The sequence below is a fragment of the Streptomyces lavendofoliae genome, from assembly GCF_014649735.1.
Taxonomy (GTDB): Bacteria; Actinomycetota; Actinomycetes; order Streptomycetales; family Streptomycetaceae; genus Streptomyces; species Streptomyces lavendofoliae.
This window is the reverse complement of record NZ_BMTP01000006.1, coordinates 1-56,916: the sequence shown is the minus strand read 5'-3', so window position 1 is coordinate 56,916 and position 56,916 is coordinate 1. Positions and strand designations below refer to the sequence as shown.

At 73.0% G+C, this 56,916-nt stretch carries 48 protein-coding genes and 2 pseudogenes (1 of these 50 only partly in view); 31 read left to right on the top strand and 19 right to left on the bottom strand.

What is annotated here, in order from left to right; genetic code table 11:
- Positions 1-1,005 carry the 3' portion of a cytochrome P450 gene (locus IE109_RS13115; protein ID WP_189551006.1) on the top strand. It extends 354 nt beyond the left edge of the window, so 1,005 of the gene's 1,359 nt are visible here — the last part of the coding sequence; its start codon lies beyond the left edge, outside the window; the stop codon is at positions 1,003-1,005.
- A 60-nt stretch (positions 1,006-1,065) separates the two neighbouring features.
- Here IE109_RS13115 and IE109_RS13110 read toward each other — a convergent pair whose 3' ends face one another.
- Positions 1,066-2,169: a selina-4(15),7(11)-diene synthase gene (locus tag IE109_RS13110; protein WP_189551005.1), complete on the bottom strand. Its 1,104-nt coding sequence runs from the start codon at positions 2,167-2,169 to the stop codon at positions 1,066-1,068.
- Between the two features lie 262 nt (positions 2,170-2,431).
- Between IE109_RS13110 and IE109_RS13105 the strand changes: the two genes are divergently transcribed.
- Together IE109_RS13105 and IE109_RS13100 are read left to right on the top strand one after the other, a co-directional pair.
- Positions 2,432-2,647, top strand: a complete 216-nt coding sequence (locus IE109_RS13105) for a hypothetical protein (RefSeq protein ID WP_189551004.1) — start codon at positions 2,432-2,434, stop codon at positions 2,645-2,647.
- Between the two features lie 283 nt (positions 2,648-2,930).
- Positions 2,931-3,584, top strand: coding sequence for a hypothetical protein (locus IE109_RS13100; RefSeq protein ID WP_189551003.1), 654 nt, complete (start codon positions 2,931-2,933; stop codon positions 3,582-3,584).
- Between the two features lie 78 nt (positions 3,585-3,662).
- Here the strand turns inward: IE109_RS13100 and IE109_RS13095 are convergent, their stop codons facing one another.
- Positions 3,663-4,391 (bottom strand): DinB family protein, encoded by a 729-nt coding sequence (locus IE109_RS13095; RefSeq protein ID WP_189551286.1) that lies wholly within the window; start codon positions 4,389-4,391, stop codon positions 3,663-3,665.
- A gap of 166 nt (positions 4,392-4,557) precedes the next feature.
- Positions 4,558-5,523 carry an NAD-dependent protein deacetylase gene (locus tag IE109_RS13090; RefSeq protein WP_189551002.1) on the bottom strand — a complete coding sequence of 322 codons (966 nt, stop codon included), beginning with the start codon at positions 5,521-5,523 and terminating at the stop codon, positions 4,558-4,560.
- 99 nt (positions 5,524-5,622) lie between these two features.
- Between IE109_RS13090 and IE109_RS13085 the strand changes: the two genes are divergently transcribed.
- The 3 genes from IE109_RS13085 to IE109_RS13075 all read left to right on the top strand — a co-directional run bounded on the left by IE109_RS13085 (position 5,623) and on the right by IE109_RS13075 (position 8,439).
- Complete coding sequence (locus IE109_RS13085; RefSeq protein WP_189551001.1) at positions 5,623-5,895, top strand: DUF3253 domain-containing protein; 273 nt, start codon at positions 5,623-5,625, stop codon at positions 5,893-5,895.
- Positions 5,896-6,250: 355 nt separating this feature from the next.
- A complete protein-coding gene (locus IE109_RS13080) occupies positions 6,251-7,669 on the top strand; it encodes an aminotransferase class V-fold PLP-dependent enzyme (RefSeq protein ID WP_229890965.1) in 1,419 nt (472 codons plus the stop codon).
- A gap of 206 nt (positions 7,670-7,875) precedes the next feature.
- On the top strand, positions 7,876-8,439 hold the full coding sequence (locus IE109_RS13075) for a nitroreductase family protein (protein WP_189551000.1): 564 nt from the start codon (positions 7,876-7,878) through the stop codon (positions 8,437-8,439).
- 90 nt (positions 8,440-8,529) lie between these two features.
- Here the strand turns inward: IE109_RS13075 and IE109_RS13070 are convergent, their stop codons facing one another.
- Positions 8,530-9,570, bottom strand: coding sequence for a ScbA/BarX family gamma-butyrolactone biosynthesis protein (locus IE109_RS13070; RefSeq protein WP_189550999.1), 1,041 nt, complete (start codon positions 9,568-9,570; stop codon positions 8,530-8,532).
- A gap of 98 nt (positions 9,571-9,668) precedes the next feature.
- Here IE109_RS13070 and IE109_RS13065 point away from each other — a divergent pair, with 98 nt between their 5' ends.
- Positions 9,669-10,292 (top strand): ScbR family autoregulator-binding transcription factor, encoded by a 624-nt coding sequence (locus IE109_RS13065; RefSeq protein ID WP_189550998.1) that lies wholly within the window; start codon positions 9,669-9,671, stop codon positions 10,290-10,292.
- 194 nt (positions 10,293-10,486) lie between these two features.
- Entirely contained in the window at positions 10,487-11,260 is a 774-nt protein-coding gene (locus IE109_RS13060) for an SDR family NAD(P)-dependent oxidoreductase (protein WP_268251470.1), read from the top strand.
- 19 nt (positions 11,261-11,279) lie between these two features.
- Here IE109_RS13060 and IE109_RS13055 read toward each other — a convergent pair whose 3' ends face one another.
- The gene (locus tag IE109_RS13055; protein ID WP_189550997.1) at positions 11,280-11,894 is read right to left on the bottom strand and encodes a TetR family transcriptional regulator; all 615 of its coding nucleotides are present in this window, start codon (positions 11,892-11,894) and stop codon (positions 11,280-11,282) included.
- 314 nt (positions 11,895-12,208) lie between these two features.
- On the opposite strand from IE109_RS13055, the gene IE109_RS13050 reads away from it, so the two are divergent.
- The 9 genes from IE109_RS13050 to IE109_RS13010 all read left to right on the top strand — a co-directional run bounded on the left by IE109_RS13050 (position 12,209) and on the right by IE109_RS13010 (position 22,350).
- A complete protein-coding gene (locus IE109_RS13050) occupies positions 12,209-13,216 on the top strand; it encodes a ParB/RepB/Spo0J family partition protein (protein WP_229890963.1) in 1,008 nt (335 codons plus the stop codon).
- A 337-nt stretch (positions 13,217-13,553) separates the two neighbouring features.
- Positions 13,554-14,606 carry an NAD(P)/FAD-dependent oxidoreductase gene (locus IE109_RS13045; RefSeq protein WP_229890961.1) on the top strand — a complete coding sequence of 351 codons (1,053 nt, stop codon included), beginning with the start codon at positions 13,554-13,556 and terminating at the stop codon, positions 14,604-14,606.
- Positions 14,603-14,902, top strand: a complete 300-nt coding sequence (locus IE109_RS13040) for a 2Fe-2S iron-sulfur cluster-binding protein (protein ID WP_189550996.1) — start codon at positions 14,603-14,605, stop codon at positions 14,900-14,902. Before IE109_RS13045 ends, IE109_RS13040 begins: the two co-directional genes overlap by 4 nt.
- Before the next feature lie 45 nt (positions 14,903-14,947).
- Positions 14,948-15,700, top strand: a complete 753-nt coding sequence (locus tag IE109_RS13035; RefSeq protein WP_189550995.1) for a hypothetical protein — start codon at positions 14,948-14,950, stop codon at positions 15,698-15,700.
- A 72-nt stretch (positions 15,701-15,772) separates the two neighbouring features.
- The gene (locus tag IE109_RS13030; protein ID WP_229890959.1) at positions 15,773-17,215 is read left to right on the top strand and encodes an ATP-grasp domain-containing protein; all 1,443 of its coding nucleotides are present in this window, start codon (positions 15,773-15,775) and stop codon (positions 17,213-17,215) included.
- On the top strand, positions 17,212-18,537 hold the full coding sequence (locus IE109_RS13025; RefSeq protein WP_189550994.1) for an ATP-grasp domain-containing protein: 1,326 nt from the start codon (positions 17,212-17,214) through the stop codon (positions 18,535-18,537). The genes IE109_RS13030 and IE109_RS13025 overlap by 4 nt, the downstream gene beginning before the upstream one ends.
- On the top strand, positions 18,534-19,796 hold the full coding sequence (locus IE109_RS13020; RefSeq protein ID WP_189550993.1) for an ATP-grasp domain-containing protein: 1,263 nt from the start codon (positions 18,534-18,536) through the stop codon (positions 19,794-19,796). The genes IE109_RS13025 and IE109_RS13020 overlap by 4 nt, the downstream gene beginning before the upstream one ends.
- Positions 19,793-20,698 (top strand): EamA family transporter, encoded by a 906-nt coding sequence (locus IE109_RS13015; RefSeq protein ID WP_189550992.1) that lies wholly within the window; start codon positions 19,793-19,795, stop codon positions 20,696-20,698. Before IE109_RS13020 ends, IE109_RS13015 begins: the two co-directional genes overlap by 4 nt.
- Positions 20,698-22,350 carry a DUF885 domain-containing protein gene (locus IE109_RS13010; RefSeq protein WP_189550991.1) on the top strand — a complete coding sequence of 551 codons (1,653 nt, stop codon included), beginning with the start codon at positions 20,698-20,700 and terminating at the stop codon, positions 22,348-22,350. The genes IE109_RS13015 and IE109_RS13010 overlap by 1 nt, the downstream gene beginning before the upstream one ends.
- A 123-nt stretch (positions 22,351-22,473) precedes the next feature.
- Here the strand turns inward: IE109_RS13010 and IE109_RS13005 are convergent, their stop codons facing one another.
- Positions 22,474-22,932 carry a winged helix-turn-helix transcriptional regulator gene (locus IE109_RS13005; RefSeq protein ID WP_189550990.1) on the bottom strand — a complete coding sequence of 153 codons (459 nt, stop codon included), beginning with the start codon at positions 22,930-22,932 and terminating at the stop codon, positions 22,474-22,476.
- Positions 22,933-23,018: 86 nt separating this feature from the next.
- On the opposite strand from IE109_RS13005, the gene IE109_RS13000 reads away from it, so the two are divergent.
- Entirely contained in the window at positions 23,019-24,260 is a 1,242-nt protein-coding gene (locus IE109_RS13000; RefSeq protein ID WP_189550989.1) for an MFS transporter, read from the top strand.
- A 707-nt stretch (positions 24,261-24,967) separates the two neighbouring features.
- On the opposite strand, the gene IE109_RS12995 is transcribed toward IE109_RS13000, so the two are convergent.
- Positions 24,968-26,659, bottom strand: coding sequence for a helix-turn-helix domain-containing protein (locus tag IE109_RS12995; RefSeq protein ID WP_189550988.1), 1,692 nt, complete (start codon positions 26,657-26,659; stop codon positions 24,968-24,970).
- 246 nt (positions 26,660-26,905) lie between these two features.
- On the opposite strand from IE109_RS12995, the gene IE109_RS12990 reads away from it, so the two are divergent.
- The 4 genes from IE109_RS12990 to IE109_RS12975 all read left to right on the top strand — a co-directional run bounded on the left by IE109_RS12990 (position 26,906) and on the right by IE109_RS12975 (position 31,406).
- On the top strand, positions 26,906-27,430 hold the full coding sequence (locus IE109_RS12990) for a hypothetical protein (protein WP_189550987.1): 525 nt from the start codon (positions 26,906-26,908) through the stop codon (positions 27,428-27,430).
- 397 nt (positions 27,431-27,827) lie between these two features.
- Entirely contained in the window at positions 27,828-28,772 is a 945-nt protein-coding gene (locus tag IE109_RS12985) for a helix-turn-helix domain-containing protein (protein ID WP_308431357.1), read from the top strand.
- Positions 28,773-28,903: 131 nt separating this feature from the next.
- Positions 28,904-29,494, top strand: a complete 591-nt coding sequence (locus IE109_RS12980; RefSeq protein WP_189550985.1) for a peptidase inhibitor family I36 protein — start codon at positions 28,904-28,906, stop codon at positions 29,492-29,494.
- 430 nt (positions 29,495-29,924) lie between these two features.
- Positions 29,925-31,406, top strand: coding sequence for a peptidase M16 family protein (locus IE109_RS12975; protein ID WP_189550984.1), 1,482 nt, complete (start codon positions 29,925-29,927; stop codon positions 31,404-31,406).
- 236 nt (positions 31,407-31,642) lie between these two features.
- Here IE109_RS12975 and IE109_RS12970 read toward each other — a convergent pair whose 3' ends face one another.
- Positions 31,643-32,338, bottom strand: coding sequence for a hypothetical protein (locus tag IE109_RS12970; protein ID WP_189550983.1), 696 nt, complete (start codon positions 32,336-32,338; stop codon positions 31,643-31,645).
- A 552-nt stretch (positions 32,339-32,890) separates the two neighbouring features.
- Here IE109_RS12970 and IE109_RS12965 point away from each other — a divergent pair.
- Positions 32,891-33,217 carry a hypothetical protein gene (locus IE109_RS12965; RefSeq protein WP_189550982.1) on the top strand — a complete coding sequence of 109 codons (327 nt, stop codon included), beginning with the start codon at positions 32,891-32,893 and terminating at the stop codon, positions 33,215-33,217.
- Between the two features lie 294 nt (positions 33,218-33,511).
- A complete protein-coding gene (locus IE109_RS12960) occupies positions 33,512-35,578 on the top strand; it encodes a pectinesterase family protein (RefSeq protein ID WP_189550981.1) in 2,067 nt (688 codons plus the stop codon).
- Between the two features lie 126 nt (positions 35,579-35,704).
- Here the strand turns inward: IE109_RS12960 and IE109_RS12955 are convergent, their stop codons facing one another.
- Positions 35,705-36,367 (bottom strand): response regulator, encoded by a 663-nt coding sequence (locus tag IE109_RS12955; RefSeq protein WP_189550980.1) that lies wholly within the window; start codon positions 36,365-36,367, stop codon positions 35,705-35,707.
- Positions 36,364-37,650: a sensor histidine kinase gene (locus tag IE109_RS12950; RefSeq protein WP_189550979.1), complete on the bottom strand. Its 1,287-nt coding sequence runs from the start codon at positions 37,648-37,650 to the stop codon at positions 36,364-36,366. The genes IE109_RS12955 and IE109_RS12950 overlap by 4 nt, the downstream gene beginning before the upstream one ends.
- A 319-nt stretch (positions 37,651-37,969) precedes the next feature.
- Here IE109_RS12950 and IE109_RS12945 point away from each other — a divergent pair, with 319 nt between their 5' ends.
- Entirely contained in the window at positions 37,970-39,460 is a 1,491-nt protein-coding gene (locus IE109_RS12945) for an alpha/beta hydrolase family protein (RefSeq protein ID WP_189550978.1), read from the top strand.
- A 65-nt stretch (positions 39,461-39,525) separates the two neighbouring features.
- Here the strand turns inward: IE109_RS12945 and IE109_RS34200 are convergent.
- Together IE109_RS34200 and IE109_RS12940 are read right to left on the bottom strand one after the other, a co-directional pair.
- Positions 39,526-39,612 (bottom strand): annotated as a pseudogene (locus IE109_RS34200) (DUF1062 domain-containing protein); the annotation flags it as partial.
- Between the two features lie 55 nt (positions 39,613-39,667).
- Positions 39,668-40,147: a carboxymuconolactone decarboxylase family protein gene (locus tag IE109_RS12940; protein WP_189550977.1), complete on the bottom strand. Its 480-nt coding sequence runs from the start codon at positions 40,145-40,147 to the stop codon at positions 39,668-39,670.
- Positions 40,148-40,327: 180 nt separating this feature from the next.
- Between IE109_RS12940 and IE109_RS12935 the strand changes: the two genes are divergently transcribed.
- Positions 40,328-41,353: an RNA polymerase sigma-70 factor gene (locus IE109_RS12935; RefSeq protein ID WP_373297697.1), complete on the top strand. Its 1,026-nt coding sequence runs from the start codon at positions 40,328-40,330 to the stop codon at positions 41,351-41,353.
- Between the two features lie 14 nt (positions 41,354-41,367).
- Here IE109_RS12935 and IE109_RS12930 read toward each other — a convergent pair whose 3' ends face one another.
- From IE109_RS12930 to IE109_RS12915, 4 genes are all read right to left on the bottom strand, one after another.
- Positions 41,368-42,165 (bottom strand): maleylpyruvate isomerase family mycothiol-dependent enzyme, encoded by a 798-nt coding sequence (locus tag IE109_RS12930; RefSeq protein ID WP_189550976.1) that lies wholly within the window; start codon positions 42,163-42,165, stop codon positions 41,368-41,370.
- Between the two features lie 102 nt (positions 42,166-42,267).
- The gene (locus IE109_RS12925) at positions 42,268-42,918 is read right to left on the bottom strand and encodes a CoA transferase subunit B (RefSeq protein ID WP_189550975.1); all 651 of its coding nucleotides are present in this window, start codon (positions 42,916-42,918) and stop codon (positions 42,268-42,270) included.
- The gene (locus IE109_RS12920) at positions 42,918-43,673 is read right to left on the bottom strand and encodes a CoA transferase subunit A (protein ID WP_189550974.1); all 756 of its coding nucleotides are present in this window, start codon (positions 43,671-43,673) and stop codon (positions 42,918-42,920) included. The genes IE109_RS12925 and IE109_RS12920 overlap by 1 nt, the downstream gene beginning before the upstream one ends.
- Before the next feature lie 234 nt (positions 43,674-43,907).
- The gene (locus tag IE109_RS12915; RefSeq protein WP_189550973.1) at positions 43,908-44,741 is read right to left on the bottom strand and encodes an esterase/lipase family protein; all 834 of its coding nucleotides are present in this window, start codon (positions 44,739-44,741) and stop codon (positions 43,908-43,910) included.
- 479 nt (positions 44,742-45,220) lie between these two features.
- Here IE109_RS12915 and IE109_RS12910 point away from each other — a divergent pair, with 479 nt between their 5' ends.
- From IE109_RS12910 to IE109_RS12895, 4 genes are all read left to right on the top strand, one after another.
- The gene (locus IE109_RS12910; protein WP_189550972.1) at positions 45,221-46,150 is read left to right on the top strand and encodes a 3-hydroxyacyl-CoA dehydrogenase family protein; all 930 of its coding nucleotides are present in this window, start codon (positions 45,221-45,223) and stop codon (positions 46,148-46,150) included.
- A 229-nt stretch (positions 46,151-46,379) separates the two neighbouring features.
- Positions 46,380-48,260 carry a helix-turn-helix domain-containing protein gene (locus tag IE109_RS12905; protein ID WP_189550971.1) on the top strand — a complete coding sequence of 627 codons (1,881 nt, stop codon included), beginning with the start codon at positions 46,380-46,382 and terminating at the stop codon, positions 48,258-48,260.
- Between the two features lie 229 nt (positions 48,261-48,489).
- Positions 48,490-50,166 carry a tannase/feruloyl esterase family alpha/beta hydrolase gene (locus IE109_RS12900; RefSeq protein ID WP_189550970.1) on the top strand — a complete coding sequence of 559 codons (1,677 nt, stop codon included), beginning with the start codon at positions 48,490-48,492 and terminating at the stop codon, positions 50,164-50,166.
- A gap of 196 nt (positions 50,167-50,362) precedes the next feature.
- Positions 50,363-51,745 (top strand): MFS transporter, encoded by a 1,383-nt coding sequence (locus IE109_RS12895; protein ID WP_189550969.1) that lies wholly within the window; start codon positions 50,363-50,365, stop codon positions 51,743-51,745.
- 27 nt (positions 51,746-51,772) lie between these two features.
- On the opposite strand, the pseudogene IE109_RS12890 reads toward IE109_RS12895, so the two are convergent.
- A pseudogene (locus IE109_RS12890) lies at positions 51,773-53,030 on the bottom strand (MFS transporter).
- A 252-nt stretch (positions 53,031-53,282) separates the two neighbouring features.
- Between IE109_RS12890 and IE109_RS12885 the strand changes: the two are divergent.
- A complete protein-coding gene (locus IE109_RS12885; protein WP_189550968.1) occupies positions 53,283-54,650 on the top strand; it encodes a geranylgeranyl reductase family protein in 1,368 nt (455 codons plus the stop codon).
- 769 nt (positions 54,651-55,419) lie between these two features.
- Here the strand turns inward: IE109_RS12885 and IE109_RS12880 are convergent.
- Positions 55,420-55,698, bottom strand: a complete 279-nt coding sequence (locus IE109_RS12880) for a GlsB/YeaQ/YmgE family stress response membrane protein (RefSeq protein WP_189550967.1) — start codon at positions 55,696-55,698, stop codon at positions 55,420-55,422.
- Between the two features lie 313 nt (positions 55,699-56,011).
- Positions 56,012-56,392 carry an ATP-binding protein gene (locus tag IE109_RS12875; protein ID WP_229890956.1) on the bottom strand — a complete coding sequence of 127 codons (381 nt, stop codon included), beginning with the start codon at positions 56,390-56,392 and terminating at the stop codon, positions 56,012-56,014.
- Positions 56,393-56,916: the final 524 nt, after the last annotated feature.

Here is a 56,916-nt window from a genome sequence, read left to right as displayed (position 1 = left end):
GGCTACTCCGAGATCATGAGCGCCAACGCCCGGTCCATGGCGGACTCATGGGCGCCGGGAGACGTCATCGACCTGGAACCCGCCATGGCGGGGTACGCGGTCGAGACCCTCGCGCGCACGCTGTTCTCGACCGACATCGGCCTGCCGGCCGTCGACGCCGTGCGCAAGAACCTGCCCGTGCTGCTGACCAACCTCCTCATACGCGCCGCCTCCCCGAAGATGCTGGACCGGCTGCCCATCCCCGCCAACCGCCGGTTCGACCGGGCGGCGGCCGGGCTGCGCGCGGTGATCGACGAGGTGGTCGCCACCTCGCGGGCCGCCGGGCCCACGGACCACGACGACCTGCTGTCGCTGCTCCTGGCCGCCCGGGACGAGGAGAGCGGCAGCCGCATGTCGGACGTCCAGGTGCGCGACGAACTGGCCACCATCCTGTTCGCCGGCGCCGAGACCACGGCAGCCACCCTCGCATGGGCGTTCCACGAGCTGGCCGCCCGCCCCGACGTGGAGGAGGACCTGGTCGCCGAGATCGACCGGGTCGTCGGCGACGGACCGGTCACGGCCCTGCACGTCCCCGAACTGAAGGGCATCCGCAGGGTCATCGACGAGGTCGTCCGGCTGCACGGCGTCACGCTGTTGATGCGGCGGACCACCGAGCCCGTCACCCTGGGCGGGGTCGGCATGCCGGCCGGCACCGAAGTCGCGTTCAGTCTGTACGCGCTGCACCGCGATCCCGGGCTGTACGAGAACGCCGACCGCTTCGACCCCGACAGGTGGCTGCCGGAGCGGCAGGCCGAGGGCCCCGGCCGCCGTGCCTACATCCCCTTCGGGGCCGGCAACCGCAAGTGCATCGGCGACCTGTTCGTCTGGACCGAGGCCACCATCGCCATCGCGACCGTCCTCCGCCGGTGGCGGCTCGTCCCCGTGCCGGGCCACACACCCCGGGAGGTCGCGTCGGCGGTAGCGCACGCCGACCGCATCCCCATGACCGTGGTCGCCCGCCGGTGACCGTGTCACAAAGGGTCCCCGGCCGCCGCGCGCGGAGCCGGGGCCGCCGCGTCGCGCGGGTCAGGCGGTGCCGACCAGCCTCGCCCGCCCCGGCCGGGTCGCCACCAGGCGCTCCACCGGGGACGGGCCGGGGGGCACCACGCCCCACCACCACGAGACCGCCTCGATGGGCAGCGGCTCCCGGCTGTCGTCGGTGGGGGTGTCCGTGAACGCGACGGGCAGCCCGGCCGGGTCGTCCGGTGTGGTGTAGCGGACGGAGCTGATGCCCCAGTCCTGCGAACCGCGGACGAAGCTCCGCAACCCCGCCATGTACTGCCTCATCTGCGGACTGCCTGCCGCGGAGAGGTGATCGGACAGCCGGACGAAGGCCGTCAGCACGCGGTCGCGCTGGGCGATGGCGGTACTCATCGCCTCCCCCGCGGTGAGACCGCCCTCCTCCAGGACCCGCAGTACGTTGAGGAAGTAGCCGCCGGCGCCCCGTTCCTTGTGGTCGGACAGGATGTCGTTGTCCCACGTGATGACGAACGAGGCCATCTCCTCGGCGGCGCGCACGGCCCGGTGATCGCGTTCGTGCGGCTGGAGTTCGTACCCGTGAGCCATCTCCAGCAGGGGGAAGACCACGGTGGTCGCGCCGTCGTACAGTCTCATCAGGGTGTAGTCCGAGAGGCCGGGCACGGTGCCGGCGCCGCGATGGGACGCCTCCCACACCACCGAGAAGAAGTACTCCCGCAGATGGGACACCCACCGCGCGGCCTGGCCGGCCGTGCCGTAACCGTCGACCCGGGCCCGCAGGTCGCGCAGGCCGTCCGCCAGCGGGTCGTCGAGCATCAGCGGGACCTCCGGGTTCTGCGCGACCCGCAGCAGGCGGTGAAGCGTTTCCGCCAGGTCCCCCGGGCGCCGGCCCAGGTCCCCCTCCTCGCAGCAGCCGTCGTCGACACCGAACAGCCACAGGACGAAGTCGGCCATCAGCTGCACCACTTCCTCGCGCCCGGCCGGCATGACGCGCGCGGCGAACGACCCGATCGCGTGCCGGACGAGCCGCCGGCGCAGCTCGTCGGACCCGATCCGGTGTGCCTCGGCCCATGCCGTCGTCCGCACCTCGACATCGGCGTGGCGTGGATGGATGGCGGGCGGTATGGGGGAGAAGAGCGGCGGGACTATCACGGGTGGGGGTCTCCATCTGTCGTCGGTGCCGCGGCACCGTGCCGGCTCGGCGCGCCTCGTACTGCCGTTCCTGTGTCTCATCCGTGATCATCCGGTACGACGGATGGCTTGATCCAGTAGGACTATCCACCTCATATGCGCCCAGGCGACCCATGGACCGGTCGAAGCCGCCGTCGGTCGGCGTGATGCCGATCGCGCGTTTCCGGTTCCGCGCACGGCGCGGCGGGTAGCGTGACCGGCACAGACGACTGGGGGGCGGTCCATGGAAGTGCTGATCGGCGCGGGGGTCGTGGTGGTGGTGCTGATCACCGTGCTCGTACGGCGGGACCGCAGGCCGCGTACGGAGAACCTGGACGGTCAACTCGTCGAGCGGGACGCGAGCCTGCGGCTCCAGCGGCACCGCGGCGAGGCGCGGGCCGCCGAAGGGGCCGAGATCCAGGCGCTCCTGGAGCGGCGCAGGGGCAGAGACCACCGCTGAGCGGCCGTACGGCGGGGCCCGACAAGGCGGGAGGGCGCGGACCGGCGGAGCGCGTGGACCGCGGAGTGCGCCGGGCGTACCAGGAGACCGCCTCCGCCGCCCGGACCAGCCTCCGGGCACCGGCCGGCCCCCGGCCCCGGCCCCGGCCGCCCGGGGGCACGAACGCGCCCGCGCGCCAGTAGGCTTCGGCCCGCCGCGCCGGAGGCGTACCCCGCAGGCGGCGGCGGCGACTTCGTGACGGTGCCGCGCCTTTCGCGGCCGCCGCCTGGGACGGGAGCACGGGATGATCGCCGCGGAGTACGGCTACGAGGTTCTGCCCGGGGTGGCGCTGGACACCCCCGGTGTCGAGGAGGTCCTGCGCCGTCGTGAACGCGGCCTGCGATGGGGCGTCCTGGCGCTGGCCGCCGAGGTCATGGCGTCGGTGGCGGTACTCGTCACCGCCGGTCCCGGCTCCACGGCGGCCGTGGTCACCGCCGTGTGCCTCGCTCCGGTCATCGCCGTGACCGCCGGCCTGACATGGCTCTGGTGGCGTGCGCGACGCAAGGAGCGTCTGGTCCTGCGTACCTATGGCTGGCAGGTGTGGCCCGTCCGCACGGCGGAGGTCCGGGTGGTGGCCGCCGAGGGCGAACGGGCCCAGGGGCGGCGCTGGGCCACGGACGGCCGGGTGGTGCTCCTCCAGCCGGACGGGCGAAGCCACTGCTCGTTCCCCGTCCCCGGGGACGGATGGGACGGCCCCCCGCCCCGGGGACGGCGCCGGGACGACCAGGTGTGGTTCGCGGGCGACACCCGGTTCGGCGGAATGATCGCCGAACCGGGTGGGCTGCCCTTCCGCCACGTCGTCCGCTCGGCGCCGGGCAAGCGCCGGGGCAGCGGGGCGGAGGACGAACTGGCGCGCCGCGCCGGTCTGATGCCCCGCAACCGGCGCCCCGGCTCGTGACCCGACCCGGCCCGACCCGGCCCGCCCCGCCCCGGCACCCGGCGGGCCCGCTCGCCGCGCCGTCGCGCGGCCCGGTCATCACCGACGGCCGTCCCGGCCGCCGAGCCCGGCCCGCCACAGGTCGCGCAGCAGAGCGATCTCGGCCATGTGGTGGATGAGTTCGAGGTTGGCCCCCGACAGCACACCGACGTACGGGTCGTCGGGATCGGAACCGTACGGGTACTGCGAGAAGCCGACCGTGTCGAGCTGCTCCTCGGTGACGGAGGCGACGCTGTCGCGCCAGCGGTCGAGCGTCACCCAGAACCGCTCGAGCGCCGAGGCGGCGGACGGAGTGAAGTCGACCATCAGCTTGGGGTCCTGCCGCCGCCCGCCGAAGCTCCACTCCCAACTGCCCGCGAACTGGTAGTGCAGATGGCCCAGCCGCCAGGCGATGGTCGCGACCGGCGCGTCGTCGGGTTCCGGTTCACCGGTGTGGCCGAGGACCTCCTCGACCCGACCGACACTCACGCTCCAGTCCTCGGCGATCTTCGCCACGCTCATGCCACCGGCGGCCTGGCGGGCGACCTCGGCGTACTCGCTCGCCGGGATGTCCGGGGCGCCCAGGTCCAGGACCCACTCGCCCGGCCCGAACGCCCTGGGCGTCGTCGCCTCGCCCCGGCGCCGGATCGACCAGCACCCCGGCACCGGCTCCCACAGGTACTCCTCGTCGCCGAGCCCGGCCAGCCGCACCCGGGCCATGTCCCTGGCCTTGTCGAACTGCTCCAGCAATATGCCCAGACGGTCCGTCCGCGCGTTCCCGGTCTCCATGCCTCGGCCTCTCTTCCCGGTCATGTCGCATGTCCTTGCGCCAGGCGGAAGGTAGCGCCTCGGGGTGGGATCCGCGACGGGGTTTCCGTCCGCCGGGGACCCGTCCTGAGTACGCGCACCCATGCGCGCCGACCGCAGACTCCGAACCGGTCGGCGTGCCCTCGGGTCACGGCTCACGGGGGAACGCCGTCCGCTCGGCGAGGGGGCCGGATCCGGTGTCGGAGCCGGTGTCGGGGCCTCGGCCGGTGTCGGGGACGGGCACGCCGAGTCGCGCCGCCATGTCGGTGAGCGCCGGACCGAGGGGGAGGGCGACCCGGGCGACGGCGTGCCGGTCGCCACGGGTGGGGTCCCGGTTGACGATCAGTACCGGTGTCCCGGCCCGGGCCGCCTGGCGGACGAACCGGAGCCCGGACATCACCGTCAGCGAGGACCCCAGGACCAGGAGCGAGGACGCCTCGCCGACCAGGCCGCGGCACTGCTCGACCCTCCGGGGCGGTACCGCCTCGCCGAAGAACACCACGTCCGGCTTGAGGACGCCGCCGCAGAGCGCGCAGGGCACCACGCGGAAGTCGCCGACCTGTTCGTCGGTGAGGTCGGCGTCGCCGTCCGGGTTGATCCCGGCCGCCACCGGTGCGAAGCCGGGGTTGGCCTCGTGGAGCCGCCGAGCGAGTTCGCGGCGCGGGCTGAAGGCTCCGCAGGAGAGGCAGACGACCCGGTCCAGGCTGCCGTGGAGCTCCACGACGCCCTGGCTCCCGGCGGCCTGGTGCAGTCCGTCGACGTTCTGGGTGATCACGCCCGTCAGCAGGCCGTGCCGCCCGAACGCGGCCACGGCCCGGTGTCCGGCGTTGGGACGGGCTCGGCCGAAGGTGCGCCATCCGAGGTGGCTGCGCGCCCAGTAGCGGCGCCGGGCGCGGGCGCAGGCGATGAAGTCCTGGTACGTCATCGGGGTGTGCCGGCTCAGGCTCCCCCCTTCACCCCGGTAGTCGGGGATGCCCGACTCCGTGGAGATACCCGCCCCGCTGAGCACCAGCACGTTGCCGGCCCGCAGCGCCTCGACGACCGGCTCCGGGTCCGTGGTGCCCGGTGGCCAGTCCGCGGTGGGGGTCCAGCTCAGAGTGGGGCGCATACGCATGCCGCCAGGGTACGAAACGGTCGCCACCGCCCGCGTGCGTCGACCGGCCGGCGGGAGCCGTGCGCCCCGCGACGCGTCACCCGGTGTGACACTGGGGGAGTGACGCACAGCGGACGGCGGACGGACCGGCGCCTGGAAGAGGCGATCCTGGAGCTGCTGGACCGTCGCGCCCCATCGGCGACGATCTGCCCGTCCGACGCGGCCCGGGCGGTGTACGAAGGGGACGACGACGGCTGGCGCGCGCTGATGGCACCCGCCCGCGAGGCGGCCCGGCGCCTGGTCGCGGCCGGTGAGGTGGAGGTCACCCAGGGCGGGCGCCCCGTCGAGCCGGCGGACGCGCGCGGGCCCATCCGCATCCGCCGCGCCCGCTGACGTACCCGCCGCCGCGCCCGCTGACGTACCCGCCGGCGCGCCCCGGCGGCACCGCCCGACCCGCCCGCCGAGGCGTCGCCCGGCCGACCCGCCCCCGGGCACTTGCGACTGAGGAACTTCCTCGGTCGAAGCACGGCGGACCCACACCGCACCGCACCGCACAGCCCTGACCGGGCCTGCGCCCGCTTCGCTTTCGGCAGCCGCCGCAATTTCCCCACCACCCCGTATTCTCCTTGTGCAGGTGGACGGGAAACAGTGAATTACCGTCGTCGCCGTTCCGGCAACCCGGGGCACCCGACCGTCGGCCGGAATTACGGACGGCTTCGTTGACAGGCCGCGCGTCACGCTGTTAGCAGTGAACCGCAGCAAAAACGACCGCGACACACCGCTGCCGTCGTCACCCGGCATCGAGCAATCCGCCCCGCATCTCGGAGGAGTGATCGTGTCCCTTTCGCGTCGAAAAATTCTTGCCGGTTCCGGTATAGCGGCTTCCTCGCTGGCGTTGGGCTCCGTGGGAAACGCTGCCGCACACAGCGCCGTACCGTCACAGCCCTTCGTGCCGCACGACTGGAAATCCGTCCGTGCGCAGTTCCTGCTCGCGCCCGAGTACGCCCACTTGTCGAACTTCTTCTTCGCCTCGAACCCGGCTCCCGTGCGCCAGGCGATCGCGAAATACCGGAAGGCGTTCGACGAGAACCCGTACAGCTTCCTCGACGACAACATGTTCCAGCGCGACGAGGACATGCTGTGGCGGACCGTGTGCGCCGCCGCCGCGGAGTACGTCGGCGGGCAGCCCCATGAGATCGCCCTCACCAGCAGCACGACGATGGGCCTCGCCCTCATCTACAACGGCCTGCGCCTGAAGCCGGGCCAAGAGGTGCTGACCACGACGCACGAGTTCTATCCGCACCACGAGTCGATTCGTCTGGCGGTCGAGAAGTGGGGCGGAAGCATGCGCAAGATCCCGCTCTACGAATCGTCGCTCAACTTCTCCGCCGATCGGGCGATAGCCCGGATATGTGCCGCCATCCGCCCGAACACCCGCGTCGTCGGTGTCACCTGGGTCCATTCCGGCACCGGCGTGCGCCTGCCGATAGCCGAGATCGCGGCCGCCATCAAGAATCTGAACCGCCACCGTGACGAAGCGGATCGCATTCTGCTGGTGGTGGACGGGGTGCACGGTTTCGGTGTGGTGGACGAGGACGTCGCGAAGATGGGCTGCGATTTCTTCTCCGCGGGCACGCACAAGTGGATCCTCGGTCCGCACGGGACCGGAATCGTCTGGGCCAAGGCGGAGAACTGGGCGCTTCTCCAGCCGACGATTCCCAGCCTCATGGCGAGGGAGACGACCGATGCCTGGCGGCAGGACCGCCCTCCGGCCGGCCCCACCCAGGCCGCGTGGGTGAGCCCGGGCGGGTTCTTCGCGTACGAACACCAGTGGGCCACGGTCGAAGCGTTCCGGTTCCACCGCCAGATCGGGCGCGGACGGATCCAGGACCGGATCGCGGAGCTGAACGGCCAGATCAAGGAAGGTCTGGCCCGAATGAAGCACGTCACGCTGCACACGCCGCTCGACGCCGAACGGTCCGCGGGCTTCGTCTGCTTCGACGTGCGGGGCTACAAGCCCCAGGACGTGGTGCGGATCTTCCGCGACAACCGGGTCATCGCCAGCAGCACGCCGTACGCGGTCCCGCATGTGCGCCTGTCGGCCGGGATCGTCAACTTCCCGAGGGACGTCCACATGGCGCTGAGGGTCGTACGGTCGCTGGCCTGACGAACCGCGACCGCCCGGGCCGCGCGGGCCGGGCGCGCTGTCGGTGACCGCCGCGGGTGCCGGGCCGCCGAGGTGGCCCCCGGCACCCCGGGGACGCGGCCCGCGCCCGGCGGCGCCGGCGGCGGTCACCCGGTGTTCCGGAGCGGGCCGGGCCCCACGCACCGCCCCCACTTCCCGTCCGCCGCCGCACGCAGAAGAGGACCCCCATGGATGTCATGACGGCCGTGCTGTCCCGCCGGAGCGAGCACCGGCTCGCCGAACCCGCCCCCTGTGACCAGGAGTTCGCCTACCTGCTGCGTGCGGCCGCCACCGCGCCCGACCGCGGCGACCTGCGGCCCTGGCGGCTGATCCTGGTGCGTGAGAAGGGCCGTGCCGCCCTGGAGCGCTGCTTCGCGGACGCGTGTGCGGAATCCGGATCATGGCGTGGGCGGGTGGAGGAGATCCGGCGGGCCCCCCTCCTCGCGACGGTGGTGTTCTCGCCCGTGCGGCACGGCACCGGCCTCGGCGGCCCCGTCCCCGAGTGGGAGCAGCTCGCCGCCACCAGCGCCATGGTCAGCTCCCTGATCCTGCTGCTGCACGCCCGTGGTTTCGGCAGTGTCTGGCGCACCGGGGAGTTCACCGGGTCCGAGCGGGTGCGCCGGACACTGGGCCTGCGCGGGGACGAGCGGCTGCTGGGCTGGCTGTGCGTCGGCACCCCCGAGCGGGAGGGGCCGTCGAAGCGGCGGGTGCCCGAGGACGTCACGGACCGGATCTCCGTCTTCGCGCCCTGACGGACGGCCGCGTCCGCGTGCGCCCGTGGGGGTGACGGGCGGAAGGGGCCCCGTGCGGCACGGGGCCCCTCCGCCGGGCGCCGGGCCGCTCTACTCGGCGCGGCAGGAGGCCGGTACCTCACACGGCGCGGCCGGCCGTCGCCGGTCGAGCTGCGACGGCGCGAGGGTCTGCGGTGCCGCCCCGAGGGCCTGTTGTGCCGGTACGTAGGGGAGCCCGGCGGTCTCCACGGGCGCGGACAGGACCACCTCGCCGGAGAAGCACACGGTGTCGCCCTGTTCCACGGCGAACCGGAGGCGGTCGCGGGACGCCGCGGGAGTGACCTGGATCCAGGACGGCGTGTCCAGCTCCACGTACCGGTGGAACACCGTCTCCATGCCCACGGCGACCACGGGGAGGGGGGCCCGGGCGGCCTGGGCCGCCTGGCGGGCGGCCTCCAGCAGCAGCATGCCGGGGACGTGGTCCACGGGGTGGTCGAACAGCGAGGGGTGCTCGGTGTCGATCCGCAGCTGCCAGCGGTCGGCGCGGCCGGTGGGGGCCAGGACGACGTCCTCGGGCAGTCGGCGCCCCACCAGGTGGGCGGGGACCGCCGTCGCGGGCGGGCGGGCCGCGGCGAGGGCACCGCGCAGGTCGCCGTACGCCCCGCGCAGCCGGCGGTAGACGGTGGGGGAGTGGCTGGTGAAGCGGGCCTCGGCGGTGCCCAGGTGCCGTTCGTCGCGCTCCGCGCGTAACCTCAGCGTCGTCGCGGCGAAGTTGCCGCGGCGGCGTTCGACGTCCGTGCAGGAGAGGTGCAGCACCAACTCGGCCGGCACGGTGCTGTCGTGCAGGTTGCCGAGCGCCAGGGAGTAGCTGAAGTGGTCCCAGATCAGGTGGTGGCCGAAGGGTACGTCGTAGGCGAGGTGGGACAGCAGGGGAATGGTCTGCCGGGCGGTCTCCGCGAACAGCATCGGGTCGAGCAGCCGGTGGGCCGGGCGGTAGAAGGCGTGGGTGCGCGGCCACTGGGCGGTCACGGTGTACTCGTCGGCGGAACGCCGGTGCCAGCTGGTGAGCAGCACCTCGGAGTGGGCGGCCTTGTGAACGTACTGACGCGGAAGGGTGGTTGCCGAGCCTGTGGGCGAGCTGGCAGTGTGCATGGTCATCCCCTGTGCCTTGTGAGCTGACGTGCGACAAGTAGTTGTGCGCTAACATAAAATAGATTCTCTTTTTTTGTCGAGGGTGATCGGATGCACGTGTGAGTGATCTCAAGCAGGAGCGTGCCGTACGCACGCGCAACCAGATCTTGAGGGCCGCGGCCGAGCTGTTCGACGAGGAGGGCTACGAGGGCGCGAGCGTCACCCGCATCGTCAAACGGGCCGGCGTCACGCTGGGCGCGATGTACTTCCACTTCGCCTCCAAGCAGGACCTGGCCCGCGAGGTGATGAACGCCCAGCCCTACGTCATAGAGCCGCTGTTGCGGTCGACCGGCCTTCAGCGGCTGGTGGACATCACCCTCGTATGGGCCCACCGGCTGCAGACCGACCCGCTCCTGCGCGCCGGCGTCCGGCTCGCCGTCGAGCAGGGCCGCTTCGGCATGCACGACAGCGCCTCGTTCGAGGGCTGGAAGGACATCATGGTCGGCCACCTCGAAGTGGCCCGCGCCGAGGGCGACCTCCGCGAGGACGTCTCGCCCGAAGAGGTCGCCCAGTTCGTCGTCGGCGCCTGCACCGGCGTACAGCTCTACTCCCAGCTCGTCAGCGGCCGGGACGACCTGATGGAGCGCACCTGCACGATGTGGCGGCTGCTGCTGCCGGGCATCGTCACCCCCGGCGCCCTTCCCGCCATCGTGGTCGACCCCGGCCTCGTCAAGGACGCCTGAACTCCCTGCCCGCCACGGCGGGCAGGCCGGCGCGGAACCGGTCCGCGCGCCGGCGCCGGCACCGCGAAGGTGCCCGGTGGACCCACCGGCCGCCCCGCGCTCCGGCGGCCCCGCGCCCAGCGGCACAGGCCCGGCCCTTCCCCTCCCCGTACGGGTGTGTCCCCCTGCCCCCACCAGCGATTGGACCTGTCGACGTGGCTTCGACCACTCCGCTGCTCCACGGCAAGACCGTCATGATCACCGGTGCCTCCAGCGGCATCGGTGCCGCCGCCGCGCGCGCCTTCGCCGCCGAGGGCGCCGCCGTGGTCCTCATGGCCAGACGCGCCGACAAGCTCGAGCACCACGCCCGGCTCATCCGGGAGGACGGCGGCGAAGCGCTCTGCGTGGCGGGGGACGTCACCGACAGCGGCGACGTCCGGCACGCCGTCGACCGGGCCCGGGACGCCTACGGCGGGCTCGACGCGGCCTTCAACAACGCCGGCTGGGCCTCGTCGGGCACGCCCCTGCACAAGACGCCGGACGACGACTACGACCGGATCATGGACGTCAACGTCCGGGGCGTGTGGAACTGCCTGCGCGCCCAGATCGCCGCGATGCTGGAGACCGGGACCCGTGGCGCCATCGTGAACACGTCCAGCGTCGCCGGCCTGCGGGCCACCGGCACCGCCGCCCCCTACATCGCGGCCAAGCACGCCGTGCTGGGCCTCACCAGGGCCGCCGCCGACGAGTACGGGCCGCACGGCATCCGCGTCAACGCCCTGGTGGTGGGCAGCACCCGCACCGAGCTGATGGACGAGGTCCTGACCCGGACGCCCTCCCTGTACGAGCCCTTCACCGGCCGCGCCATCCAGCGCCGCCTGGCCGACCCCTCCGAGGTGGCCCAGGCCGCGCTGTGGCTCTGCTCGGACCGGTCCTCGTTCACGACCGGAGCCGCGGTCGCGGTCGACGGGGGCTGGACGGCGCGGTGACCCGGCCGCCCCGCCGGTCTCAGCTGGGGCTCCCTCCCGGCAGCAGGGCGGGGGAGCGGGGCGCGGCGACCGAGCCGAGCACCAGGCCCCACAACCGCGACAGCGTGTCGAGGTCCTCCGCCACGGAGCCGGACGTGTGCGCGGCGGGGGCGTCCAGTCCGGCCAGCATGCACACCACCAGGACGCACAGCAGTCCCGCCGAGCACTTCTCGCCCAGGTGGCCGCCGGCCTGCGCCTCGCCGGCGAGCCGTTCGACGTCGCCGAGCCAGAGCCGGTGCCAGGTGCAACCCGCGCCGGCCTCTTCGCGGCTCAGCCGGCAGGCCGCCCGCACGCTGGCGTCCGTGCGCAGCAGCCGCGCCACCTCGTGCGTGATGTCGATGACGTTCTGCAGTGGCAGCCGCGAGCGCCCCAGGGCGCGGTCGACGGCCGTGCGGGTGGACGCCGCACCGTCCTCGTACACGCCTTTGGCCAGTGCGGGTTTGGTCGGAAAATGGAAGGTGAGGGCCCCCATGGTCACCCCGGCCCGCGAGGCGATGCGCGCCAGCGACGTACCGGAGTAGCCGTGCTGGGCGAGTTCCCCAGCGGCCGCGAGAAGCACCCGGCGTCGCGTGTGCGCGGCTCGTGTCTGCGCCACGTTGTCGTTCCCTCTGTCATGAGTCGGCTGGATGGCCCCCGTTGGGTGGAGCGGGACGAGTACGGCCACGGCGGGCCCGCTCCGGCCCGCCGCCGTGCGGAGGCGGGCGCGGTCCCGCTCGGTGCTGCCGTCCGCACACGTTCAGGAGGGGTTCACCTCCGCACAGAACATAAATAGCACTATTTTTGTTATGGTGATCGCCGTACCCGAAACCGTGCTCCTCCGCGGCCTCGTGACGGGCTGACACGCCCGCCGGGGTCCCGTGGCGGGCTGTCTTGCTCATGCGCAGGCGTGAGGAAAGGGTGGTGGAGGAAATGAGGGAACTGTCGGAGGCGGCGGCCGGTGGCCTCGCGGTCGTGACGGGTGGAGGGTGTCCGGCCGAGGTCGACCTGGTGCCGGTGGCCTCCCTGGTGGACGCCGACTCACCTCGTCTCGGCGGGATCGACCGGCAGCACGTCGAGGTGCTCGCGCAGGGGGAGTTGGAGCCGGTCCTGGTGCACCGGGACACGCTGCGGGTGGTCGACGGGATGCACCGTCTGGAGGCCGCCAGGCTCCGGGGGCAGGAGACGATCCCCGTCCGGTACCTCGACGGGCCGGTCAGCGAGGTCTTCATCCACTCCGTCGCGGCCAACGTCTCCCACGGTCTGCCGCTGACCCTGAAGGACAGGAAGGCCGCGGCCGGGCGGATCCTGGCCTCGCACCCCGACCTGTCGGACCGTGCGATCGCGCGCATCGCCGGACTCTCCCCCAAGACCGTGAGTGCCGTGCGCCGCGCTTCGACCGAGGAAGTTCCTCAGTCGCAGGTGCGCATCGGGGCGGACGGACGCTCGCGCCCCGTCGACGCGGCACGGCGCCGGCAGGCGGCGCGTACGTACCTCGTCGAACATCCGGGCGCCACCCTCAGCGAAGTGGCCGCGAGCGCGGGGGTGTCGGTCAGTACCGCCTGCGAGATCCGGCAGCGGCTGCGGCGCGAGCAGCAGAGCCCGGCGCCGAAGCGTCCCGTCGCCGGACACGCCGCCGGGCGTCGGGCCGCCGACGGCGACCGGACCGTCATCCCCGTTCCGCCGGTGGGCGACCACCGGGAGCAGCGCATCGAGAGCCTGGCCAAGGACCCGTCGCTCAGGTTCACCGAGTCGGGGCGCGCGCTGCTGCGCTGGCTCAACAAGCGCGCCCCCGATCTCGAGGCCGGCAAGCAGCTGATGGCCGCGGTGCCGGTGCACTGTGCCGTCGCGGTCGCGGACCTCGCCAACTCCTACGCCCGGGAGTGGCAGCGGTTCGCCAGCGCCCTGGACGGGGCCGTGGGCGAGGTCGCCGAGCGGTAGCGCGCGCCGGGCGCCGGGGGCTGTGGGCGGAGCGGCGAGCGTCCCGGGCGGCGGCCGGGCTCGCCGAAGGCCGGCTCGCTTTGCGGGAAAGCGCCCGCCCAATGCGGGTCGATCGGAATTCCGGCCCCTTTTCTTGACGGTGCGATCGGCTCGCTGAATGATGAATTTGCACTCGGCGGAACACTCCCCGGAAAGGGAGCCCGCTGGGCGTCTGAATATCCGCATGGAATGCCGAAAGGCATGAATGAAGGCTCCCCGGGTGATCATCCGGGACCGGCCGCGGAACGAAATTGCCCGAGCTTTTTCGACCGGACACGAGAAGGGCCTGGAGTTCACCATGAATCAACCGGGGGCTCGAGTGGAGTCGACCGCGGCCGGCGCGGGACCGGACACGGGCATGGCCATGGACACGACCGTGGACGTGGCGGTCGTCGGAGCGGGTCCGGCCGGCCTGTACGCCGCGTACTGCGCCGGGTTCCGGGGCCTGTCCAGCGCGGTGGTCGACGTACTGCCCGAGCCGGGCGGCCAGGTCGCGGCCCTGTACCCGGAGAAGAGGATCCATGACGTCGCCGGTCATGTGGGCGTCCGGGGCAGGGAACTGATCGACAACCTCCTGGCCCAGGTGGCCCCGTTCGACCCGCGCTTCCTGCTCGGCCGGACGGCGGCCTCCCTGGCGCCGGACGGGCGGGCGGGCTGGACGCTCGGGCTGGAGGGCGGCGGGCGGGTCCGTGCCGGCGCCGTGGTGATCGCGGCCGGGCTCGGCCGTTCGGTGCCGCGCACGCTGCCCTGCCTGCGGCCCTACGAGGGGAGGGGCGTGGCCTACCACGTACCGCGCCTCGACGAGCACCGGGGCCGCGACGTGGTGATCGTGGGCGGCGGCGACAGCGCGGTCGACTGGGCCCTCGCCCTCGCGCCGATCGCCCGGTCCGTCACCGTCGTCCACCGGCGCTCGTCCTTCCGCGCCCACGAGCACGGCGTCAAGCAGATGTACGCCGCCGGAATTCGCGTGCTGACCGACGCGCACGTGACGGCCTGCCATGGCGCGCCACGTCTTGAGGAAGTGCGCGTCCTCGCCGGCGAAGAGGAATCGACGCTGCCCGCACAAGCTCTTGTCGCGGCACTCGGTTTCATCACCGGACTGGGCCCGATCGCCGAATGGGGGCTCCAGGTGGAAAGCCGCAGAATCGCGGTCGACAGGGCGATGCGGACGAATCTGCCGCAGGTGTACGCGGCCGGTGACATCTGCACCTACGAAGGCCGCGTCCCGCTCATCTCGGTCGGCTTCGGCGAGGCGGCGACCGCGGTGAACCACGCCGTGGTGGGGCTGCGTCCCGGCTCCCGCCTGGCGCCGGAGCACTCCACCGACCGCGAGGCCGCACTGTTGTCATGACCCTGAAAAAGCTGACCATCCTTCCGACCGGAACCGAGATCCTGCTGCCCGCGGGATCCCCCCTGACCGAAGTCGAGTACGAGACCCCGCAGCGGCTCATCCCGTTCGGATGCCGCTCCGGATCGTGCGGCGCGTGCGTCATCGAGGTGCTGGAGGGCTCCGGCTCCCTCGGCGAACCCGACCACGACGAACTCGACTTCCTGGAAGACCTCGGCCGGACCGGCGGCCATCACCGCCTGGCCTGCCAGTGCCGGCTGCGGGGCGACGCGACCGTCCGCGTCGCCGACGACATCTAGACCGCTCGCACCCGACGTCCGAGCGACCACGAGAAAGGTGACACCATGCCGAACCGCGTGACCAACGCCGGTTACGGGGACCGTACCCCGTTCCTCAGCGCGGCCGCCTCAGCGGAACTGCGCGCCGAGATCGACAAGCAGCTCGACCAGCAGGTCCTCGAGTGGTACGCCAACGTCCCCGAGGCCGCGCACCTCGAGGGCAAGAACGTCGACTCCGCGTACTACAAGCGCAACCTGATCGAAACCGCCTGGCGCATCCGGCTGCTGCGGGTGGCCGAGGCCAAGGCACTCGTGGAGATCGCCAAGCGCAGCCCGGAAGCGGCGCAGGTCTGGGCCAACTACGAGCAGGAGGAGATGCTCCACGACGAGCTCTTCATCACCGACCTGGAGAAGGTGGGCGTATCGCGCGAGGAGTTCCTCGCCACCGAGCCCTACCTGTCCACCAAGCTGCTGGCCGGCTACTTCTCCTACCTCCTGGACCACGAGGGTCCGCTCGGTGTGGTGGCCTACTCCTACCTGGTCGAGTACGTGAACGTGAACCTGGAGCCCAGGAAGCTGGAAGCCCTCAAGGAGTCGGTCGGCGAGGGCAACATCGGCGGCCAGATCAACCACTCGCACACCGACATCAACGACGACCACCCCGGCGAGGTGTGGGCCGCCGTCCGTCACCTGCTGCGCAGCGACGAGGACATCGCCGCCTTCAAGCGGTACCTCCGCGAGCACCAGACCGTCCTGGCGCAGTACTTCGAGGAGCTCTACCTGGACACCATCGCCAAGGCCGAGAAGCAGCCGGCCTGAGTCCTGTCCTCGGCGGGGGCGCGGCGCGACCGCGGCGCGCCCCCGCCCACCGGTGAGGAGGCCGGATCGAGCATGGAAAACACCGGAGCAGTGCTGCTGCTCAGCCATGTCGGGTTCTCGTTCATGGAGGACCTCGCCGGCGCGGTCACGGCACGGGGGCTGAGGACCTGTGTGCTCAGCTCGCTGCCGGAGCCGCGGCACCAGGATTCCAGGCCCGGCGCGCTGGCGGACCTCGCCGACGACGTCCGGGTGACCCCCGAGCACGTACTGACCCCCCATGACGTCGAGGACTACCTCGACCACCTGGAGGCCGCCGGCACGACCGTGCTGTGCTGCCTCACCGTCTGGGAGGGCTACCGGCACCTGATGGCGCTGGCCAACGCCCGCCTCGGAGTGCCCGACCTGGACGAGAAGCAGATCCTGCAGCTGCGCGACAAGCTGACGCTGCGCAACCGCCTCGCGGACGCCGGCCTCAGCAGGGGGCGGGCGTCCGCACTCACCCCCGAGACGCTCGCCGAGCGCCGGGGCGACGGCCGCCGCCACTTCGTGAAACCGGTCAGCGGCATCGCGTCGTTCGGGACGTTCCCGCTCACCGGCGACACCACCTGGGCCGACCTGGAACGCATCGCCGCCGAGGCGCGCTCCGACACGGTCTACGCCGCCGCCTTCACCACCGACCCGGTACCGCCGCCGCAGGCGGGCGCCCCCGCAGACCCCGGCCGCGGGCCGGACACGGCCGCCTCCGACGGCGCGGTGCCGGCGGCGAGCGGGCACCACGGTGGCGCCCCGGCCGTGGAGTTCCTGGTCGAGGACTACGTACCCGGACGGGAGTTCAGCTTCGAGGCGGTCGTCGTGGACGGCGAACCGCACATCGTGGCCGTGCACGAGAAGTGCGAGGTGACGGAGGCGGAGGGCACCGTACTGGAGAACGCCTGCGTCAGCCCGCCCACGAGCTTGTCGGCCGAGGAGACGGCCGCCGGGATCCGCTGGGTGACGAGCGTGCTGGACGTCCTGGACATCGACTGGGGCTGCCTCCACGTCGAAGCCCGCCACAACCCGTCGGGCTGGGACCTGATCGAGGTCAACCCGCGTGTCGGCGGCAGTCTGATCTCCCCCAGCGTGGCCGCCCTGACCGGCGGCCCGAGCCTGCTCGACCTCTGGCTGGACTGCCTCCTCACCGCCCGCCGCCCGGCCGGGTTCCGCGCCAGGCTCGAAAGCCTGTCGTTCGCGGCGGACGGCACCACACCGAGCCCGAACGCGACGTTCTTCCGCGTCTTCTTCGCCGACCCCGGCACCATCCGCGAGGTGGGACTCAGCGACGACCTCCCGCTCCGGCCCGTCGTGTCGCAGGTCCTGCTCCAACCCGGCGACGTCGTCGAGTCGTCCTCGCGCGAGGTCTTCCTCGGCCAGGTCCTCTGGCGCATGGACCGGGCCGACCGGGACGCGATACTCCCCGGGCTGCTGCCCGCCTCCGAGCAGGCGATCGAGATCGTGTACGAGACGGAGCCGCGATGACCGCGCCCATCCTCCTCATCGTCGACTACAACCTGAGCCGGATCGACGAGGTCCGCCACCTGCGGGACCACGCGCGCGAACGCCACGGCGCGACGGTCGTGCTGATCCGCGCCGATCCCACGGCGGCCGACCACGCCATCGCCGACGAGGTGATCGACCTCGACCCGCTGCGCGACGACTTCGCGGAAATGGGCGAGAAGCTCCTCGGCGACCGGCGCGAGCGGATCAGGGCGGGCATCGTCTTCTCCGACAACGCCGTGCGCAGCGGGGCGGAACTGCTCGAACGGCTGGGCGTCCCCGTCGACTCGGCCCGCCTGGCCGAGGGCGCGTTCTCCAAGTACCACTACCGGCTCGACGAGGCGCGCGTGGCCGGCCTGCTGGCGGCCCAGCGCGTCATGGTGCCCGACTTCGCCGAGATCGCCTCCCTCGACCAGCTGAGGGACTTCGCCCGCGACCACCCCGAGGGCTTCGTCGTCAAGCCCGCGGCGGAGGGCAACAACCGGGGCGTCGTGGTGGTGCGTCCCGGCGACGACCTGACGGCCGCGTTCGCCGAGGTCCTGCCCTATCTGGAGGGCGGCGTCATCTGCGAGGAACTCATCCCCTACCGGCGCGAGTTCTCCTTCGACGGGCTGGGCCCGCTGGCGTTCCTCACCGAGAAGATCAGCGCCCGCGGCCGGTACCCCGTCGAGATCGCCCAGGTGCTGCCCGCCGGGGTGGACGAGCACGAGCGCGCGACGCTGGAGCGGGCGGGACGGCAGGCGAACTGGCTGGTGGGCCAGTGCGACGGGCCGTTCCACAACGAGATCAAGCTCAGCGACGACGGGCTGCGCGCCGCCGTCGTGGAACCCAACCGGCGACCCGCCGGAATGAAAATCTGGTCGCTGGCCCGCTGGGTCTACGGCATCGACCTGCACCACCGCTGGGTGGACACGGCCTTCGGCACGGCCGCGGACGCCGGACGGCTGGTGCCCGGCTGCTCGGCCGCCACCGTGATGCTCGGCGTCGGCGACGACCGCTCGTTCTGCCCGGACGACGTCCCCGCCGGCGCGGACCCCTTCGCGGACGCCGTCCGGGCCACCGCCGAGCGGCTCGGACTGGGCGACGGGGAACTCACCGTCACGGAGTTCTCCTGGGTCTCGCCCCTGCGCCGCGACCTGCACGCCGTCCCCCGCGACAACGCGGACTTCGCGGCACAGGGCTGCGTCGTCCTGCGCGGCGACCGCGCCGACATCCGCACCGTCGTCCACGCGCTGCGCGAGGACTGGTCGCTCGCCCTGGACCGCGCGCTCGCCCTCCCCACTCCCGCGAGGAAAGCCCGATGAAGATCCTCATCCTGCACCGCGTGCCCTACTTCAAGATCGAATACCACCGGGGGATCTCCCACGACGACCACGAGGTCACCTACCTCGGCACCGACCGGGCGCTGGCCACCCTGCCGCCCGGCCTGCGCTGCGAGCGCGTGAGCCGCCCCGGCATCCGCACCGCCTTCGAGGAGGCGCGGGACTGGCTGGCGCGGCGGCCCCGCCACTTCGACCGCGTCATCTCGGCGTCGGAGTACGAACTCCTCGACGCCGCCCGGCTGCGGGAACACCTCGGCGTACCGGGCGCGCCGGTGGACCAGGTCGCGCTCGCCCGCGACAAGGTCCTGATGAAGCGGGCGGTCGAGCGGGCCGGCCTGCGGGTGCCGCGCTTCCTCCCGCTGCCCCGCTTCCTCGAACTGGAGGGACGGGCGCCCTGGCAGGGCCGTACGGTCCTCAAACCGCACCGCGGCGCGTCCAGCGAGGACGTGCTCGTCTTCGACACCCCCCGGCAGACCGCCGCGGCGATCACCGAGGGCCGCACCGGCGTCGCCCGGCTCGACGCCCTCCGCGACCTGACGGACTTCCAGGTGGAGGAGTTCGTCACCGGGCCGATCCGGCACTTCGACGGCCTGGTGCAGGGCGGCGAGATCCTGGTCCTCAGCGCCAGCCAGTACGTGGGCACCTGCCTGGGATACGCCCAGGGCCTGCCGATGGGGTCCTTCCAGACCGGGTTCTCCGAGGAGACGCGCGCCTGGGTGGCACGCGCCCTGGCCGCCGTGCGGATCGAGGACGGCAGCTTCCACCTCGAGGCGATCGTCCACGACGGCGAGCCGGTCTTCCTCGAGGTCGGCAACCGGGTCGGGGGAGCCGACGTGGTGGCGACCGTCGAGCTCGCCACCGGTGTCCACCTGCCGTCGTACGAGCTGCGCGTCCTGCTCGGCGAGTCCGTCGCCGGGAAGCTCCCGGAGCCGCCCGCCGTCCGGCGCCGGTACGGCTGGTTCGTCCACCCGGGACACCACCTGGCCGGGCGGGTGTTCGCCGGTCTCGGCGGGGTCGCGGCGTTCCGCGCCGACCCGCGCGTGGTCGCCTGGAACGAACTGCCGTCCGGCGCGCCGCTGCCCGACCACATCACCTACCAGGCCGGGGAGACCGTCCTCGCCGGGATCGTCGCGGGCGAGACCCCCGAGGACACCCGGGACTGGATCGCCGGCCTGTTCGGCTCCCTGACGCTCCGCACCCGCCCCACCGTCCCCATGACTCCGGAACAGGTCTCGGCATGAAGAAACAGCACATCCTGATCGCGGTGGCCGTCACCGCGATCTGGGGTCTCAACTTCTCGGTCATCAAGATCGGGCTCAGGAGCGTGGACCCGCTCATCCTGGCCGGGATCAGGTTCACCCTCTGCGCGCTGCCCGCCGTCTTCTTCCTCAAGCGCCCGCAGGTGCCGTGGCGGTGGACCATCGGCTACGGGCTGATCTTCGGCGTCGGGCTGTGGGGCGTGGTGAACCTCGGCATCCAGGCCGGGGTGTCGTCCGGGATCGCGTCCCTGGTGCTCCAGTTCAGCGCGTTCCTGACGATCCTGCTGGGAGCCGTGGTGTTCCGCGAGTCGCTGTCGCGGTACCAGTACGCGGGGATCGCGGTCGCCCTGGCCGGCCTGTTCTCGATCATGTTCGTCACCGACGGCACGGTGACGCTCGTCGGCGTCGCGCTGGTGCTGTTCGGCGCGGTCTCCTGGAGCGTCGCCAACGTGATCCTCAAGAAGGCCGCGCCCAAGGAGACGCTGGCGTTCCTGGTGTGGTCGAGCCTGTTCTCGCCGATCCCGCTGTTCCTGCTGGACCTGGTGGTCAACGGCACCGAGGGCTACACCGCGCTGCCGCAGCAGATGGGGTGGGCGGCCGTCGCGTCCATCCTCTTCCAGGCGTACCCGAACACTCTGCTGGGATACGCCGTGTGGAACTGGCTGCTCCGCGAGTACCCGGTGTCGACCGTCGCGCCGCTGTCCCTGCTCGTCCCCGTCTTCGGCGTACTGGGCTCGGTGCTGATCTTCAGCGAGCCGCTGCCGCCGCTCAAGCTGGTGGCCGGAGCGCTGATCGTCACCGGTCTGGTCATCGGCCTGTACGGCAAGAGGCTGGCCGGGTCCGGCGTCACCACCCGGCTCCCGTCGATGAGCCGGGCCCGGTGATGACCGCCCTGAACGCCCTCGCGGACCGGTACGTGGACGAGCTGGCCGCGCTCGACCCGTGCCTGGCCGCGACGATGGGCATCGCCGGGCAGGAGGAGCGGCTGACCGACTACGGTCCCCGGGCGGTGTGGGCGCGGGCCGAGCTGGCGCGTCGCACCCTGAAGGCGCTCGACGACACGCCGGTGGCGGGGGACGCCCAGCGCGTCGCCGCCTCGGTGCTGCGGGAGCGGCTCGCCACGGAGGTGGCGCTGGCCGACGCCGACGCGTACGGCACCCTGCTGGACACCCTCGACGGGCCGGTGCAGCGCGTGCGGTACGCGCTGGGGTCGCTGGACCAGGGCGGCGACACCGTCTGGGAGGCGCTGCTGGCGCGGCTGCGGGCCGTCCCGGCGACGCTGGCGGGACTGCGCGAGAGCCTGGAGGACGCGCGGCGCCGCGGCCGGGTCGCGCCGTACCGGCAGGTCGTCCGCAACGCCCGGGATTGCCGCGACATGCGGCAGTACCTGACCGGGTTGCCCGCCGGGCACGGCGACGGCGCGCTGCGCGGCGCCCTCGACGAGGCCGCGGCGGCCGCGGACGAGGCGCTGAGCCGGTTCGCGGCGTACCTGGCGCGGGACCTCGCGGCGGACGCTCCGCACCTGGACGCGCTGGGCGCGGACCGCTACCGGCTGGGAGTGCGGGAGTTCCTCGGCACCCGGCTGGACCTGGCGGAGACCTACGCGTGGGGCTGGCACGAACTGGACCGCGTACGCCGCGAGATGGCCGGGGCGGCGGCGCGGATCGCGCCCGGCGAACCGGTGGCGGCGGTGCTGGCGGCGCTCGACGACGACCCCCGGCACCGGGTCACGGGCGCGGCGGCGTTCCGCGACTGGATCCAGCGGCTGGCCGACGGCGCCATCGCCGACCTCGACGGGACGCACTTCGCGATCCCGGAGCCCCTGCGGCGCATCGACTGCCGGCTGACCCGCACCGACGGGCCCGCGTCCTACCTGGCGCCCAGTGAGGACCTGTCGCGCCCCGGCACGGTCTGGTGGCCGTCGACCGACCCCGACGCGCCGGTCCCGACCTGGACGGTGCCGAGCACGATGTTCCACGAAGGAGTGCCGGGCCACCACCTGCAACTGGGCGTGACGACCCTCAACACCGCCACCCTCAACCGGTTCCAGCGCCTGTCGAGCGAACTGCACCTCGGGCACTGCGAAGGGTGGGGCCTGTACGCCGAGCGGCTGATGGACGAGCTGGGGTACTTCGCCGACCCGGCGCACCGGCTGGGGATGCTGGCCGGCGGGCAGCAACTGCGCGCGGCGCGCGTCGTCCTGGACATCGGGCTGCACCTGCGGCTCCGCGTCCCCAAGGGCACCGGGTTCCACGACGGGGAGCGGTGGACGCCCGGGCTGGCCCGCGCGTTCCTCACCGAGTACTGCGGGGTGGGCCCGGCGGGCTTCGTGGAGTTCGAGATCGACCGGTACCTGGGGCGGCCCGGACAGGCCCTCGCCTACAAGCTGGGGGAGAAGGTGTGGCTGGAGGCGCGGGAGGAGGCCCGCCGCCGCGACGGCGCCGCGTTCGACCTCAAGCGGTTCCACCGGCGCGCCCTGGACCTGGGGCCGATGGGCCTGGACCTGCTGCGCGCCGAGCTGACCCGCGAGCACTGACCGGCGCGGTGCCGCCCGCGCGGGCACTCCGCGCGCGGCGGTGCCCCGCGCGGTAGGCGGTACTCCGTGCGTGGCGGTGTCCGCGCCGGGGCCCGGCCGCCGGTGGCCGCCTGGTCCTGCCGGCTACCGGGTCTTGCGCACGTGTGTGGTGTCGGCGTCGAGGAGCGTGCCGTCGGTGCCCGTCGGCGCGAGCTCCGGCACGGGAGTGCCGTGCCGGTCGACCAGGGTGGAGTGGGGCTCACCGGGGGCGAAGGCGTGCCGTTCCCCCCACTGCCGCAGGGTGAGGATGACGGGGAAGAGGGCACGGCCCGCGTTGGTGAGCACGTACTCCTGGCGGCGGCCCGAGGGCGCCGTGCGCTGGGCGAGGAGCCCGTGGGCGGTGAGCTTGCGGAGGCGGTCGGTGAGGATGTTGCGCGCGATCCCGGTGCGGCGCTGGAACTCGGTGAACGAGCGGGCGCCGTCCATCGCGTCGCGGACGACGAGGAGGCTCCACCTGTCGCCGACGAGGTCGAGAGTCCGGGCGACGGGACAGTCCGGGTCGGTCCAGTCGGGCTCCGGAGAGCCCTCGGTGGTGCGTGGCATGACCCCTCCCGATGAGTTGCGGATTGAAACCATCATGCCGTACCGTCGAAGTGGTTGCAATTTGCTACTGATCGGATGGGAGCGCAATGAACGTATGGCGGCGGTTACTGCTCGCGGTGGTGTGTGGTGTCGCTGTGGCGAGCATCTATGCCGCACAGCCGGTCCTGGAGCCGATGGGGCGCGACCTCGGCGTGCCCCCGGGCCTCGTGGGGTGGATCGTCGCGACCGGCCAGTTCGGCTACCTGGCGGGGCTCCTGCTGCTGGTGCCGCTCGGCGATGTGGTCGACAGGCGCCGGCTCATCGCGGTGCACCTGGCGGTCACCGCGCTGGGCATGATCCTGACCGCCGCGGCGTCGGCCGCCTGGGTGGCGTTCGCGGGCCTCGCAGCGGCCGGGCTGTTCGCGGTGGTGGTGCAGACCACGGTGGCCTACGCCGCGTCGGTCTCGCCACCGGCCGAACGCGGACGCAACATCGGCGTCGTGACCTCGGGCGTCGTGGTCGGCATCCTGGGCGCGCGGGTCGTCACCGGAGCGCTCGCCGAGGTGTGGGGCTGGCGGAGCGTCTACGCCGTGCTCGCGGTGCTGTCGCTCGGGCTCGCGGCCCTCGTCCTCGCCGTACTGCCCTCGGAGGAGCGGTCGACCCCGCCGGCGGGCTACCGGCAGGTCGTCGCCTCGCTCGGCGGACTGTTCGGGCAGCGCACCTTCCTGACGCGCGGCCTCATCGCGTTCTTCCTCTTCGCGTCGTTCGGGACGCTGTGGAGCGGAGTGTCGCTGCCGCTGGCCGCCACGCCCTGGGAGCTGAACGAGAGCCAGATCGGGCTGTTCGGCATCGCCGGTCTCGCCGGCGCGCTCGGCGCGGCCCGCGCGGGCCGGTGGGCGGACGCGGGACGGGCGGCCCCGGTCACCGGCCTCGCGCTCGCCCTGCTCATCCTGTCCTGGGCGGCGATCGCCCAACTGCCCTGGTCGCTGTGGCTCCTCGTCGCCGGGATCGTCGTCCTCGACTTCGCCGTCCAGGCCGTCCACGTGAGCAACCAGCACGTGCTCACCTCCACGCACCCGGATCGGGTCAGCAGCGTCATCGGCGGCTACATGGTCTTCTACTCACTCGGTTCGGCCCTCGGCGCGGCCGCCACCACCGCCACCTTCACCTCCTACGGCTGGGCCGGCTCCAGCGTCCTCGGAGCCGCGTTCGCGGCCTGCGCCCTGGTGGTCTGGGCGGCCGACCGGCGACTGCCCCGTGACGGCGCGGGCACGGCCGACGAGGCCGGCGCGCGCCCGGCGCGGGAGGCGGCGGCCGGACGCGTGATGGACAGCCCCAAGGTCCCCTGAGCGGTCGTCCCCGCGGCCCCGCCGCTTCGGCCCGGCCGGGCCGAAGCGGCGGGCCCGGCGCAGTGGGCTCCGGCCCGGTTCCCGGCGGAACCCCCGCCGCCGGGAGCCGGACCAGGGCCCACTGCGCCGCGGCGGTGCCCGTCCCGCGCCGGGCGGGACCAGGTCGTCGGCCGTCGGCGGTGGGGTGGCGGAAGGTTCCGGTACCGGGCGGCGCGGGGCGCGGGCGGCCGTGACGGCAGAAGCGCGGCCAGCACGGGGGCCGGCGGACCGGTCTGCGCCGGACGCACACCGCTCGGAGCCCCCTTCGGACGGACCCCGGTCGGCCACGGGGGCGGTAGAGCCGGCGGGACGATCCGGGTGCCGGGCGCCCACCGGTCGCGGCGTACGTGGCCGGTGCGCCGGAGCCGTGGCGGTTCACACCGGGCCGCCGAGCCGCCGGGCGTCCCGGACCCTGGCGGGCCGGTCGCCGCCCCGCCCGTCGGCGTACCGGGCGGGGTCCGACGTCGCCGCGCCGGCGGACGCCGGCCGGGTCGGCCAGGGCACCCCCGGCCGACGCGCTCGGCGGGCTTCCGGGGCGCCGTCGTACGGCTCGTCGGCGTTCGCTCGCACGGTCGGCCGCCCCTGCCCCCGGTCGGCGAGTTCCTCTCCCACTCAGGCGGCCGTTCCCCGCTCGGCCGTACCGGTTCCGTACCGGTTTCCGTACCAGGTCAGTACCGGATCAACACCGGCCGCTCCGTGACGCGCACCGTGTCGCGGTGATCCACCTCGCGGGCGGCCCGGTCGAGGTACTCGACCCTGCGGGCACCGGCGCCGGCGGGGGTCTCGGCGGCGCCGGTGTGGGTCCAGCGGATGCGGGCCGTGCGGAGGGTGCCGTCCGCGTCGGGGAGGCGGAACTCGCACTGCCAGACGTTCCCGGGCAGGGCGATCCCGGCCCCCTGGCCGCAGGAGCGGATCTCCGCGCGGGCCAGCCACCGCTGGAGGCGCGCGACGAACAGGCCCGCCTTTGTGGGTGGCCGGCCCTCGGCCTGGAGGACGAGGGGGATCTTGCCGTTGCCCCAGGCGTAGAAGTACATGCGGGCCAGGTTCCGGTTCCCCGCGTACAGGCCGGTGAGGTAGTAGCGGACCGCGTGGTCGGCCGCCGTGTCCTCCTCCAGCGGATCGTCCAGCGTCACGGTCTGGGTGGTGCCGGTGCTCCACAGCGGCAGGTGGTAGCCGGCCCGGTGAAAGGTCCGGTCGACGTCGCGCACCGCCTCCAGCATGGTCTCCGGTGGATCGGTGACCCGTCGCTGGTACAGCTTGATCCCCGCCGCGTCGCAGTACTGGTAACCGCCCGCCCCGGCGAAGCGCAGCAGGAAGTCATGTGCCTCGGCTGTCCACAGCGCGGTGATGGAGGGGCACACGACGGTCGCGCCGGGGTCGGCCTCCCGGATGATGCGGCTCGCCCGCCGCGTCATGTCGACGAGCCTGGTGACACCGCCGTTGTAGTGATGCTCGTGATTCGCCGTCACCCACAGTTCGTACGCTTCGATACGGGTGCCCGCGTGCCGTACGAGGGCGCGTACGAACGCGTCCCAGTCGTCGAGGTCGTCAGGCGGCGCCGCCCGTGAACCGTCCGGATACGCCGCCTTCCGGGCGTCCGGAGCGGCCCAGGCGGGCGTACCGCCGAAGACGAACAACGTGGGCCTGCCCTGCCGTTCGGCGCCGTCGAGGAGCCGGTCGAGTGTGGCCCACCGGTAGTCCCCGGGGGCCGGCTCGATCTGGGCCCAGCGGGTCTCGCTGTCCCACAGTCTCAGCGCGCCGGTGCGGAAGGAGGGCATGGCCCCGCTGGAGCTGTTCATCGTCACGCCGAACAGGGCCGGATCGACGGGCTTCGGTGCCTGTGCCCAGCTCGTCGCCCCGACCGGTGCCGGCCCGGTCGTCGCCGCCGTCGTCGTCTCGTACGGGGCGCTCGCCACGGCGGTGCACAGGACGGCCAGGGCCACGGCGACGGCGAGGACGACCCTCGTCCCCGGGGGACGTCGGCGAACGGGCTTCGGCGTGATCGGCCGGGTCGGCCTCGGCCCGGCCTGCGGCGTCGCACCCGGCTCCGGTGCCGGAACCGGCTCCGGCCCGGGCTCCCGTACCGATACCGCGCCCCGTTCCCGGTCCGGCTCCCGTCCTGTCGCCGCCCTCCAGCACCGCAGCAGCCGGTTGAGCTCGTCCGCGCCGGCCCCGCACTCCTTGGCGATCCGGGCGACGAGATCGTAGTCCCCAGGGACACCCCGGCCGTTGCAGTACCGGTGAAGGGTGGAACTGCTGAGGAAAACCCGCCGGCCCAACTCCTGGTAGCTGAGCCCGCTGCGCTCTTTCAGCGCCGCCAGAAGGGCCGCCAACTCCCGGGCACCCCGCACCCCGTCCATGCCTCACCCCCGTGACGCCTTTCCCCGACGCCCCCAGCATTCCACGCCCGTCCCAAGACGTCCGCTCCGCACCAGGTGAACGGTGTGTCCCGCGTCCCACGCGGACGTGGGACGCGGGACCCCTGGCCACCGTCCGAGGCGGAGCAGCACAGTGATCACGCCGGCACGACCGCGTCCGGCACGGAACGAACGACGAGCAGAACGGGGACGAACCACATGTCACGAGTCCGACGCACGCTGACGGCCATGACCATGGCCACCGCGCTCACCGCGACGCTGGCCGGCGGAACGGTGGCTGCCGCCGAGGCGGGCACCATGGCGCAGGGCGGCAAGTGCACGTACAACAAGCTGGGCAAGCCCACCTTCCGCAGCCACAAGGGCAAGGGCGACGCCAAGTACGACAACGGCGAGACCAAGAAGTACGGCCGTGAGCTGATCCTGTCGACCGGGACGGGGCCCAGCGACGACAACTCCGCGGCGCTGCTCAGCGGGAAGGTGCGCAAGGGCGACAGCGTGTGGGTCGACATCAGCCACGACAAGGGCAAGAACTGGAAGACCTGCGGCCGCGTCACCGCCGACAAGGACGACAAGAAGGTCTACTCCAGCTGGTACGCCCACTACCGCAAGGGCACGATCACGAAGCGCGTCATCCGTGCCTGCGCCAAGACCACCACGGGCAAGGCGGGCAACACCAAGCGCGTCACCTGGTGCGCGGACGTCGGCGACGTGAAGTCCAAGAGTGGCGGCTACTGGTGGTCGGACAAGGACTAGAGCCTGTCCCTTCACCGCGCTCATCAGTTGATCGGTTGGGTCTGTCCCAGCAGTGATCGCTGATGGACGTGGGGCCGGGTCGAGCCGCTGATGCCGGCCGATCCGGTCCCGGTGCGGCGGTGGACCGACCATGGGCCTCCCTCGGCGCGCTGCCACTTGCCGGGGGCCGGATGCGGCAAGGGCCTTTACCCGGCGCGGCGCGGCACCCTTTGTGGCGGATGGCGGGCCTCCCGACCCGGGTTACGGCGCAGGCGCGTCCGGGCGCGCGCGAATGGGCCGGGGCGGCGCGGGAAGTTGAGTGGTTTCCGCCTCTCGAACACGGCCCCGTCAGTGGAATGGTGCGCTGGAGGTAATGAGGCGAGCTCATCCATGTACAGCCCGATGGCGAATTCTCGATGTGCCAAGGTGCGTGACGCGGGTGGAATGCGTGTATCGATCGTACGGTTCGCAGGGGCGGTGGGAAACGGTCTCCGCCCTGCCCCATGCCCGGCTGCGCCCCGGTGTGCAGAGGTACCAAGGGTTCCGCCTGGACCTCGACCGCCCCCGTGCCCGGCTCGAAGTCCCGGACGGTGTCGTGACCCTGGTCCTCACCTTCGGCCATTCCTTGAAGCTCACCGACGCCACCGACCCCACCGGCCCCAGCACCACGCGCCGCTCGTTGATCTCCGGCCTGAGCACCCGTGCGACTTTCGGCCGACACGGCGGAAAGCTGCACGGCCTGGAGGTCATCATGGCCCCTTGGGCCGCGTTCTCCCTGTTCGGGACGCCGATGTGGAACCTCGCAGAGCACTTCACCGATCCGGTGGAACTGCTTGGGCACCGTTCCGAGCTTCTCATCGAACAACTTGAGGCCAGGGTCGGCTGGGCCGACCGTTTCGCCTGTCTGGACACCGCGCTCGATCGCTGGCGGGAGACGGGACCCCCCTCCTCGCCGCGCGTGCGCTACGCCTGGCGGGAACTCGTCCGGTCGTCCGGGGCGGTGCCGATCAAGCAGCTCGCCGCGCGGACCGGCTGGAGCTGGCGACAGTTCGAGCACCGCTTCCGCGAGCAGATAGGGCTCACCCCGAAGGGTGCGGCCCGGGTTCTGCGCCTACGCAGAGCGCTGCGGCTTCTCACGGATTCCCACTCGCCGTCACAAACTGCGGCGGCGTGCCATTACAGCGATCAGGCGCACCTTTCGAGGGAGTTCAAGGCGATGATCGGCTGCACGCCCCGGCAGTTTCTTCGCCTCCGGGGCAACGACAACGAGAACTCCGAGGCCACCGACCGAGTGCCGGGACAGGTCACCAGTGCCGTTCTGGACGCTGAACCGTTCGAGACGGCGGCGAGGCGGGACAAGTGAATTCGCTCGTACCGCGATTTTCTTCAAGACGGTCCCGGCGTGCGACGGCCAGGGTGTGATCGTCGGTTCGTGCCCGGTGGGCCTGTCTCGCAACAGGTCCACCGGGCCCTCGTCGAAAGGAAGTGGCAGGCATGCGCTTGCGTACCCACATCGCGGTGGCCGCGGGGGCGGCCCTCCTGGCCGCCACAGGGATCGCCGCACCGACGTTCGCCTCGGACAGCGGCAGGGCGGCGAACGGTACGGCGGCGTTCCGCGCCGAAGCAGTCCGCGACGGGCTGAGCGCCCAGCAGATCAGTGGCCTCCAGCAGAAGGTCGACGCGTTCATCGCGGAGTCCGGCGGCAAGCAGATCGCCGCCAACAAGGTCGCCGTCGAGGGCGGTTCGGTGACGTTCACCGTCCCGGGCGAGAAGTACGCGCGCGCCCTGAACAGCGGCCTGAACGGAAACTCCCCCGCCACGGCCGCAGCGAGCTGTCCGTACTACTACTTCTGCGGCTACAAGGGTTCCAACTTCACCGGCGAACAGTGGAACCGCTCGTCGTGCGTCCTGCACGAGATCCCCGACGGCTGGAACAGCGGCGGATCGTGGATCAACAACCAGTCCGGGGATACGCGGGCCCGCATGTACAACAAGAGCAAGTCACTCATCTACACCACACCCCCGGCGTACTCCTCCGACGCCGACGGCGACTGGGGGCCCGTCTGGTACGTGAGGCCCTGCTAGGCATGTCCTGGAAGCGGCACCGGTCCCTCGCTCGGCCCATGCCCTGATGGACGCGGCGCGGGGCGAGGCCATGCTCACGCAGGCCCGTCCTCGCGACCGCGCGCTGCCCAGTGGCGCGTCCGGCCCTTCGGTTCCGGAAAGGAGCCGAGTTCGTGGCGAGGCCACGCCAGGGCGAGCAGGTGGGGTACGGGGGAAGGCCGTAGCCGGTTCCGGGGCCCGTTGCACGCGGCGTGCCCGGCCGCCCGAGTGCGGGCGCCGGGCACGCTTCCGGGCGTTCCGGCGCCGTGAACGGGGCGCGAGACGCTCAGGTCGCCGCGGGACCGGCGACGGCCCGCCAGGGTCGCCGCCGCGCCGCCTGTGCCGGTGCGGTGCGTGCTCGCGGGGTGGACGGAGTGTCGGCCACTGCGCCGGCTGACCATATGATCCGACCATGCAGCGTGATGTGATCGACGGCGTGCCCGTTCTGTGGGAGGAGACTCCCGGCCCTCTCGAAGCCGCACTCGTCTTCGGTTGTGGGGTCGCCGACGAGACGTTCAGGCACCTGGGAGTGACGCACCTCGTCGAGCACCTCGCGATGAGCACGCTGCCGCGTCTCCATCACGAGCACAACGCCTCGGTCACGCTCTCCCTCACGGAGTTCACCGCCTCGGGGAGCGCGGCGCAAGTGACGGAGTTCCTCGCCCTGGTCTGCCGGGCGCTGAGCGCGCTGCCGGTGGACCGGATGGGGCGCGAGGCCGGGGTGCTCGCCGCCGAGGGCGCCGGCGTCACCGACCCCACCAGCGCGGAACTGCTGTCGTTCCGGTACGGCGCCGTCGGCGCCGGACTGGCTTCCTGGGCCGGACCGGGCCCCGACCGCATTCCCGTGGCGGCCGTCCGCGACCTCGCCGCCCGCCGCTTCCACGCGGACAACGCCGTCCTGGTGCTGACGGGGCCGCCGCCGGCCGGCCTGCGCCTTCCGCTGCCGCGCGGCCCACGACCCGACCGCGCCGGATCCCGGCGGGTGTTCAGGACCGGACCGGCCTGGTTCCAGGCCGACGTGCCCGATCCAGGACTGGCCTTCCGCGGCGATCTCGACGACCCCGCGCTGATCCTGGCCCACGCCGTGCTCCAGGAGCGGCTGCGCCGGCGCGCCCGGCACCAGGAGGGCGTGTCGTACGAGGTGGGCGGCGCCCGCGTCCCCACCGGGACGGGCGACGGCGAGTACACCCTGTGCCTGGACGCCCGGGAGGGTCAGGAGCGGCGCGTGGCGGAGCTGCTGTGGCAGGAGGCCCTGCGGCTGGCCGGCGACGGCGTCACCGCGGAGGAACTCGCGGAGGAGCTGGCCGGCTTCCGCGAGGTCTGGCTCGACGTGCGGTCGACGCCCTCCGAACTCGGCGATGCGGCCGCCTGTTCGCTGTTCGGACTCGAACACCAGGACCCGGCGACCCGGTTGGAAGCCCTGGCGAAGGTCACCCCCGAGCAGGCGGCGCAGGCGTTCACCGCCGCGCTCTCCACCGCCCTGCTGGTCGTCCCGGACCACGTGGAGGTGGAACCGGCGCAGCTGGACGGCACCCCTCTCGCCCGGGGGACCTGCGCCGTCACCGACGCGTTCCCCCCGGGCCTGCGGGTGTTCCGGCCCTCGCTGTTCAGGAGGTCGCTCTCCTCCGCCGCCCGCGCGGCGCGGCTCGGGGTGGGGCCCTCCGGCCTCTGGTACCGCGACGCCGACGAGGTGCACCACGTCGCCTTCGACGAGGTCGTGGGCGTGGAGTCGCAGGGCGCGGGCCGCGTGGTCTTCGGCTCCCACGGCTGTCTGATCCCGGTCGTACCCGAACTGTGGGCGAACATCGGGCCGGCCGTCGCCGCCGTCGACGCCGCCGTACCGGAGGCGCTCCGCTACGAGGCGTCCGCCCTCCGGCCCGGCCGGGACGAGTGAGCGCCCTCGCGGGCCCGCGTCACGACCGCGCCGCTCGTTCGGACCGGCGCCGTACGCGGGAAGCCGCCGCCCACGGGGAGCGGGCGGCGGCTGTGTGACGCGGACCGTCCGGGGCCGCCCGCCCGAGCGGTGGCCACTCCGGTCGTGTCCGGACGATCCCGCGGCAGACCCGGAGCGGCGTCGCCAACGAAGAACGACGGCCCCCTGCGTGCGGGGGTGCCCGCCACCGCGACGGATCAGCGCAGCAACGCCCCGCGCAGGGTGATGCCGTGCCGGGTGCGCAGCCGCCGCAGCTCCCACATCGCCACGGCGGTGACCGTCAGCGGGCCGCCCAGGGCGAAGGCCACACGCACCCCGAGCGGCACACTGTCGTAGGCGCCCCGGAAGACGTCGAAGAGGGCGACTTCCCACACCAGCAGCGTCGCGAGCAGCGGAGGCACCGTCTCATGGAGGTCTGCCGTCCGGAAGACGTGGACGAGCGACTGCGCGATGCCGTAGAGGGCGAAGGGGGCGAGCCACAACATGAAGGCACCGAGGGCGAACAGCAGCGCCACCCGCCCCGCCGACGCCGTCCAGTTCGTCTTCTCGCTCACGTACCCCATCCCGGTGATCAGTCTCGGAACCCCGAGCGTGACGACCAGCGCGAGCAGCGCCCCGGCCGGCTTGCCGGCGCGGCGCAGGAAGAGGCGCCGGTTGGGCGGACGGGCCGCCACGATGAAGGCCGCGACGGCGACCGGGAACGTCACCCCCAGGACGATGAGGGTGGTACGGATCTGGCCGAAGCGGTCGTCCACCACCGCGTCGGCGTCCGGCGCCAGCCCGTAGGACAGCAGCATCCACGTGACGGCGGTCAGGCCGACGACCGTCCGCAGGACCTGCACCCTCTTGACGACCGGATCGTGCACGCGGTCCGGCCTGGAGGGGGTGAACACCGCGCGTCCCACGGCGATCGGGTGGAACAGACGTCCGAAGGTCAGTCGGCGCGCCGGGTCGTGGGGCGGCGGGCTCCCGGGGGGCACCGGTGACCGGCCCGGCTCTGTCGGCCGCCCTTCTCCGTACGAATCCCACGGCGCGCGGCTCCCGCCCCCGTTTCCGCTCACTTCCCGTGCCTTCCCGTCGCCGCCCACAGGTCATGAGGAGGATACGCAGAGCGCAGCCCGTCCGAGCCCCGGATCGCGCCGCGGTCGGGAGCCCACGGGTACCCCCTGCCGCGCCGACCGCCCCGCGAAGCCGGGGCCTGCCCGCTTCGCCGTACCGCGCCGGGGACAGGGCGGCTCGGGCACGCACCTCCCGGTCCCGGCCCGCGCCAGTCCCGGACGCCCGCCACGGATGGCTCTGAACAGCCCGGACAGCCACGTCCCCGTCCCGGACAGCCCCATCCTGTTGTCCCCGTGCCGGCTCCGCCAACAGGCTCTGGGTGTCGCCCCGGCAGGGCGAATCCGCCCCCGCCCGTGGGGGTGGCCGACCGAGAGGAGAACGGGAAGATGTACCGGAACCGCAAGATCTGGACGCCGTTGACCGTGATGATCGCGGGGGGAGCACTCGCCGCGACCGGGATCGTGCCCGCCGTGGCAGCGGCCCCGGCGCCGTCCGGGCAGACCTCCGCGGCAGCGTCCGTGGGCTGCGCGTCGCTCGCCGCCAACGCCAAGGGCAAGGCGCGGGTCACGAACATCTGCAACAAGACGATCAACGCGACCGTCTCCGTCAACTGGTCCTGGGACCCGGCCTGCAAGAGCATCGGTGCCGGGAGGACCGTCACCTTCACCTGGGACTCGACCGCCGGCAGGGCCGAGTACGCGTACGACTGCTGATGCCCCGCAGCCGGCCGCTCCCGGCCGGAGGGCGCCAGGACACCCGTGAGGGCGCGGCTTCCCCTGCCCGGTCCTGAGCGGCCCGCCGCGCGCCCGGCCGCACGATGACGGGGGAGCGGCCCCGCACCCCAGGGTGCGGGGCCGCTCGTACTGCCGCACACCGGGCGCCCGGTACGAGGCCCCGGGCCCCGCCCCGCGAAAACCCGTCCCCGTTCGTGGACGGGCACGGCAACCTTTCCGGCCCCGGCGGCAACCAGACGTCGCTCTTCCCCCTACACGGAACGGAAACCGCAGATGAGTTCGACCCGCCGCACGGCCCGTCACCGCAAACCCCAGAGGGTCCTGGCGATCGGTGTGCCGCTGGCGCTGGCCGCTTCCGGAGTCCTGGCGTACGGGTCCGTGTTCGGACTGGGCGAGGAGGAGAGAGCCGCCGCCGCGGGCGCTCCGTCCTGGGCCACGGCCGCCGCCGACGGCTTCGCCTCCGTCGACGCCCTCGGGCAGAACGGCACGTACGGCGGCCGGGGCGGCCGGACCGTCACCGTCAAGACGCTCGCCGACCTGGAGAAGTACGCCACCGCTCCGGAGCCGTACGTCATCGTCGTCGCCGGCACGATCGACATGGCACCCGTGGGCAAGGAGATCAAGGTCGCCTCCGACAAGACGATCATCGGCTCCGGGACCCTGGGGCACATCGTCGGCGGTGGCTTCTTCCTCGGCCGCGGCGTGCACAACGTGATCATCAGGAACCTGACGATCAGGGACTCCTACCAGGGCGTGTGGAACGACAAGGAGCACGACTTCGACGCCATCCAGATGGACGGCGCCCACCATGTGTGGATCGACCACAACGACCTCCGGCACACCGCCGACGGCCTGATCGACGTACGCAAGGACAGCACGAACGTGACGGTGTCCTGGAACAGGCTGAGCAACGCCAACAAGGCCTTCGGCATCGGCTGGACCCAGAACGTCGTCACCGACATCACGATCCACCACAACTGGATCCGCGAGACCGAGCAGCGCAACCCGTCCACGGACAACGCCGCCCACGCGCACCTCTACAACAACTTCATGGAGGACGCCCCGGGCACGTCCGTCACGTCCTCCTACGGCAACTACGCCCGCGGCAAGACCCGGATGCTGCTGGAGAACTCCTACTTCCAGGGCATGAACAACCCCGCGATCAGGGACGCCACCGCCGCCCTCGTGCAGCGCGGCAACATCTTCTCCGGCACGAAGGGCCGCAACGAGAGCGGCGGCGGCACGGCCTTCGACCCGAGGAAGTTCTACGGCTACACCCCGGACGCGGCCGGCGCCGTGCCGGCACTGGTGAAGTCCCAGGCCGGGCCTCGCGGTTCCCTGGGCACCGCGACCGCGACCGCCGCCACCGCCGGCGCCGGTGCCACGGCCGCGAGGACGCTCACCGTCGCCAAGGACGGCACCGGCCAGTACCGGACGGTCCAGGCCGCGGTGAACGCCGTACCCGTCGGCAACCCCTCCCGGGTGGTCATCTCCGTGAAGCCGGGCACGTACCGCGAGACGGTCGACGTCCCCGCGAACAAGCCGCACCTCACCATCCAGGGTTCGGGAACGAGCCGCAAGGACACGGTGATCGTGTACGGCAACGCGGCCGGGATGCGGAAGCCGGACGGCTCCGGGACGTACGGCACTCCGGGCAGCGCCACGGTCGCCATCCGGTCGGACGACTCCCAGCTGCGCAACCTCACCGTCTCCAACGACTTCGACGAGGCCGCGAACCAGGCCCTGAACGGCCACCAGGCGGTCGCCCTGCTCACGACCGCCGACAGGATCGTGCTGGACGGCCTCATCGTCACCGGCGACCAGGACACCCTGGAGCTGGAGACCGCGGCCAAGGACAAGCCCGGCCGCGTCCACGTCACCAACTCCTACATCGTCGGCAACGTCGACTTCATCTTCGGCCGCGCCACCGCCGTGATCGACCGGTCGGTCATCACCCTCAAGAAGCGCTGGAACGGCACCTCGGCCGGCTACATCACCGCCCCGAGCACCCCGGCCGGCCGCAAGGGCATCCTCATCCACCGCTCCACGGTCGACGGTGACGTGGCGGCGGGGTCGTTCCACCTGGGCCGGAACTGGCACCCCGGCGGCGACCCGGCGGCCGACCCCCAGGCCACCGTCCGCGACTCGGTCCTCAGCGCCGCGATCAAGCGCACTCCGTGGACCGACATGGGCGGCTTCTCGTGGAAGGACGACCGCTTCGCCGAGTACATGAACACCGGACCGGGCGCCGGTCCCAAGAGCACCGACCGGCCACACCTGACCGACTCCCAGGCCGCGTCCCAGGAGGTCGCGGACTGGCTGGGGGACTGGACCCCGTAGCAGGTGGGACGAAGGAGCCCGGGAGCCACCTCGACGCGTGGTTCCCGGGCCCCGCGCCCCGGCGGCAGCGCCGGTGCCGCCCGGCTCCGGGGACGACGCCGCCGCCGTTGGCTCCGGGCGGCGGGGTCATGCCGGGTGCACGAGGCGGTTCTCGTGGGCGAAGATCACGGCCCGTATCCGGTCGCGGAGTTCGAGCTTCTGCAGGATCCGCCCCAGATGGGACTTCACGGTCGCCTCCGCGAGGTGCAGGGCCGCCGCGATCTCGGCGTTGGACAGGCCGCGGCCCACCTGGACGAGCACCTCGCGCTCACGGGCGCTGAGCCGGCTCAGCCGCTCGTCACGGTCGGCGCTGCCGCCGTCCGGGATGTGCGGGCGGACGTTCTCCAGCAGACGGCGGGTGACCCGCGGGGAGACCACCGCGTCGCCCGCGGCCACGCGGCGTATCGCGGAGAGCAGTTCCTCGGGCCTGGTGTTCTTCAGCAGAAAGCCCGAGGCTCCGGCGTGGAGTCCATCGAAGGCGTACGCGTCGAGGTCGAAGGTGGTGAGGATCAACACCTTGCTCCGCGGGGAGATCCGGACGACCTGCCGGGTCGCCTCGATCCCGTCGGTCCCGGGCATCCGGACGTCCATGAGGACGACGTCGGGCCGCAGTTCCCGGACGAGGCGCACCGCCTGGACGCCGTCCGCGGCCTCGCCGACCGGCGCCATGTCGGGCTGGGCCTCCAGGACCGTGCTGAAGGCCATGCGGAGCAGTGCTTCGTCGTCGGCGATCAGGATGCGGATCGTCATGCGGACGTCGCTCCGCCGCCGAGGTCGAGACGGGTATGGACTCCCCAGCCGCCGCCCGGGAGCGGTCCGGCCCGCAGCGTCCCCCCGTAGGCGGCCGAGCGCTCGCGCATGCCGGGGATGCCGTGGCCGGACGGCGCGGCGACGGGGAGGGGCGGGCAGGGACCGCTGTCGGTGACGTCCACGGTGACGGCCTCGGCGGAGCACCGCACCCTCACCTTCGCGTGTGTGCCGGTGGGAGTGTGCTTCAGGGTGTTGGTCAAGGCTTCCTGCACCAGGCGGTAGACGGTCAGTTGTGCGGTGGCGGGTATGTGGGTGTGGCCGCCCTCGACCCGGACGCGGGTCGGCAGCCCGGCGGCGCGCATCTGGTCGGCGAGGGACTCCAGTTGCGCGATGCCGGGCAACGGATGGCGCTCCGCGTCCGGCTCGTCGGTCCGCAGGACGCCCAGCGAGCGCCGCATGTCGGTCAGGGCCTGCCGGCCCGTCTCGGAGATCTGGAGCATCACGGCGGTGGCCTTGTCGGGCGACCGGTGCTGTGCGTAGACGGCTGCGTCGGTGAGCGCGACCATGACGGACAGGTTGTGGGTGACGATGTCGTGCATCTCCCGGGCGATACGGGTCCTCTCCTCGGCGACGGCCAGCCGTGCCTGCTGCTCCTGTTGCTGCTCCAGGCGCGCGGCCCGCTCCTCCGAGGCCGCGAGGTAGGCGCGTGTGGTCCGCACGTTCACCCCCAGGACGGCGGCGGAGACGACCAGCGCGGTCACCGCGACGAACGAGGCCAGGAAGGCGCCTTCCGTCGCCCAGCGCAGGCAGGCCAGCAGGGCCCCGCCCTCCACGACGGCACCGGCGACGAGCGTGCCGCGCCGGCCCGAGTTCGCCGCCGCCGTGTAGAGAGCCGCCGGCAAGGCGATGTCGGCCGGCAGTGGGACGTTCACCAGCCACTGGACGAAGGCCGCCGCCGCCACGGCGCCGAACACCGTGAGCGGGGCCCGGCGCCGCCACACCAGCGGCAGGGCCAGGGCGGCGGTGAGGGCCACCGCCACCGGAAGCTCGTGCGGCGCGCGCGTGGTCGTGATGTGGAGCAGGAGCAGCGCCGGCAACAGCGCGTCCCGCACCGTCGGCGGCAGCCGGGAGGCCCGGCGCCGGGCTGCCCGCACCAGTCGCGCCGCTCGCACGGAGGCCGGGTCGGCGTACCCCGGCGGCCGTACGGCCGACGCCGTCCGCCGACCGCGGTCCCGGTGGCGCACCGGCTGGGCAGTGCCGGGTTCCGCGGCAGCCTCGGTCATCACACGTCCCTGTCGATTCAGCGCATGGTTCCCCTGGCCGGGGCCACCACCAGTACAACCCGGTCAGGTCCGGGTACGGGGCGTGAGCCCCGCGCTCCCGGCACGTACCGCGGCCCTGTCACGGTAGGCCGCGGTCCGGCGGAGCGCATGAGCCCACCGGCTGATGGCACCGTGCCGGGATCCGACCGAAGGAGGAGTCCCGCTGCCCCCGTGGTCGCAGGGAGACCGCCGTCCCGGGGTGCTCGATTGCCACTCCGGTCGCACAGGGCACCCGGCTCGGATTGCGACTCCGGTGGCACACGCCGGCGCCCGGGGGCCGATGCGGCGGCGCGTATCCCGCGCCGACGATGGCCGGGTGACCGAGAACATCACGGGGCCGAACATGTCCCTCCTGGAAATCCTCGTCCTGCTGAGTGCCGTCGCGCTGGTGATGGCGCGCTGGCTTCCTCCCGTGGCCCGCCCACCTGTCACGATCACGGCGGCAGGGGGTTTCGCGCTGTCGGCGATCGTGCTGAGTCAGGTGGGAACCCGCTGGCAGATGCTGCCGGTACTGGCGGGCGCCGTCTTCGCGCTGCCCTTCGCCGTGTCGCCCTTGCTGCGACGGCGTACCGGCCGGCCGGCGTCGCGGGCCCGGTGGTGGGCCGCGTTGCCGGGATCGGTGGCCTGTGTCGCCCTGATCGCCACGGGACCGGCGGCCGCATGGGCCTTTCCCGTACCCGTCTTCCCCGAACCGTCGGGCGGCTTCGCCGTCGGCACCCACGTGATGCAGTGGACCGACCCGGGCCGCCCCGAGACCGCCACCGCCGACCCGCACGACCGGCGCACCGTCGTGGTCCAGGTCTGGTACCCCGCGCGGAAGAGCCCCGCGGGCACGCGGCGGGCCCAGTACCTCGGCCGCACGGAGGACGAGGCGCGCACCGTCTCCGACGCCCTCGCGCGCCATGTCGGCCTGCCGCACTTCCTCGTCGACGGCGTCCCGCGCGCCCGCACCCGTTCCGTCCCCGACGCCCCGGTGGCCCTCGAAGGCGGACGGTTCCCGGTCGTGCTGTTCTCCCCCGGACTGGGCGGAGTGCGCACGCAGAACACCGCCTGGGCGGAGGAGCTGGCCGGCCACGGCTATGTGGTCGCCGCCCTCGACCACCCGTACGACTCCGCGGCCGTCGTCCTCGCCGACGGCCGGACGATCGACACCAGGATGACCTCCACCGGCGACGACGACGAAGACACCAGGCGGAGCGTCGAGACGACGCGAATCCGGGCCGCGGACCTCGGCTTCGTCCTCACCCAGCTGGGCCGTCTGGACCGAGGTGAGATCGACGGCCCGCTGACCGGACGCCTGGACACCGGCCGGGCCGCGGTGACCGGCCACTCCCTGGGCGGCGGCGCCGCTCTGCAAGCAGCCCGCCAGGACCGCCGGTTCGACGCCGTCATCGATATGGACGGCTACCCCCGCGACCCCCACCCACGTCCCTTCCACCAGCCGGTGCTGGCGCTCACCCAGGCCATCACCCCGGCGACCGACCCGCGTTACCTGCCCCGCCTCACCGAGGTCCTCGAACTCAGCACCGCGACCGGCTACCGGCTCACCATCCCGGGCGCCGCACATCTCACCTTCACCGACAGCCCCCTCTACCTGCCGCCGGTGCCCTCGATAGTCGGCTCGCTGGGCCGCACCAAGAGCCCGCGCGTCGTCGCCGCGACCACTCTCGCCTTCCTGGACGCCACCCTGGGGCGCCGACCCGGTGACCCGGCCGCCGCTCTGCGGGCCCACGGCGACCTCGTCGTCCACCGCCCGGACAAGAGCCGTTGAGCCGCTTCCGGCAACGGGGCCTGCCCGGCGGATCGCGCCGGGCAGGCCCCTGACCCCGGCGAGGCTCAGCGCTTGAGCGTGCGGGTGAAGTCGCCGGAGAGCCTGCCGGTCATCCGGACCGCCGAGACCAGTGCCCCCTCGGCGACCAGCCGTACCGGGGGCGGGCGGCGGCGATCGGCCCGTGGGCGTCGGTCGGTTCGGCACCGGTCAGTTCGACAGGCCGACGAACATGCCGGGCTCGTACGAGCCCCCCGGATTGCGCACGATCACGTTCATCCGGGTCGCCGCGTTGATCAGAGCCACCAGGCAGACCAGCGAGCCGACCTGGTCGTCGTCGAAGTGCTCGCGCACCTCGGCCCAGGTGTCGTCGGACACGCCCCGGTCGCCGAGCCGGGTGCCTTCCTCGGCGAGCGCCAGGGCGGCACGCTCGGCCCGGGTGAACACGGTGCTGTGCCGCCAGGCGGCGACCAGGTTGAGCCGGACCGCGGTCTCACCGGCCGCGGCGGCCTCCTTGGTGTGGGCGTCGACGCAGAGGCCGCAGCCGTTGATCTGGCCGACCCGCAGCTCCACCAGCTCCCGCAGGGCCTTCGGCAGGGTGGAGCCCTCCAGCGCCGACCCGGCGCTGTGGAAACGCTTGGCGACCTTCGCGGCGGTCGGGCTGTCGAACAGGTCGAAACGGGGCTCCATGGCGTCGTCCTCACTCGTCGTGTTCCGTGCTGCCGCACCGGACGGACACAAGACGCCCGAGGGCGGCCCCCTGTGACGGTCCGCCGATGTGGCGTGCGCCACCGTGCACGGATGTCACAAAGCGGAGCCGGCCGGCGTCCGGTGTACGGCGCACTCGAGAGCGAACGGGCAGGAGCGGCGATGACCGACCGACGTGTCAGCGACGGGACGAGGGGCACGGCCGGGCCGGTCGCCGTCCCCGGGGGCACTGACCGCGCACGCGAACGCGACAGTGAAGGCGCGTACGAGGGAGGACGGGTCCGGGAAGGAGGACCGGTCCGGGACGGCATGGACGGTGTCACCCGGGCGTTCGTCGACCACCGCAACCTCCTGTTCACCGTCGCCTACGACATGCTCGGCTCCGCCGCCGACGCCGAGGACGTCCTCCAGGAGACCTGGTTGCGATGGGTGGGCGTCGACCCCGGCACGGTGCGGGACCAGCGCGCGTACCTGGTCCGCATCACCACCCGGCAGGCACTGACCCAGCTGCGTACGCTCGGCAGGCGCAAGGAGTCCTACGTCGGCCCCTGGCTGCCCGAACCGCTGCTGACCGCGCCCGACGTGGCCGACGACGTCGAACTCGCCGACAGCGTCTCGATGGCGATGCTGCTGGTGCTGGAGACGCTCCGTCCGACCGAGCGCGCGGTGTTCGTGCTGCGCGAGGTGTTCGGCCTCGGTTACGACGAGATCGCCGAAGCCGTCGACAAGACCCCGGCCGCCGTCCGCCAGATCGCCCACCGGGCACGGGGGCACGTCGCCGCGCGCCGACCGCGCGAGGCCGCCTCCGCCGCGGAGGCCCGCCGTACCGTCCAGGCGTTCCGGCGGGCGGTCGAGACGGGCGACCTGCGACGCCTGCTCGACGTCCTCGCGCCGGACGTCGTCCTGCTGACCGACGGTGGCGGAGTCGTACGGGCCGCGTCGGCACCCGTCGTCGGGGCCGACCGCGTGGCCCATGTGCTGGGCAGGATCGCTCCCGTGACGTCGTTGCGGCCGGCGCTGGTCAACGGCGGCCCGGCGCTGCTCGTCCGGCTGGGCGGCGCGGTCGACACCGTCATGGCGATGCGTATCGACGGCGGGCTCATCACCGCGCTCTACGCCGTGCGCAACCCCGGGAAACTGTCACGTCTGGACCGGGTGACCACCTTGGAGACCACCACGCGCCGTTGAGGACGGGCGCCGTCCTACGCCTCCGGCTCCCAGGCCGCGAGCAGGTCGAAGAGCCGCCGGTCGCCCTCCAGCTCCAGGGAGTGCACCGGGTGGCGGCCGTACATGGCCAGCACCAGCTCACTGGCCGTGCCCCGGGCGGAGGCGTCGGCCGCGTCCGGTTCACCGGCGGGCGTGGCGGGCGTCGTGCCGGGCGTGGGAAGGGGAGTGATCCGTGCGCCCCCGGCGGAGAGCCGCACACGCCAGGAGCGGCCCTCGGCGGCGTGGTAGTCGACGGCAGCCGGTTCGTACGGCCAGGCGATCGTGGTGGCGCAGCAGGTGTGGAGGAAGTCGTGTACGCCGTCGAGTGCCACGTCCTCCGGCAGGGGCCGAGGGGCGCCCAGGGTGAGCTGGGCGTCGTAGGTGTGCACCGCGATCTCCTGGAGCTGGTGCCGGGCGACGGCACCGCAGGTCCGCGGCGACTGCGAGTCGCCCCACCACGTCCAGCAGCCGCGCTCCGGGCCGGCCTCCCGCAACGCGTCCAGCAACAGTCGCGTCGACTCGGCCGACCAGGCCAGCAGCGCCTCGCGCTCCCGGGGCGCGGCCGGGACGCCCCGCCACGCCGACTTGGCCGTCGCTCCAGGGCCCGCCGCGATGGTGGCGGCCCAGGAGCGGCGCCCTTCGCCCAGGTGCCGCACCAGATCGAACAGCGTCCATTCCGGGCAGCTCGGCACCCGCGCGTCGAGATCGGGCGCGGCGGCGACCGCGGTACGGAAGGCGGCCGACCGCTCGTCGATCAGGCGCAGCAGGTCGGGGAACTCCAGAGTCTTCTCCACTGCGGCTTTCTACCATCGCGATCCGATGATCTGACAGTGATTTCCGGGGGCGCGGTCCCTCGGGGTGCTACCGCCCGTGAGCGGTCCCGTGCCGGCCCGGTGTCAGCGGGTGGCGCGGGCGCGGCCGTGGGAGACGGGCGCGGCCGTGTGGTCGGTGACGCGCTCGACGGTGACGCCCGGGGCGGTCTCGACCAGGGCGAGCCCGTGTTCCGTCACGTCGAGGACGCCGAGGTCGGTGATGACGCGGTCGACGCACCGCTCGCCGGTGAGGGGGAGCGTGCACTCGTCCACGATCTTCGGGCTGCCGTCCTTGGCGGTGTGTTCCATGAGGACGACGACGCGGCGGGCGCCGTGGACGAGGTCCATGGCGCCGCCCATGCCCTTGACCACCTTGCCGGGGATCGTCCAGTTGGCGAGGTCGCCGGCGGCGGAGACCTGCATGGCGCCGAGGACGGCGACATCGATGTGGCCGCCGCGGATCATGCCGAAGGAGAGGGCCGAGTCGAAGAAGGAGGCGCCCGGCACGACGGTGACGGTCTCCTTGCCGGCGTTGATCAGGTCGGGGTCGACCTCGTCGTCGTACGGATAGGGGCCGGTGCCGAGGATGCCGTTCTCGGAGTGGAGGACGACGTGCACACCGGGCGGGAGGTGGCCCGGGATGAGGGTGGGCAGGCCGATGCCGAGGTTGACGTACTCGCCGTCGCGCAGTTCGGCGGCGGCGCGGGCGGCCATCTGGTCACGGGTCCAGGCCATCAGGAACGTACCGTCCTCTTCTCGATGTGCTTGTCGGCCGCCTGCACGGCGGTGAGTCGTACGACGCGCTGGACGAACACGCCGGGCAGGTGCACCTGTTCGGCGGCCAGCTCCCCGGGTTCGACCAGTTCCTCGACCTCGGCGATCGTGACGCGCCCCGCCATGGCGGCGAGCGGGTTGAAGTTGGCGGCGGCCCGGCGGAAGACCAGGTTGCCGTGCCGGTCGCCCCGCCAGGCCCGTACGAGGGCGTAGTCCGTGGTGATGCCGTGCTCCAGGACGTACGCGCGGCCCGCGAAGTCACGGGTCTCCTTGGGCGGGGAGGCGATGGCGGCCGAACCATCGGGCGCGTACCGCCAGGGCAGCCCGCCCCCGGCCACCTGGGTGCCCACCCCGGCCGGGGTGTAGAAGGCCGGGATGCCGGCGCCGCCGGCCCGCAGCCGCTCCGCGAGCGTGCCCTGGGGCACCAGCTCCACCTCCAGTTCCCCACTGAGGTACTGGCGCGCGAACTCCTTGTTCTCGCCGACGTACGAGCCGGTGACACGGGAGATGCGGCCCGAGCCCAACAGCACGCCCAGGCCCCGGCCGTCGACCCCGCAGTTGTTGGACACGACCCTCAGGTCACGGGCGCCCTGTTCGTGCACGGCGCGGATGAGCGCGTCGGGGACGCCGCTGAGGCCGAAGCCACCGACAGCCAGAGCGGCTCCGTCCGGGATGTCGGCCACTGCCTGCGTGGCCGAAGCCATCGTCTTGTCCATGCGGGAGGGAAACCCTTCATGTGCCGCGGCCCGCAGGCGTGCTGCGGCGCGTGGTCGTCCATCGGCTGGGAGGGGGAGCGGAGGCCGGGGCGTACCGGCCGGTGGTAGCGGTGACGTCGGCGTCACCCCGTGACATCGGTGAGGCAGGGCCGTGCCGTACCCCGCGCCGTGCCGGACGCCGCGGGGGGCGGTGTCCGGCACGACCGCGTACGCCCCGGTCGGCTGGGCGGGTGGTCAGTCGCCCTCGTGCGCGGTGATGAACGAGCGCATCTTCGCCAGCGCCGCGCTGTTGGAGACGATCGTGAAGTGGCTGGGCGCCATCGGCCCGCTCATGAGGTGGTTCTCGTCCGCGCCGGCGAGCATGGCGGTGTCGGTCGGTACGGCGTTGTAGTCCGCGGTCGACCTGATGGTCAGGTAGTCGACCCTGTCGCCGAAGGGGACCTCGGTCGGTGAGTTGAGCGCCTTGAGGAACGGAGTGTTCGGGGAGGCGAACTGCTGGCAGGAGACGTACCACTGGCAGCCGTTGTTGGTGGTGCCGTGCTGGGGGCCGGCGAACGCGATGTACTGGGACACCTTGTCCGCGCCGCCGAGGTTCTTGATGTAGTAGCGGGCGGCCAGGGTGGAGGCGGACCAGGTGGCCAGGACCACCTTGTCGGCCCCGGTCTGGCCGCGGACCTGGTCGACCTTGGCCGAGAGCTGCTCCGCGGCCTTGGCCAGGTCCTGCGTCATCGAGCTGCTGTCGGTCCAGGTGAACAGCCTGGACGCGGGCCAGCCGTTGGCCTGGAGGTTGGCCTTCATCGGGTCCATGGCGGCCGGCCTGCCCGTCATGCCCGGGATCATGATCACCGGGTCGTGCGGGGCGGCGGTGGCGGTGGTGGTCGTGGTGGCGGCGGGCTGAGGTGCCGCGGCGCTGGAACCCTGGGCAGCGAGTCCCAGCAGGCTCGTGGTCAGCAGGGCCGCCATCGAGGCGCTGAACAGCCGCCGCGAACGGACCGGGCGCCGGTCGGTCACGAGGGCCGATGCCGTCCCGCGGGACATCGTTGACGCAGGGGTGGACGCGAAGCGCATGGGAGTGCCTCCTTGCCCGTCGTACGGTGGACCGGGGTGTGGAACCGCGGCTCTCGCCCGGTGGTCGCCGACGGGGTTGTGGGGTGCGAACGCAGAGCACGCTAGAACCGAACCCCGGAGCGCCCTCATGGGAACAGCGCACATTTTTCCGCGCTTTGTGTGGTCGCGACGGCCATTACCGCCCGGTGACAGTCCGGTGGCCGGCCCCTGAGCAGGGCCGGTGTCCTCCCAGTGCTGGAGGATCCCGCACAGTGCGCTGTGCACATACGCGACGAGAACCGTATGTGCATCGCTCCCCTCCCGGACAGGAGAGCAGCGCCATAGCGTCTCGTCACGGCTCGCCGGCCGGCGCGGCCGGGCCCCCGGCCATCCGTGGGCCCCCTTTTTCCCTCCGCGCGGTGCCGGGCTGCCCGGCGTCGGCTGCGACGCCCCCAGCACCCCGGCGCGCGGTGGTTCACAGCAGTCCGGGAGGACGGGACATGATCCGGTTCGGGATCGTCGGTGGTGGGCTCATGGGGCACGGGATCGCGGTCGCCCTGGCCGAGGCGGGCTTCGGTGTCGTCGTGCACGACCCGGACCCCGCGACGCTGGCCAGTCTGGGGGAGCGGGTCGAACAGGCCCTGGAGCGCGGCGGGACCTCCCCGGACGACGCGCGGATCGTGGCGCAACGGGTCACCGCTGCCAGGACGCTGGCGGCCCTCGCCGACTGCTCGGACATCGTCGTGGAGGCCGTGCCGGAACGCCTGGAGGTCAAGCACGTGGTGCTGGCCGCCCTGGAGGAGCGTGTCTCCGCCGTGACACCGGTGTGGTCCAACACGTCGGTGCTGTCACTCACCGAGGTGGCGGAGGGCATGCGGCACCCGCAGCGTCTGGTCGGAGTCCACTGGTGGAATCCGCCCTATGTCATCCCCCTCGTCGAGGTCGCCCCGGGCCGGGAGACGGACCACCGGTTCGTCCAGGAGGCCTGCGACGTGCTGGACGGGCTGGGCAGGACGACGGTGCGCCTCGGCCGGGACGTTCCCGGCTTCATCGGGAACCGGTTGCAGTTCGCGCTGGTGCGCGAGGCGCTGTACCTCCTGGAACAGGGGGTGTGCGACGCGAAGACCATCGACACGGTCATGCGGGCGAGCCTCGCCCTGCGCTGGCCGGCCGTGGGCCCCATGGAGAACGCCGACTTCATCGGGCTGGAACTGACCAAGGACATCCTGGACAGCCTGGCTCCGCACCTGTCGGCGCGGACCGGGGGCTTCCCCGTCCTGGACGCACTCATCGGTGCGGGTCACCGGGGCCGCGTCACCGGAGCGGGACTGCTGCCCTGGCCGAAGGGGCGCGACGAGGACGTCGCGCGACGTCTGGACGCCGGGATCCGCGACAACCTCGCGTCGCTGCGGAACACACGGTCGGCGTGACGCTGCGGAGGGCGGTACGGCTCGCGGCCGGTGCCGCTGCGGTCCACTACGAGGCTTCGGCGGACGTGCTGCCGGTGGAGGGAGCCGTCCAGCCGGCGTACCGTTCGGCGGCGCACGCCAACCGTGACGGCGGGGATCCGCGGAGCCGCCCAGGGGTGATACTCCCAGCGGGGGCCGGGGTACCGCGGCCCGGTCCCCGGCCGCGGAGGGCTTGTCCGACGGAGGAGTCATGGCAGGGACGTACGACGGCATCTTCCTGGAACTGCTGCTCAAGGACGCCGACATCAGCGCCTTCGACGAGGTGCTGGCGGCGGCCCGGGCCGCCGGAGAGCCGGCCGGCCGGCTCGCGGAGCTGGAGGAGGAGCGCGCGCTCGCCCTGCGACTGCGCGAGAGGCACCTGCGGCACCGCCGCAACGAGGCCGAGCTCCAGCTCCTCAACGACACCGCCAACGACCTGGCTTCCCTGCGGGAGCTCGACTCCATCCTCCAGGCGATCTCCGACCGGGCGCGCCGCCTGCTGGAGTGCGACCTCGCCTACATCAGCCTCAGCGACCGGGGGCGCGGGGACAGCTACATCAAGGCGGCGGCCGGCAACATCTCCGGCCTGCTGCGCGAGCTGCGGTTGCCGGTGGGCTCCGGCATCGGGGGGATCGTCGCGCGGACCGGGGAGCCCTACACCGTCACCTCGTACCTCACGGACGACTCCTTCACCCACACCACCGAGATCGACCGAACGGTCGCCGCCGAGCGGATCGAGTCACTGCTGGGCGTGCCCGTGAAACTGGGCCAGGAGGTGATCGGTGTCCTGCTCGCCGCGCACCGCAGCCGGCGGGGCTTCAGCAGCCGCGACATCAGTGTGCTGGTGATGCTGGGTGCGCACGCTGCCGTGGCCATCGAGAACGCCCGGCTGCTGAACGCCGCCCAGGCAGCCGTCGCCGAGCTGCGGATCGCGAACGACACGATCAGCTCCCACATGGCCGACCTGGAACGCACCGCCGAGGTGCACGAGCGCCTGACCCGGCTCGTCATCCAGGGCAAGGGGGTGGACGAGGTCGCACAGGCGACGGCGACCTCGCTGGGCGGCACGGTGGTCGTCCTCGACGAGGACGGAGACATCGCGGCCCGGTCCCGGGGGCAGACGACGATACCGGTCGACGAGCTGCGGGCCATCGGCTCGGACGCCCGGGAGACCGGGACCACGGTGGTCCGGGGCGCCCGCTGTGCCGTTCCGCTGATCACCGAGTCCGAGGCCCTCGGAGCGATCGTGTCCGCCGGGACGACACCGGAGACGAGGGCCACCGACCGCCGCATCCTGGAGCGCGCGGCCCTGGTGGCCTCCCTCGTCCTGGTCACGCGCAGGCGCGTGGCCGAGGCGGAGGCCCGGGTACGGGGCGAGCTGCTGAGCGACCTGCTGACCGCACACCCCAAGGACCATGACCTCCTGCGGCACCGGGCGGCCCTGATCGACATCGACCTCGACGCGTGCCGGAACGTCGTGGTGGCCCGGGTGGACGACGACCCGCGGGACCGGATCTACGCCTCCACCGCGGCCTTCGCCCGGCGCTCCCACGGGCTGGCCACGATCCGGCGCGACACCGTGATCCTGCTGCTGCCCGGCGACGACCCCATGGAGGTGGCGCGCACCACCGCGCGCGAGCTGTCCCGCACCTCGCGGCACCCGGTCACCGCCGGCACGGCCCGGGCGGCGGACATCACCGGCATCCCCGCCGCCTACCGGGAGGCGGACGAGTGTCTGCGGGCCCTCATCGCCCTGGACAGGACCGGGGAGATCGCGGACGCCCGCGGCCTCGGCTTCGTCGGCGCCCTGTTCAGCGGCCGGCCGGCCGTCGCGTCCCTCATCGAATCCGTACTCGGGCCCGTGATCGCCTACGACGACGGCCACCGCTCCGACCTGGTGCGCACCCTGGACGCCTACTGCAGGACCGGCCGCCACGCCAGGAACACCGCACGCCGGCTGCACCTGCACGTCAACACCGTCACCCAGCGCCTCGCCCGGATCGGCCGACTCCTCGGCGACGACTGGCGCGAGCCGGAACGGCTGCTGGAGATCCAGGTCGCCCTCAGGCTCCTCAAGGTCAGCAACCCCTGAGGCATGGCGTGACGCGGCGAGAGGTCACCGGGCCGGAGCCGACGCGTCCCGCCCCGCCCAGGAGCGTTCGGCTGCGCCCGACGCCTCCTGCCGCCGCCCGGGCGCGCTCCACCCGGCCCCGTTCCACACGTCGCCTGACGTACGAGTGTGTGCCCGAGCCATAGATCCTCGGACACCGGGCTCCATAGCCTGTGCGCCCCCCCAGCGACGACGCACACCTGGAGACGCCGTGAGAAGGACCATCGCAGCCTCAGGACTCACCCTCGCCCTGGTCGGTGGCACCTGCGTGCCCGCCGTCTCCGCCGCACCCGAACCCGTGGCGTGCGGCGACCTGCCCGGCCTGCAGATCCCCGCCTCCGTGATCGGCCTGCCGACCACGGGCGGCGAGGTGACCCTCGCCCGGTCCGTTCCCGCCGGTGGCAGCGGGCCGAGCGCGACGGCCGACTACTGCCGCGTGGACGCCGCCATCCACCCCGTGGACCCCGGGGCCCCTGACATCAGGATGCGGCTCGCCCTGCCGGCGCGGTGGAACGGGAAGGCGCTGATGTTCGGCGGCGGAGGCTACGACGGCACCATTCCCGACGTCACCGGCAACGTCCCGTTCGGCCCCACGGACCGGCCACGCCCGCTGAGCCGCGGCTACGCCACCTTCGCCGGCGACTCGGGCCACCAGGCGGCACCCGGCTTCAAGCCGGTCACCTCCCTCGACGGGTCCTTCGGCGTGAACGACGAGGCGGTGCGCAACTTCAGCGGCGACGCCCTGAAGAAGACCCGGGACGCCGCACGCTTCCTCATGCGCGCGCACTACGGGGGCGCGACCCCCACCCACAGCTACTTCGCCGGCGGATCGAGCGGCGGACGGGAAGGGCTCGCGGTGGCACAGCGCTGGCCCACGGACTTCGACGGCGTCATCGCCGCCTACCCCGCCTGGAACGCCGCGAGCCTCGATCTGTTCTTCGGGTACGAGGCGCAGGTTTTGTCCCGCCCCGGGGCGTTTCCCGGCGCCGCCGAACAGGCCCTGCTGCACCGCAGGGTGATCGCGGCCTGCGACGGCGACGACGGCCTGCGTGACGGTGTCGTCTCCGACGAGCGCGGCTGCGATTTCGACCCGCGCGCGCTGCGCTGCCCGCACGGCCGGGACACCGAGGACACCTGCCTGTCCGACGCCCAGATCCGTGCCGTGAGAGCCCTGTCCTCGCCGCTCCGCTGGAGGTACCGCCTCGCCGGCGGGGAGACCGGTTACCCCGGCTTCCCCTTCCTCTCCGGCGCCGACATGAGCACCCCACTGCTGGGCATGGGCTCCAGGCCGCCCGGCCACCCGATGCCGAAGGACAGCGGGTACGGCGTGCAGTTCTGGGACCAGTGGGTGCGGTACTTCGTCACCCGTGACCCGGGGTACGACCCCCTGGCCCTGGATCCCCGCCGTCCCGGCGTGTGGCACCAGCGCATCAGCGAGCTCTCGGCACTGCAGGACGTCAACGATCCCGACCTGCGCCGGTTCGCCGGGGCCGGCGGCAAGCTGCTCATGACGCACGGCACGGCCGACGAGCTCGTCAGCCACCGCTCCACTGCGGACTACTTCACACGCGTACAACGGCGCATGGGCAGGCACGCGACGGACGCGTTCGCCCGGCTCTACCTCGTCCCCGGCGCCAACCACGTCAACGTCGACGCGTCCTTCGCGGCGAGCTGGGACTCCTTGAGCGCCCTGGAGCGGTGGGTGGAAGAGGGCCGCGCACCCCTGCGGCCGGTCGTCCATGACGCCAACCCCGCGGCGAACGGGCGGACCCGGCCGCTGTGCGACTACCCGTCGTGGCCGAAGTACAACGGCACCGGCGACCCACACTCCGCCACCGGCTTCACCTGCGCCCGCACGACACGGCCCTTCCCCGGCTGGAAGAGCTGAACCACCGCCCACCCGCGCCACCCGGGGAGACACCGCACACCGCACACCGCGCGCCCGCAGCCCCCGACGGCATATGGCTGCCGTGAGGGCATCCCGGCAGGAAGTGTGTCCGCCCCGCACATACGGCCCGGCGCCCGTGGCTCCCTACCGTCTGATGGACCGCAGCAGTTCAGCCACCCCTATGGAAGTGGTGCACATGTCGTCGCCGACCACAGCACAGCAACCGACACCGGCCTCACTGAAGAAGATCGTCGCCGCCAGCCTGATCGGCACCACCATCGAGTGGTACGACTTCTTCCTCTACGGCGCCGCCGCCGCGCTCGTCTTCAACGAGCTGTTCTTCCCCGACTCCGATCCTCTGGTCGGCACGCTGTTGTCCTTCCTGACGTACGCCGTCGGCTTCCTGGCCCGCCCGCTGGGCGCGCTCGTCTTCGGACACTTCGGCGACCGCCTGGGACGCAGGAAACTGCTCGTGCTGAGTCTGCTGATGATGGGCGGGGCCACCTTCCTGATCGGGCTGCTCCCCACCCACGCCACCGTCGGCTCGGCGGCCCCGGTCCTGCTGACGGTGCTGCGCCTCGTCCAGGGCTTCGCCCTGGGAGGGGAGTGGGGCGGAGCCGTACTGCTGGTCGCGGAACACGGCGACGCGAGGCGGCGCGGCTTCTGGGCCTCGTGGCCGCAGACCGGCGCGCCGGCCGGGCAACTGCTCGCGACGGGCGTGCTCGCCGCGCTGACGGCCGTGCTGCCGGAGGGGGCGTTCGCCTCATGGGGGTGGCGGGTGCCGTTCCTGCTGTCCGGCCTCCTGGTGCTCGTCGGCCTGTGGATCCGGCTGTCGGTCGACGAGTCCCCCGTCTTCAAGGCGGCACTCGAGGCGGCCCGGCGCCGCGAGCACGGCCGGACCACGAAGGAGCAGCCACCCGTGCTCGCCGTCCTGCGCCACCACTGGCGGGACGTCCTCATCGCCATGGGCACGCGCATGGCGGAGAACATCTCGTACTACGTCGTCACCGCGTTCATCCTCGTGTACGCGACCGACCACGCCGGCACCAGCAAGCAGACCGCGCTCAACGCCGTCCTCGTCGCGTCGGCCGTGCACTTCGCGACCATCCCGATGTGGGGAGCCCTCTCCGACCGGCTCGGACGCCGCCCCGTCTACCTCGTCGGAGCGATCGGCGTCGGCGCCTGGATCCACCCGTTCTTCCTGCTGGTCGACAGGGGGACCTTCGGTACCATCCTCGCGGCGGTCACCGTCGCCCTGCTCTTCCACGGCGCGATGTACGCCCCGCAGGCGGCGTTCTTCTCCGAGCTGTTCGCCACCCGGATGCGGTACTCCGGAGCCTCCATCGGCGCCCAGTTCTCCTCCGTGGCCGCCGGCGCCCCCGCTCCCCTGATCGCCACCGCGCTGCTGGCCGGTTACGGCGACGCCGGACCGATCGTCCTCTACGTCATGGCCGCGTCCGTGCTGACGGTCGTCGCCGTCGCCTGTGCGCGGGAGACCCGCCACCGGGACCTGGCCGACGGGGACGACGCCGCCCCGCGGCCCTCGCCGGCCGGCGAGCAACCGGCCCACACGGCATGACACCGCCGGCCCCGCGCCCGCGGCGCGTCAGGGAATCCGTGACGGGGGAGAGGGCGCCGCCGCCGCTCGTTCCGCGAATGCGTCCGCGCGCCGGGGGAGGAGCAACGGGGTCGCCAGCAGCAGCGCACCGGCGATGCCGATGGCCGTGCGCGGGCCGAGCAGGCTGCCGAGCACCCCCCCAGACGGCGGTGAGGAGCGCGGTCGTGGCCTTGGCCGACACCGCCCAGGCGGTCAGGGTGCGGGCGACCCTGTCGGTCGCGGTGCGTTCGAGGCGGTAGGTGGCGTGGACGGGGTTGAAGACCCCGCAGCAGAAGATGAGTCCGAGCTCGACGCCCATCACCAGCACCAGCCCTCCGGTGCCCGGCCCGAGGAAGACCAGGCCGATGGGCCAGAGCGCGCGCAGGGCCCCGGCCACGACCAGGACCCGGTGCTGCCCGAACCGGCTGACGAGCGGCCGGGCCAGCCGCGAACCGAGCAGCCCGCCGATCGAGGGCGCGGCGAAGGCGAGGCCGTACTGCCATGGGGCGAATCCCAGTCCGCCGAGCATCAGGACGGCCAGCAGCGGCGACGTCGCCATCAGCAGGCCGTTGAACAGGGTGGTGTTGAGGAACAGCGGCCGCAGCGCCGGGTCGGAGAGGATGTACCGCCAGCCGTCGAGCAGGTCCCCGGGCCTCATGCGTGCCGCCTTCGGGCGCTCGGGGCGCGGCTCCCGCCCTCCCGTCGCGCGGATGCCCACGGCCGACAGCAGGTAGCTCACCGCGTCGGCCGCCACCGTCGCCACCGGGCCGAGGAGCCCGATCGCCGCACCGCCCAGCGGCGGGCCGATGACGGTGGTCGTCCAGGCCGTGGATTCGAACCGGGCGTTGGCGACGAGCAGGTCCCGGGCCGGCAGCAGCGTCTTGAGGTAGGCGCCGGAGGCCGCGCGGAAGGAGATGTCGGCCGCCGCGACGACGACCGAGACCAGCAGGAGCTGGAGGAAGGTGAGCACGCCGAGCGCGAAGGCGGCGGGGATCGTCAGCAGCGCAGCGAACCGCGCCAGGTCCATCGCGATCAACACCGGCCGCTTGCGGCGGAACTCCACCCACGGACCGAGCGGCACCGCCACGGCCGCGCCCACCGCGGCCCCCACGGAGGACAGCGCGGCGACCTCGGCCGGTCCGGCGTGCAGCACCTGGATGGCGATCAGGGGAAAGGCGCCGAAGGCGAGCCAGGTGCCGAGCGCGCTGGTCCCGTACGCCGCCCAGAGCCACCCGAACCGCCGGCCCAGCCGGTGACCGCTCCTCATACCCGACGCCTTTCGCCCCTCACCCGCACGCCCGGCGTCCACGACCATCGGGCCACGACCAGCGGTCGGGTCCAGGTTAGCGGCCGGGCTCGGGACGCCGTGGGCCGCCTTCCCAAGCCCGGAACCCCGGCTCCGGCCGGCCGCAGCGGCCCCCGAGCCGCCCCGCGCCCCCGGTGGCGGGACCGCGACAGCGGGGACGTACGTCGTCCGCGTTCGTGGTGAAGGGTGCCGGCGATCATCCATAGTGGTCGGGTGAGCACACATAGCGATGACGAGGGCGCGGGCGGGGCCGGCGGTCCGGACAGCCGGCACGACGGCCATCAGGGCACCGAGGAGGCACAGGTCGTGGTGGTGGGCGCGGGTCCGGCGGGGTCCGCCGCCGCGCTGCACCTGGCCCGGGCGGGCCTGGACGTCCTCCTGCTGGAGAAGAGCGGCTTCCCCCGCGACAAGGTCTGCGGGGACGGGCTGACGCCCCGCGGCGTGCACCAGCTGGTACGGATGGGAATCGACGTCAACGCGCCCGGGTGGACGCGCAATCGCGGTATGCGCTGGGTGTGCTCGGGCCGCCAGGTCGAGATCGACTGGCCCCGCCTGGGCAGTCATCCCGACTTCGGGCTGACGCGCAGCCGCCACGACTTCGACGACCTCCTCGCCACCCACGCGGCCGGCGCGGGGGCGCGCCTGCGCACCGGGGTGCGGGTCACCGGGCCGGTGACCGACCGGGCAGGGCGGATCACCGGCGTGACGGCCCTGGCCGGTCCCGACAAGCGGCCCGTCCTGTACCGCGCACCGCTGGTGGTCGCCGCGGACGGCGCCTCGGCCCGCACCGCAGTGATGATGGGACTGGAGCGCGACCCCCGGCGCGGCATCGCGACCGCCGCCCGGCGTTACTACCGGAGCGAGGCGCGCTCCCAGGACCCCTACCTCGAGCTGTGGGCCGACCTCCTGTGCAGCAGGACCGGCCGGGACCTGCCCGGCTACGGCTGGGTCTTCCCGCTGGGCGACGGCCGGATCAACGTCGGGCTCGGCGCCCTGCCGCGCCGCCGGCACGGACCGGTGGACCTGCGCGCGACCATGGACCGGTGGCTGCCCCGCCTCCCGGACGACTGGGGCGTGGGCGAGGAGAGCGCCACCTGCCCGCTCCGCAGCGCCGCCCTGCCCATGGGATTCAACCGGCACCCGCAGTACCAGCGGGGGCTGTTGCTCGTGGGGGACAGCGCCGGCATGGTCAGCCCCTGGAGCGGGGAGGGCATCGGTCAGGCCATGGAGGCCGCCGAAGTCGCCGCCGAGACCATCGCGCTGGCCCTCGCGCGGCCCTCCGGAGCCGGACGGGAACACGCCCTTCGGCAGTACCCGGCGGAGATCAACCGCCGGTGGGGACGCCACTACCGGCTCGGCAACCTCGCCGGCGACCTCGTCCTCGGCCGCTACGGCTACCGGCCGATCCTCCACCCCCGCGTCATGGCCTCACCGCCGCTGCTGCGCACCCTCGCACGCCTGCTCACCCATGTGGCCGACGAGCCGCCCCGGGACACCATCGACGCCGTGCTGCAGACCCTCCTGCGCGCCGTGCCCCGCCCCCGTCCGTCCGCCCGCCGCGCACCACGATCCCGGACGTGACCCGCCGGTCACCAGCGACGGACACCTCGGGTGGCGCTGGTGACGCGGCGCCGGACGGGTACGCCGCACGGCTCACGGGCCGCTCGGCGGCGACGCGGCGGCGTGCCACCCGGCCGCCCGGCTCCCGCAGGCGCGGGCCGCTCGGGCGGCGGGGACCGGGCCGGGCATCGCGCGTCACCCGGGCGTGGCCCGTACCCCGGGTCGCCGGGCGGGATTCCGGTCCGCTGGACAACGCGGACCAGGCGGCGCCATGACCGGCTCGTCGCCTCGTCGGGGGGTCAAGGTGTGGGCGGTGGGTCCGCCGGCCCCCGCACCCGGCGAGGTGGCCGGCCACTGGCGGCCGGCCCGCCTCCTGGCGGCCCCGCCGTACGACGACCCGGACGTGCCCTGCGTGGGGCAGTACGTCTACACCTTGGAACCGTCGGAAGACGGCTGGAAGTTCGTCCGGCAACGGGCGCACCGACGACATCGTGCGCCATGTGCCCCGCGCGTGAATGACCACAACCGGCACCGCGACCATCCATGAGTGGCGCCTTCCGCGCATGACCGCCGCCGGCGCCGCACACATGTGCCCGTGCGTGGGTCCGACGGGAAGCGCCACCCACGCGACGGTGCTCCATGGTGCCACCTTCGGCGGCGCGCTCGCCCGTGCCCTTGGCCACGGCCGGCCCGGTCGGTGTCCGGTCGCTCAGGGCCGGACACACCGACGGCTCCCGCCCTGCCAACAGGGTGGGAGCCGTCCGGATGTGTGGGAGAGGAAGCGAGCGGGTTACGCGTGACGGTGGGAGTGTCGGTTGCCGGTGACGAGGCGGTAGACGAGAAGCAGGATGACGGAGCCGATGATGGCCGCGATCCAGGTGGAGAGGTCGAAGAACCCGTCGATGGAGTCGACGCCGAAGAGCACCTTGCCGAGCCAGCCGCCGAGCAGACCGCCGACGATGCCGATGAGCATGGTGATGATGATGCCGCCGGGGTCCTTGCCCGGCATGAGGGCCTTGGCGATGGCGCCGGCGATGAGGCCGATGATGATCCACGCGATGATGCCCATGGTGTGTCTCCGCTCGTCGTATAAAGACTGTGTTAACTCAACGTCTGCACCGTCCTGGCCCGAACAAACGTCCCTCTTTCATCGGAGTGTCATCTCCGCCGTTCCGCCGCCGTCGGCACACCGGGCGGCACCGCCTTCGGCACGCTCGGCCGGTCAAGCACTGGCCGACGGCAGCCGGCTGGTCCTGGCCGGCCTGCGGGAGCAGGCCCACGGCCTGCCGCACCTCACCGAGGCGTACGCGCCGTCCGACAGCAGCGACCGCGGTCCTGCCCCCTCCGCGTACCGAGTACCGCGGAAGCACCCGCCCCGGCGTTCAGGGGGAGACCCAACGCGTGGCGACGACGGTGGTCCCCCCGCGTTCCGCCGTACGGACGTGGAAGTCGGGCATGAGGCGGCGTGCGCCGCCCAGTCCGTGGCCCAGGCCCGGTCCGGTGGTGTATCCGTCGGTGAAGGCGGCGTCGAGGTCGCTGATGCCGGGGCCCTGATCGGTGACCGTCAGCCGCAGCCCCCGCCTGTCGGTGTGTCGCAACACCTCGATGGCGACGGTGCCTCCGCCCGCGTGGACGAAGGCGTTGCGGGCGAGCTCGCTGGCGGCGGTGACGACGCGGGTCTGGTCCACCAGGGAGAACTCCGCCTGAAGCGTGGCCGCCCGTACCGCGTGGCGTAACCGGACGAGGTCCTCCTCACTGTTCACCGGGTGATGGGCGACCTGCCCGACTGCTCCGGGTCCACCCGCGCCGTCCCCAGGGGGTGCCGTCCGGCCGGGCGCCGGTGGCGGACCGCAACCGTCCACGGCGGCCGGGGGCGGCAACACCGCGTCATCCGCCGCACGCACGTGTCACCTCCCGCCCGCCTGTTCCGCCGTGTCCGCCGCGTGGCCTTCCCCGCCGGCCGGGCGCGTGGCGTCCGCCTCGCCCCGACCGCCGGTGGGCTCGGGGGTGCGCGCCCTGGCGACCGTGCCGCGGAGGTCGCCGGAGACGCCGTCCGCGTGTTCGCGTGCCGTGAAGCCCGCATGCTGACGTGCCGTGAGTTCGCCCACGCCCCTATCGCCCTCCCCTGACAGTTGCCGCCTGACAAGTATCTGTCTCAGCGTAGATGATCACCGGCCCGGCCGGTGGCGCAAGGGGTCGCCGCGCCGGTGCCTAGGGGCTGCCGTGGGGGGGGTGCCTCTATGTTCCTCGTCAAGCGTGTGGGCAGCTTCGGCCCGAGGTTCGATCT

Bases quoted from the DNA above. Each gene is read 5' to 3' on its own strand.
- IE109_RS13045 (WP_229890961.1), top strand. From the start codon at position 13,554: ATGAATCAACCGGGGGCTCGAGTGGAGTCGACCGCGGCCGGCGCGGGA.
- IE109_RS13070 (WP_189550999.1), bottom strand. From the start codon at position 9,570: ATGCACACTGCCAGCTCGCCCACAGGCTCGGCAACCACCCTTCCGCGT.
- IE109_RS13010 (WP_189550991.1), top strand. From the start codon at position 20,698: ATGACCGCCCTGAACGCCCTCGCGGACCGGTACGTGGACGAGCTGGCC.
- IE109_RS12880 (WP_189550967.1), bottom strand. From the start codon at position 55,698: ATGGGCATCATCGCGTGGATCATCATCGGCCTCATCGCCGGCGCCATC.
- IE109_RS12950 (WP_189550979.1), bottom strand. From the start codon at position 37,650: ATGACCGAGGCTGCCGCGGAACCCGGCACTGCCCAGCCGGTGCGCCAC.
- IE109_RS13000 (WP_189550989.1), top strand. From the start codon at position 23,019: ATGAACGTATGGCGGCGGTTACTGCTCGCGGTGGTGTGTGGTGTCGCT.
- IE109_RS12990 (WP_189550987.1), top strand. From the start codon at position 26,906: ATGACCATGGCCACCGCGCTCACCGCGACGCTGGCCGGCGGAACGGTG.
- IE109_RS12915 (WP_189550973.1), bottom strand. From the start codon at position 44,741: ATGCGCTTCGCGTCCACCCCTGCGTCAACGATGTCCCGCGGGACGGCA.
- IE109_RS13105 (WP_189551004.1), top strand. From the start codon at position 2,432: ATGGAAGTGCTGATCGGCGCGGGGGTCGTGGTGGTGGTGCTGATCACC.
- IE109_RS13035 (WP_189550995.1), top strand. From the start codon at position 14,948: ATGCCGAACCGCGTGACCAACGCCGGTTACGGGGACCGTACCCCGTTC.
- IE109_RS13005 (WP_189550990.1), bottom strand. From the start codon at position 22,932: ATGCCACGCACCACCGAGGGCTCTCCGGAGCCCGACTGGACCGACCCG.
- IE109_RS12940 (WP_189550977.1), bottom strand. From the start codon at position 40,147: ATGGAGCCCCGTTTCGACCTGTTCGACAGCCCGACCGCCGCGAAGGTC.
- IE109_RS12925 (WP_189550975.1), bottom strand. From the start codon at position 42,918: ATGGCCTGGACCCGTGACCAGATGGCCGCCCGCGCCGCCGCCGAACTG.
- IE109_RS13015 (WP_189550992.1), top strand. From the start codon at position 19,793: ATGAAGAAACAGCACATCCTGATCGCGGTGGCCGTCACCGCGATCTGG.
- IE109_RS12945 (WP_189550978.1), top strand. From the start codon at position 37,970: ATGCGGCGGCGCGTATCCCGCGCCGACGATGGCCGGGTGACCGAGAAC.
- IE109_RS13090 (WP_189551002.1), bottom strand. From the start codon at position 5,523: ATGCGTATGCGCCCCACTCTGAGCTGGACCCCCACCGCGGACTGGCCA.
- IE109_RS13095 (WP_189551286.1), bottom strand. From the start codon at position 4,391: ATGGAGACCGGGAACGCGCGGACGGACCGTCTGGGCATATTGCTGGAG.
- IE109_RS13050 (WP_229890963.1), top strand. From the start codon at position 12,209: ATGAGGGAACTGTCGGAGGCGGCGGCCGGTGGCCTCGCGGTCGTGACG.
- IE109_RS12935 (WP_373297697.1), top strand. From the start codon at position 40,328: ATGACCGACCGACGTGTCAGCGACGGGACGAGGGGCACGGCCGGGCCG.
- IE109_RS12910 (WP_189550972.1), top strand. From the start codon at position 45,221: ATGATCCGGTTCGGGATCGTCGGTGGTGGGCTCATGGGGCACGGGATC.
- IE109_RS12920 (WP_189550974.1), bottom strand. From the start codon at position 43,673: ATGGACAAGACGATGGCTTCGGCCACGCAGGCAGTGGCCGACATCCCG.
- IE109_RS13030 (WP_229890959.1), top strand. From the start codon at position 15,773: ATGGAAAACACCGGAGCAGTGCTGCTGCTCAGCCATGTCGGGTTCTCG.
- IE109_RS13020 (WP_189550993.1), top strand. From the start codon at position 18,534: ATGAAGATCCTCATCCTGCACCGCGTGCCCTACTTCAAGATCGAATAC.
- IE109_RS13025 (WP_189550994.1), top strand. From the start codon at position 17,212: ATGACCGCGCCCATCCTCCTCATCGTCGACTACAACCTGAGCCGGATC.
- IE109_RS12905 (WP_189550971.1), top strand. From the start codon at position 46,380: ATGGCAGGGACGTACGACGGCATCTTCCTGGAACTGCTGCTCAAGGAC.
- IE109_RS12995 (WP_189550988.1), bottom strand. From the start codon at position 26,659: ATGGACGGGGTGCGGGGTGCCCGGGAGTTGGCGGCCCTTCTGGCGGCG.
- IE109_RS12965 (WP_189550982.1), top strand. From the start codon at position 32,891: ATGTACCGGAACCGCAAGATCTGGACGCCGTTGACCGTGATGATCGCG.
- IE109_RS12960 (WP_189550981.1), top strand. From the start codon at position 33,512: ATGAGTTCGACCCGCCGCACGGCCCGTCACCGCAAACCCCAGAGGGTC.
- IE109_RS12975 (WP_189550984.1), top strand. From the start codon at position 29,925: ATGCAGCGTGATGTGATCGACGGCGTGCCCGTTCTGTGGGAGGAGACT.
- IE109_RS13100 (WP_189551003.1), top strand. From the start codon at position 2,931: ATGATCGCCGCGGAGTACGGCTACGAGGTTCTGCCCGGGGTGGCGCTG.
- IE109_RS13075 (WP_189551000.1), top strand. From the start codon at position 7,876: ATGGATGTCATGACGGCCGTGCTGTCCCGCCGGAGCGAGCACCGGCTC.
- IE109_RS12895 (WP_189550969.1), top strand. From the start codon at position 50,363: ATGTCGTCGCCGACCACAGCACAGCAACCGACACCGGCCTCACTGAAG.
- IE109_RS13040 (WP_189550996.1), top strand. From the start codon at position 14,603: ATGACCCTGAAAAAGCTGACCATCCTTCCGACCGGAACCGAGATCCTG.
- IE109_RS12955 (WP_189550980.1), bottom strand. From the start codon at position 36,367: ATGACGATCCGCATCCTGATCGCCGACGACGAAGCACTGCTCCGCATG.
- IE109_RS12980 (WP_189550985.1), top strand. From the start codon at position 28,904: ATGCGCTTGCGTACCCACATCGCGGTGGCCGCGGGGGCGGCCCTCCTG.